The sequence below is a fragment of the Pedobacter sp. GW456-11-11-14-TSB4 genome (assembly GCF_059424425.1).
This window is the reverse complement of record NZ_JBWKZK010000001.1, coordinates 911,832-969,502: the sequence shown is the minus strand read 5'-3', so window position 1 is coordinate 969,502 and position 57,671 is coordinate 911,832. Positions and strand designations below refer to the sequence as shown.

The following is a 57,671-nucleotide window of genomic DNA, read 5'->3' as shown; positions in this document are numbered from 1 at the left end:
GCAGAAACTCTTCCTCTCATTTGATCTGGTGTAAGCAATTGCATAATGGTGGAGCGAATGATTACGCTAACGCTATCAAAAGCACCTTCGCAAAACAAAAAGAATAATGTGAGGTAAAAACTGGTTGATAAACCATAACAGATGATACTTACACCAAAACCTGTAACTGCGATTAACAAGTTGCGCCAAGGCTTGTTCATTGGAGGATATTTAGTCATGACCAACATGGTTAAAACCGAGCCAAGAGAAACTGCTGCACGCATGTAGCCAGCGCCTTCTGAGCCTACATGTAAAACTTCTATCGCAATGATGGGTAATAGCGCAACTGCGCCGCCAAAAAACACCGAAAACAAATCTAGACTGATGGCGCCTAGCATCATTTTACTTTTAAAAACAAATTGAACACCTTCGGTTAGGCTTTTTAAAATGCTGCCTTGCGGTATAAATGTGGGTTGATGTACTTTTAGAAATAGAATGCAGATTAGCGAGATAAAAATAAAACTACTAATGAGAATGTAAGCATTGGTAATACCGAAATGCGCATAAACCAATCCGCCAGTTGCAGGGCCTAAAATAGACGCCAACTGCCAGCCAGAACTACTCCATGTTGCACCATTAGGATAGAGTTTTTTTGGTAAAATTTGGCCCATTAATGAGAATGTTGTTGGACCGAAAAACCCTCTAGCCAGGCCAATACAAAAAATCATGCTGTACAAAATGGGTAAAATTGTATCTTTTTGTAAACCCATTTGTTTGTTGGTAGTAGTTAGCATTACCAAAGAACAGATGAATACAGCGCTAAATATTTTAAGCAATAATCCTCTTTTTTCTGTTTTGTCGGCAACATAACCTCCGTAAAGAGATATTGAAATAGATGGAATGGCCTCGCACAAACCAATGAAAGCCAAAGCAAGTGGATCTCTTGTTAAATCGTAAATGTACAAGCCTAAAACAATGGCTTGCATTTGATAAGCAAAAGTGAAAAAGAAACGCATCCCGATAAAGGAGCGAAATTCTCTAAATCTGAGGGCTGCGAATGGGTCTTTTTTTTCTTCTAAAACGGATTGTTCTTCCAACGGAAATTAATTTCTGCTAAATTAAGGTTTAGGCGGCTAAATATTTAACAGAAAACAAATTGGAAGTGGTTAAAATTTAATTTCACCAAAATTTAACTATCTAAATTAAGGGCTGAGCGGGGTTGTTTATGTAATAATCTAATTTATACTGAAACATTTCGCTCATTCTTGCTGCTCGCCATTTGGCTTCTGATGCTTTTTTGCCTGTGAAATGTTCATCTACGGTTTCATTAAATAAGCCAATCCAAGTGTCAAAATGCTCTTTTGCTATAGGCAATTTTGCGTGTTTTAAAAACGGACTGCCGCTATAAGCTTGCACATCTAACAACAAAGTTTGCCAAAAACCATACATTTTCTCTAAATGAGCTGGCCAGTTTGCTTTGATAACGTCATTAAAAATGGGAGATAATAACTCATTATCTCTAATTTTTCCATAAAAATCATCAACCAATAACTTAACATCATCAATATTTAAAATGTCTGTGTGCTGTAACCCCATTTTTATCTATTTAAGCTTTGACAACTTTGTGTGCAACCATGGTAGAAAGTTGTCAAAGCAATGCGAATATAAGTTGTTCTATTTCGCTCGCTCTGCTTACAATCATAAAATGACCTGATTTTGGTAATTTAATCACATCATTAATATACTTAACTGGGAATATTCGATCATTATTGCCATGAATATGGATCAGATTTTCTGGATAGCTTTTATTCTTCCAATTCATAATCTGATGGATTGCCCAAACTAAAAATTTTGGATTAGTGTCTTTAATAATCTGATGGAGCAGGATAGATTCTTCTTTATTTTGCGTACTAAAATAATAATCGGCAGTTAGTTTATTACTTACTGTTAAAAACCAGAGTGGCGCTATTGTATGAATTTGTAGTTTGCTGGCCAATTTAAGTTGCCAGCTATACTCAGAAGTTAATTTTACGCTGGAGATAATAATTACTTTTTTAACGGCGATTATCTTTGCAATTTCTTGTGCAATTATTCCCCCAAATGAAACTCCAATTAATATAATTTCTTGATGATGATCTATCTGTTCGGTAAGTTTTTTACAATAGGAAGTAAGGCTTTCGTTGCGTTGCGGCTCATTCCATTTGATAAACTGATGTTCAATTTTAGACAAATCTAGAAATTGAAAAACTCTTTCATCGGCACCTAAACCACTAATAAAATAAATCATAGCATAAAGCTATATAAAAAATCCTATAAGGTTTTTAAAACCTTACAGGATTGATTAGACCACCGCCTTATAAAAATCTACATAAGCCTCATACATATTGTCTGCTTGGTTTATTGCTGAAGATGCAGCTACACCAAAAATACCAGTAGCCATTAATGCTGGCACGTCTGCCAAAGTAACTCCACCTATAGCTAAAATAGGTAAATCTAAGTGAGCTGACTTTAGCTTTTCTACAGCATTAGCATATTCGTCAATCTTAACCAAAGGATAATTGTTCGGTTTAGTAGAAGTTGCACTAAATGGTCCAAAACCAGCATAATCTGCACCGTTATTTGCTAATTTTAATAATTGCTCAATCGTATTTGCAGAGCCACCTAAGGTAAATTCTTCTCCAATTTGTTTACGCAGGGCGATGAAATCTGCATCCAGATCTTCGATATGAAAACCTTGTATATCGGCTTTGCCTTTTAAATGGATATGGTTAGTAACGATTAAAGTTGCACCCCAATCATCGCATATTTCTGCAATAAGATTGATATCGGCTAAAAGTTCATCATCAGCTTTGCTTAAACAGCGATATTGAATCCATTTTGCGCCAGCTTCACAAGCAACCTGCACCTGTTCTATGTGAGAGCTTTGCGCAAGATCGTGTGTAATGAAGTGTAATTTTTCGATGTATTTTTTCATAATAGTTTACGTCATTTCGAACGAGCTTTTCGTGAGGAGAAATCAACAATAGTATAACACCAATCATTATCCTGAAAGTATAAGCTAAGATATCTCCTCGCTTCGCTGCGTTCGATATGACGAGAATAAATTAAGGCTTAAAACTTAAGGCTTAAATTTAGCAAAAAGTTACGAGTTGCTTGTGGATAGTAATAATTGCCACGCTCTAACGCACCGCCAAAAAGATAGCTGTAAGAACCACCGTTGTTTTCATACAATTCGTTAAATACATTGTTAACCATAAATGTTAATCCGATATTTTTTACACCAGCAAAAGCCATATTGTAACTCAAACGAATATCATTTACAAAAAAGCTAGCTAAGGTGCGGCTATCGGCTGATGTATTGTCTAAATTCTGTTTGCCAACATATTTACTTACAAAAGCAATTTGTCCGTTTTTAACAACATTATATCCTAACTCACTTGAAGCAATCACTGATGGAGAGAAGGAAATGTTTGTGTTTTGGTAGGTGTTAATTAAAACTGGAGTTGCTGCTGTAGGATCTTCATCATAAATAAATTCTGTAAACTCTTTAATTTTATTGCGGCTCAAAGTTGCTGTTCCAGCCCAATAAAAATCTTTTAAAATTTGCCATCTACCATCAAATTCTAAACCTAAACGATAACTGTCTGATACATTTTGTCTGGTTTGTCCGCCTACTTCATTTAGCTCACCAGTGTTAATTAACTGATTTTTATACAACATTGCATATCCATTAACACCTAGAGAAAGATTACTAAATTGGGTTCTATAACCTGCTTCAAAATTGGTTAAATTTTCATGTTGTGGTCTGCTGTTGATATTTGAATCGGTAAAATCTCTTCTATTTGGTTCTTTGTTACCAATGGCAACAGATGCATAAACATTAGTTCTTGAATTAATATTATAGGTTAATCCAGCTTTTGGATTGAAGAAATTTAAACTAGCATTTTGTTGTGCTGGAGTTCCTGATGGATCTATCCCAAAGTAAGAATAATAAACACTTCTATATTGCAAATCGGCAAAGAAATTAAATTTATCTAATTGGTAATTAGCTCTTCCAAAAATGTTAAAGTCAGTTTTAAAAGCATCATTGTCATTGTATCTGTGTCTAATAGATCCGCTCCCATCATAATTAGCAAACTGTGCCCAAATCACTTCGTCAAAATGTTTTCCGTCGTACTCATTGTAAGCTCCACCCAAAATAAAGTTTAAATTACTTTTTGGCGTATAGTTTAAGGAGTAGGTAACACCATAAAAGTCGTTATCTAACCATAATCTTCTCACTAAATCAGAGTTTGTAATGGTAGCTCCACCAATATTTACAGATGGAATATTATAATCGGCTAGTAACCTATCTTCCTTAAATTCTTCGTAGTAGCCTCTGCCATAAGTATAATGAAGTGCGGCATTTGCTGTTAATTGGCTTCCTATATTTCTGGTATAAAATAGCTGATAATGATCTTGCTGATAGTTATCGGTCTGATTATCATAAGTAAAGTCGTTATGCCTTCTATCTATTTTTAACTGTTCTTCAGAAATACCGTTCCAAGCTTGATAAGTTTTTTCTGTTCCACTAAATACGTTGGCACGAAGAATATCTTTTTCACCATAATAAGCGCCAGAAACAAAAAACGATTTTAAATTAGCCGATGCTCGATCTACGTAACCATCAGATTTTATTCTCGATAAACGACCATCGAAGCTAAATTTGTTATTGATTAATCCTGTACCCACATTTACCGTGTTTTTCCAAGTTTCGAAAGATCCATACGTATTGTTAAGCTCAGCATAGGCCGAATCTCTTCTTGTAGTAGTTTGGATATTTAAACTTGCACCAAATGCGCCAGCGCCATTTGTAGATGTACCCACGCCGCGTTGAATTTGAATGTTATCTACTGATGAAGCTAAATCTGGTAAATTAATAAAAAAACTTCCCTGGCTTTCAGCATCATTCAATGGAATACCATTAACAGTCACATTAATTCTTGTGGCATCACTACCTCTAATTCTAATTCCAGTGTAGCCAATTCCTGTTCCTGCATCAGAACTTACCACAACTGATGGAGTTTGGTTTAGTAAATAAGGTAAATCCTGACCAAGATTATTTTTTTCGATAGCAGCTTTATCTAAATTTTTAAATGTAGTGGCCGAGTTTTTACTCGCTCTTGTGGCGCTTACCACAACTTCATCACCAACAAAGCTCTGCTGTGATAAACTAAAATTTAAAGTAGTGTTTTCACTTAAATTGATCGTTTTTTCTACTGTTCTGTAGCCCAAAAAACTAACTGCAAAAGTATAATTACCAGATGGCAAACTTAATGTGTAATCGCCATTACTGCCGCTATTAATAGCAGTAACTTTGTTTTTTAATTTAATTGTAGCTCCAGATAAAGGCTTTTGATTGTTGTCAGTTACTGTACCGCTAACAGTAATTTGGGCCATGGCCACACAAGGCAATAGCATGGCAAGTAATGCCAGAATTCTTAATTTTTTCAATTTGTAATTTTGTTTTAGTTAAACCTGCCAAGAGTAGGGGTACTCCCGACTTTAGTTAAACTCCATAAACCATCCCTACGCCAGCATTACCTGGATCAGGTGCATTTAAAGTTTAGGGTTTAGTGGTTAGTGTTTAGGGTTTGCTTATCGCTACCTTCATCCTTATAACCTTTTACCTTCAACCTTAAAATGGGTATGTTCTCAGCCTTTATTTGTGTTTTTTACAAAACAAGGCACCCCTTATTGATGCTGCAAATGTAAAACAAAATGATTGAGATTACGAAATTGATTGTAAAAATTGTGAATTGTCCATTTTTTTGGGCGTTTTTACACGCTGTCCGCTATATCCCCGATGAAAAATCGGGGGATGCCGCTTCCATCGTTAACGCTAGCAAATCGTAAAAAAAATTGCTTTACTTTTTGCCTAGCAAGAACTCATCAATCGCTGTAATTGCATTTTGCAGTCTGTTTGCTATGCCACCAACAACTACATAATTAGCATTTAGTGCTTTAAGTTCTTGATGCCAAATTTGCATAAAATACTCTCGCTTGTGCGGAAAATCCCTTAAAGGATCATCCTGCCAAGGCAAATCGATATCTAACAACAGGTAAAAATCATACGGACGATTTTGTAAACCATCTAAAACAACTTGAGGCGTGGCGCCGAAAAATTCATCACTCCAAATTTTAACGGTTACAAAAGTGGTATCGCAAATAATAAAGTCAGTCTCTGCGGTTGCTAAAACAGATTCCTCTAATGCAACTTGGCCATGAAACATATTAATTTCATCTTGCAAAGTGCAATCATCAGTTAAAGCTTCGCAATAATAACGAGCATATTCTGCTACCCAAGGCACATTATAATGCTTAGCTAAAGCAATAGACATGGTAGATTTACCAGTGCTTTCTGGGCCAACAACGGCTATTTTTTTAATTTTTTTGTTCACGGTAAGTTTTTTTCCAATCTATATAGCCCATAGTAGCAATGCCAATGTAAATTAAATACATCAACCCTGTTGCGTATAAATCTTTAGAAAAATATACGCCAACGTAAATTATATCTACAAAAATCCAAATGAGCCAATTTTGCAAGACTTTACGAGCCAAAAATACTTGAGCAATTAAACTGCATGCCGTACAAAAGCTGTCGACAAACGGAAATGAAGCATCAGTTTTTTTAAATAAAGTAAAACCAAGTGCCAATGTAAAAATTATCACACCTAAAATTGAAAGTACAATTTCTTTCTTAGTGATTTGAATAACAGGCCTTTCTTGTGTTGGGTTATTTCTGTTTTTACTCCAAAAATACCAACCATACATATTCATAATTAGGAAATAAACCTGCAAACCGGCATCTGCATAAAGTTTCCCCTCAAAAAAGATGAAAATGTAAATGATTACCGAAATGCATGCAATTGGCCAATTCCAAATATTATTTTTTGCAGCAAGCCAAACGCAGAGTATGCCTGTAAAAACGCCACACCACTCTAGCAAACCTGTGCCAAAAAGAAATTGGTTTATGCTTTCCGTAAATCCGTTCGCTAGTAACAACATTTTTCAAATGTATAAAATACATATCAGTTTTAAATGTGGTTAATTAACATGTTTCAAAAACTAAATTTATCCTAAAACAAAAAATCCGATAGGGAACAACCCCTACCGGAAAATAAACCAAACAAACTATTTATGAAGAATCCTCAAACTTGTTGAGGAAATTTTAGATCGATTTCAAATGGCTTTTCAGCTGCTCAGTTTTTCGTAACTATTTACTAAACGTGAGTTGTTTCATCTTATTACAACATTATTGCCAATATTTCTTATGTCACAACTTCTTGACTTTAACATGACTTCAATGCAGTTTTGATGAAGTATTATTACATTCAAATACATAAACGTTTAGAAATGTAAATTGGTTTTTAATTCTGCAAAATAAAAATGTACCACTTTATATACAGCCATTGTATACTACAAACAATCTGTTCTTTAAGATGTTTTATAAGTAGATAGACCTCATTTATATACTAATTAACTTTATTGTTTTAACTAAATAATTATCATTATGAAAAGAACAGGTTTAAATATATTAGCCGTTTCGGCCTTATCCATAAGTTTGTTTGCTTTCGGATCAATTAAAGAAGGTGGCATACAAGGAAAGGTTACCCCAGTAGAAGGTGCTAAAGAGGTGGTAGCCGTTGCGGGCACAGATACCTTAAGAAGCCAAATTAACAATGGCGCATTTGTATTTAGTAATGTTAAAAAAGGAACATACACGGTATGGATTAAAGCAAATGCACCGTACAAAGACATTTCTGTAGAAAATGTAGCCGTAGCTGATAGTGCAACAACCGATATTGGCGAAATAAAATTGATGCAATAACTGCAGATCTCGAAATAAAATTAAAGAGGGCAATTTGCCCTCTTTTTTATTATAATATTTTTTAAATAAATCAATCAAATCTCTATTCAAAAACCTATCTTTGCATCCCGACAGAGCAGTTGGGATTTTTCATTTCATAGCAAAGGATCTCTTCCAGCTATCAGTCAAAAACATTTTGACTATTCACTTTAGACTTTTTAAAAACCCTCATGCCTAAAGACAAATCCCTACGTTCAATACTTATTATCGGATCAGGACCTATTATTATTGGTCAAGCTTGCGAATTTGATTATTCTGGTTCTCAAGCCGCTCTTTCCTTAAAAGAAGAAGGTATTGCTGTTTCAATTATCAATTCTAACCCAGCAACCATCATGACTGATAAAGTTATCGGTGATCATGTGTATTTGCTGCCATTAACTTTAGAATCAATTGAACACATTTTAATTGAACACACTAACAATCCTAACTTACCAAAAATTGATGCAGTATTGCCAACAATGGGTGGGCAAACAGCATTAAATCTTTGTGTAGATGCAGAAGAGCGTGGATTATGGAAAGCCCATGATGTAAAAATCATCGGTGTAGATGTTGCAGCCATCGAAAAGACAGAAAATAGAGAGGCTTTTCGCCAATTAATGGTTGATATTGGTGTAGGTGTAGCACCATCTAAAATTGCCAACTCATTTTTAGAAGGTAAAGAAGCAGCTCAAGAAATTGGCTATCCTTTGGTTATTCGCCCTTCTTACACGCTTGGTGGTTCTGGTGGTGGTTTTGTGCACAAAAAAGAAGATTTTGATGCTGCCTTAAAACGTGGTTTAGAAGCTTCGCCAACTCACGAAGTGTTAGTAGAAAAAGCAGTTTTAGGTTGGAAAGAATACGAGTTAGAATTGCTAAGAGATAGCAATGATAACGTAATCATTATCTGTTCTATCGAGAACTTCGATCCGATGGGGATACATACCGGAGATTCGATTACTGTAGCTCCAGCAATGACACTATCTGATCGTTGCTACCAAGATATGCGTAACCAGGCCATCAAAATGATGCGTGCCATTGGTAATTTTGCTGGCGGATGTAATGTACAATTCTCAGTAAATCCAGATAACGACGATATCATTGCCATCGAGATCAATCCACGTGTTTCGCGTTCATCCGCCTTAGCGAGTAAAGCAACAGGTTATCCAATTGCAAAAATTGCAGCTAAATTAGCCATCGGATATAATTTAGATGAAATCGAAAATCAAATTACTAAAACCACTTCGGCTTATTTCGAACCTACTTTAGATTACGTAATCGTTAAAATTCCTCGTTGGAATTTCGATAAGTTTAAAGGAGCCAACATGGAGCTAGGCTTGCAAATGAAAGCTGTAGGCGAAGTAATGGCTATTGGCCGTAGTTTTATCGAAGCCTTACAAAAAGCTTGTCAGAGTTTAGAAATTGGCAGAGCAGGCATTGGTTCAGATGGCCGTCAGAAAAAGAATATCGAAGAGATCATGTATGGTTTAGAGCATCCAAGTTGGAACAGATTGTTCTTAATTAAAGATGCCATGAGCATGGGTGTTCCTTTAGAATCTATCCGTAAGGTAACTAAAATAGATAAATGGTTCTTAACCCAAATACAAGAATTAGTCGGTCTTGAGGTAGAATTGAAACGTTACTCATTAAACAATATCCCTAAAGATGTTTTCTTCAACCTTAAGCAAAAAGGTTTTTCAGATATACAAATTGCCTACGTTCTGGGTAATGTTACTGAGGATGAAGTTTACAACAGACGTAAAGAATTAGGCATTAGAAGAGTTTATAAAATGGTTGATACTTGTGCGGCAGAATTTGCAGCGCAAACACCATATTTCTATTCAACTTTCGAAGAAGCGCCAATCCAAATTTCTTTAGTAGGTAAAGAAATATTATCAAATGGCGATGAGTTGGGCACCAATGAATCGATCGTTTCTGACAGAAAGAAAGTAATCGTTTTAGGTTCTGGTCCAAACAGAATTGGGCAAGGTATAGAATTTGATTATTCGTGTGTACACGGTTTATTAGCAGCTAAAGAAAGTGGTTTCGAAGCCATTATGATTAACTGTAACCCAGAAACAGTATCTACAGATTTTAATATGGCCGATAAATTATATTTCGAGCCAGTTTTTTGGGAGCATGTTCGTGAAATTATTGAGTTAGAAAATCCAGTTGGTGTAATTGTACAATTAGGCGGTCAAACGGCATTAAAAATGGCCGAGAAACTGCATGAAAATAACATCAAAATTATTGGTACATCTTACAACGATATGGATATTGCCGAAGATCGTGGCCGTTTCTCAGATTTGTTGAAAGAATTAAATATTCCATATCCAAAATATGGAGTTGCAGAAAATGCCGAAGAAGCAATTGTTGTAGCCAATGAAGTTGGTTATCCTGTGCTTGTACGCCCAAGTTACGTACTAGGCGGACAAGGCATGAGCATTGTAATTAACGATGAAGATTTAGAAAAAGCAGTGGTAAAATTGTTAGGCGATTTGCCTGGTAACCGTGTTTTAATAGATCACTTTTTAGATAGAGCAGAAGAAACCGAATCAGATTCTATTTCTGATGGAACAGACTGCCACATTGTTGGTTTAATGGAGCACATTGAGCCTGCAGGTATTCACTCTGGAGATTCAAGTGCAGTTTTGCCGCCATTTAGCTTATCAGAAAAGGTAATTTCAGATATGGAAACCTATTCTAAAAAAATTGCCAAAGCATTAAATGTAATCGGTTTACTAAACATTCAGTTTGCAGTTAAAGACGATAAAGTTTATGTAATTGAAGCCAATCCGCGTGCCTCAAGAACGGTGCCTTTTATTGCTAAAGCTTACGATGTGCCTTACATTAACATTGCCGCCAGAATTATGCTAGGCGTTAATAAGTTGCGAGATTTTACCATCGTTCGCAAACTGAAAGGTTATGCCATTAAAGAGCCAGTTTTCTCTTTCGATAAATTTCCTGAAGTAACCAAAGAATTAGGTCCAGAAATGAAATCTACAGGTGAGGCCATTCGTTTCATTAAAGATTTAGAGGATCCTTATTTCCGTAAGTTAGTTAAAGATAAATCAATGTATTTATCGAAATAGATTAATAGTTAGAAAGACCGAAAGTCGAAAAAAATAAAGTTGTCTAAAAATCCCTTAGCGAAAGTTAAGGGATTTTTTTATAACGTTTTTGTGATTTAGATGTGTTGCGGAGGAGAAGATTTATGAGTTGAATTAGTTTTGAAGCGCACTAAAACTGCAACTATTAAGGGCAGTCCAACTTTCCGCTATATCTTTTTAGGCCTCTGCTAAAACTTACGAATTCTCTTTCTATAAAACTATCAGACTTCGTAAGTTTACCTATATCATTAAAAAGTATGCTGCTTCAATTTGGGCTATTTAACTTGGGCAAGTGCAAGGAAACCTCAAATAGTTGCATAAAAGATGTTAATTAAACCCGATGGAAGTGAACATGTAGGGGTAACCTTTGCGGTTACCCTGAAATAAAACGGACAGCGGGACTAACTTTGATATGAAATGCTAACTTGGCTTTTCAAATAAATTGGAGAGTCATCACAATGGGATTAGAATAACTATTCCTTCGTCCAAATTCTGGTATTTAAATCTAACTCGCGTATAATGTCATACATAAAGTCTAAAATAGCCATATCATTTTCTAAAAGTTCAGGCCTTAAAAGCGATTTAAAAACAGGTGCTTCAAAATAATTATGGTCTAGCGGAAAGGCAATGTAAGTTCTAGAATCGATAAATGAAAGAGAAATGGTGTAAGCAGAACGACTATTTAAATCGATAATTCTTTCCATTAAAGCTGGAGTTAAAATATATCGGGCTTCAATTTGATCGGAACTATACACTACAAAATTTTTGTTAAAGCCATCATTTTCTAGCTCGACTAAATTTTTGTTGCCAAAAGCATACACGTTTTTGGTAAACCAAGCACCAAGTGATGAGCCAAAATCTTTAGGTCTAATTATAGTAATGCCCTTAAAATGTTTATTAAAATCTGCCGTAAAAACGATACCTTTTAAAATGTCGTGCCAATGAGTTTGCCTACCATTTTTACCATGTGTTTCGGTTTTATATTCGGCATGCACTTCGGCAAAATAAAATGCTGTTTTATCTACTTTTCCGGTAATAAGATCTTCAGTATGGTATCGGTCTGGCTCTCGAGAAAATAGTTGTGAGAAGTTAAACTCACCTTCTCTAACGCCATCATTTGGTGTTATGGTTAAATTTTGATCAATTGAGCTTAATGCCGCCCCAATAATTTCGTGTTTAAAGCGACTTTTGTACAGGCTAGCTTCATCGCTAATTTTATACAATATTATACTACCCGGAATTATAGCGGCTGCGCCAAGTATTACACCAATAATTACAGCACCATAAACTATGGAAATGAGTAATAAAATAATACCAATTACAATGGCTACCCAGCCTTGTGTTTGTTTTGATACTACGCTCTTTCTGAGTGTTTCTAATTCTGCTAAAACAGATTGAATTTGTGGATTACTGATAAAGTTTTGGACCATTAACTATTAAAAAGTTCTTTTGCGCTAATGTTTTTACGTTCTTCGGCTGCGGCTTCTAATACAGGTACTGTTTGGTAGCCTAACATGCTAGCAAACATATTGCTCGGAAACATCATTACAGCATTATTGTAAGTGGTAACTGTAGCATTGTAATTTCTTCTGGCTGCGGCAATTTGCTCTTCACTTTCTGTCCAAGTGGTTTGCAGATTTAAAAAATTGGAGTTCGCTTTTAAATCAGGATAATTTTCTACGCTAACCATTAAACTTTTAACTGCCGTTCCAATTTGTTGGTCTAATGCCAATTTATCTCCTTCGGTTGCATTAGCACTTAACGCTTTGCCACGTAGTTCGGTGATTTTTGTTAGGGTTTCACCTTCGTATTGTGTGTATTGTTTAACAGTTTCTACTAAGTTTGGCAATAGATCGAAACGTTTTTTAAGCATTACATCAATAGCAGAGAAAGCATTAGCTACTTGGTTTTTTTTGCTAATTAGTGAATTGTACATGCCAATACCAATAATTAGCACTAGGGCGGCGATAATTGCGACGATAATCATTTTTGTTTAGTTTATTAGCTATAAATATAAAATTATAGACTTACAAATAAGCAAACTTTACAGAAATTTTGATCAAAATAAAACCCTGCTCCGGAGAGAGCAGGGTTTAACCAATCAATATTAAAAAGGAGAACCTTCTTAATCTTCCAAAATTACAACTCCTTTTGCTTCAAACACAATTTCTTTTTTAGGTTTTGTAATTTTTGCTATTTCTTCAGCCGATTTTTTAGCGTCTTCAGCAAAATGTTTTAAGTCTTCAACAGATGTTTCTTTCCTTTCTGCAAAGCCATCAATTACAACTTTTTTACCAGCTAAATCTTTTGGCATAAAAAAAGCGTAATCTTTAAAGTTTACAAACATAGTTTCGCCATTAGGCATAGCTAAGTTCATAAAACAACCTTTTTTCTGGCAAACTAAAACTACTTCGCCAGTAACTTTCATATCTTTTTTAGTGCTATCGCCTAATTTAGCGTCAACTTCGGCAGTGGTAATGATATTGCCCTGTTTAACACCATCACCAAACGCTTTACCAGCAACGTTGTTTGCATCTTGAGCAAATGTAAATGCAGCAATTAAAGTAAATGCTATACTTAAAATAACTTTTTTCATTTTGTCGATTTTTTTTGTTTGTGCTTATACAAAAGTATTTAAAATCTTGTAACTAAGGGCAATAATCTTGTCAATAAAAAATTGAACAGAAAAAAACCCCACTACTTTGCAGTAGTGAGGTCAATCATCCCTATTGTTTTGTTAACCTCCATTACTAGATGAGAACGATTACTATAAGACAATAAGTTGTCCAATATGGATGATTTATTTAAAGTAATCAGTAATATTTTGGTATTCAGTTGTTTATGTTGTGAGTAAAGTGTAATGCCAAAACTTTAATCAAATGATTTTGTAGAAATAAATCCCGTAATTACTTATTGTGTGGAATTTTTTCTCAAAATTTATCCAAAAAGAAGGCTAAAAACTTCTTCAATTTTGCTAACAGTTACGATTTGAATTTTGAATTTATCTTTGTTTAATCCTTTTAGGTTATAGTTAGAAATAAATATTTTCTCAAAGCCCAGTTTTTCTGCCTCGCTAATTCGTTGTTCTATTCTATTTACGGCTCTAATTTCACCAGATAAGCCAACTTCGGCTGCAAAACAGATTTTAGAGGATATAAATATATCTTCGTGAGAGGAGATAATTGCTGCCATAATTGAAAGATCGATAGCCGGATCTTCAACTTTTATTCCTCCTGCAATATTTAAAAAAACATCTTTGGCACTTAGCCTAAATCCGCATCTTTTTTCTAGAACAGCTAATAGCATGTTCATTCTTTTGGTATCAAAACCAGTTGCAGAGCGTTGTGGCGTTCCGTAAGCGGCTACGCTAACCAAAGCCTGCGTTTCTATTAACATTGGTCTAGCGCCTTCTAAAGTTGCGCCAATGGTGATGCCACTCAACTCTTCATCACGTTGTGATAACAATATTTCTGATGGATTAGAAACTTCTCTTAATCCACTGCTTTGCATGGCATAAATGCCCAATTCTGCAGCAGCACCAAAACGATTTTTAATCGATCTTAATATTCTGTATATGTGATGTCTGTCACCCTCAAATTGTAAAACAGTATCAACCATGTGTTCTAAAATTTTCGGACCAGCGATAGCACCATCTTTGGTAATATGCCCAATTAAAAAAACGGGAGTGTTGGTTTCTTTTGCAAAACGAAGCAATTCTGCAGTACATTCTCTAACTTGAGATACACTACCCGGAGTTGATTCGATATGAGCAGAATGTAAGGTTTGTATTGAATCTACAATTACAATTTCTGGCTCTAATTGCTCAATTTGTTTAAATATATTTTGGGTTGAAGTTTCCGTAAGGATAAAACAATCTGCCTTTGGTTGAGTGGTAATTCTTTCGGCACGCATTTTAATTTGTTGCTCACTTTCTTCGCCAGAAATGTATAACACTTTTTTACCAGATACATTTAATGCCAATTGTAGCATTAAGGTAGATTTACCAATCCCTGGCTCGCCACCTATTAAAATAACCGAACCAGCAATTAAACCCCCGCCTAAAACTCTATCTAATTCTAAATCGCCTGTACTTGTTCTTTCTTCTGTAGCACTTTGTATATCCTCAACTTTGTTTGGTTTACTTAAACGTTGCGTGCCATTACCTGATTTCCATGTGGGCACCTGTGAATTGCCCTTCTCTATTACTTCTTCTACAAAGGTATTCCATTGGTTACATGATGGACATTTGCCCAGCCATTTGGCGGTTTCGAAACCACAACTCTGACAGAAATATGCTGATTTAGTTTTAGCCAATTTGATTTATTATTTAATCCGACAGCTATCGGATGATGAGTTAAGATGTTCTACGAATTTAAAGCTAATCAGGTTAAAAAGTAGATTAAGTTTTAAACAAAAAAAGCTGATTTCACAACAAGCTGTTCAAGATGTTAAGCGAAGCGCATCTTGAACTTTTAAATATCGTGGATTTCAAATCCACTTTATGAATTACTTCGAGATGCCTTTCAGAACATCACGAAGAGCAAGAAATTTAAAGGTAATCGGGTTAAAAAGTAGATTAAGTTTTAAACAAAAAAGCCTGATTTCATTTTTGAAATCAGGCAATCATAATTCTAAAATCGTAAATCGTTATTACAATTTTATTTCTTCATCCTTAGATGAGAGAAAATGGAATTCTGTTAAGTTATAAGATGATATCGATCTAACTTTAATGCGTTGGCCAAATTTAAAGAACCATTTCCATTGTAAAGAAACCAATCCTTTTTTAATAAAAGCAGCAATATAAGGATGTACGCAAAGCGTAATATTTTTCTCATTCTGCTCTTGCAAAATGTAGGTTAAATTACTTTCAATATCATCCATTAAAACAATACTTGCTTTAATTTCTCCAGTACCATCGCAAGTAGGGCATTTCTCTACGGTAACAATATTCATTTCGGGCCTTACACGCTGACGGGTAATTTGTACCAAACCAAATTTACTCGGAGGTAAAATAGTATGTTTAGCACGGTCTAACAACATCAACTCACGCAAGTAATCGAACAGCATTTTACGGTTGGCTGCTTTGTGCATATCAATAAAATCGATAACCACAATACCGCCCATATCTCTCAATCTTAACTGACGAGCTATTTCTTTTGCAGCTTCTTTATTTACTTGAAGCGCATTTTCTTCCTGGTTTTCTTTACTGGCTGTTCTATTACCACTGTTTACATCAATTACATGTAAAGCTTCAGTATGCTCAACCACTAAATAGGCACCACCGGCAAAATTTACAGTTTTGCCAAAGCCGTTTTTAATTTGTTTCTCTACGCCAAAGTGTTCAAATATTGGTTCCTTATGTTTGTAATACTTCACAATCTTTTCCATTTCTGGAGAAATTTCATGAACATAAGATTTAATATCTTCAAACAAGTTTGCATCGTTTACATAAACGTTTGCAAAATCGGCATTTAAAATATCTCGTATTAGGGTAGAAGTACGATCCATCTCTCCCCAAACGCGTTTAGAAGGCTCAGCATCAGGCAACTTTTTTGCAAAGTTTTCCCATTTGGAAACCGAGTCTAATAAATCTTTTTGTAACTCGGCAACACCTTTTCCTTCAGAAACGGTTCTAATGATTACCCCAAAGTTTTTAGGCTTAATACTTTCAATAATCTTTTTTAAACGATTACGTTCGGTATTGCTTTTAATCTTTTTGGATATCGATATTACGTTCGAAAAGGGCACTAAAACGATGTATCTTCCTGCAATAGAAAGATCAGAGCTTAATCGTGGTCCTTTTGTAGAAATAGGTTCTTTAGCAATTTGAACAGGTAATATTAAATTCTTGCTCACAATGTCGGATATTTTACCCGCTTTGTTGATATCGCCTTCTAATTTAAAATTATCTAATAAAGTGCCATTAACTGTACCGTTACGCTTAATTTTTGTAAGCTTTATTAAAGACTGTACCTGCGGACCTAAATCGAAATAATGCAAAAAAGCATCTTTCTCATAACCCACATCAACAAACGCAGCATTTAAGCCGGGCATAATTTTCTTTATGCGGCCCAAATAAATATCGCCAACGGCGTAATTGTTGTTGATGTGTTCTTTATGAAGTTCTACTAGGTATTTATCTTCAATTAAAGCTATGGTTACTCCCGTAGGAGATGAATCGATTATTAATTCCTTTACCAAAAGCTACAGATTTTAAGGCATTAAAGCCTTATTACACATGGACAAAAAAACATAGAATCCAAAAATAAATGCAAAGATTATGAGCATTTATTTTTGGTCAATTAAAATAGGGAAATCCTATTTTTTCTTGTGTCTGTTTTTTCTTAAACGTTTTTTACGTTTGTGCGTAGCCATTTTATGTCTTTTTCTTTTTTTACCGCTTGGCATAATTTTAAGTTTTAAATGTTTTTATTAATCTGTTAATTAACGTTTATTTTTTTAACTCAGCAACCTTACTATCAATAAATTTTGTTAGTGTTGGGTTAGCTGCTAATTTTTTGCTATTTAAATAAGCGTCTATTGCTTCTTGTTTTTTTCCTAAACTTTCATAAGCTGTTGCTAAATAAAAGTAGGCATCTGGTGTAGCTTTAACATTGCTGATGATATCATTAAAACGAATAATCGCTTTATCAAACTGGCCAGATTTAATTGCAAACATGCCTAAATTCATATTTGCTTTTAAGTTTTTAGGATCTTTTTTAACAACATTCATTAACATTGCAATACCTTGCATTGGTGCTCCCATTCCATTAACGATTGAGATACCAAGTCCAGTTTTTGCATCATTACTGGTAGTGTCTATTGTAAGTGCTTTAGTAAAAGCTGCATTTGCTTTTTGCAGCATTATAGGTTGTACTAAACTATCCTGTGTATTGTCAAATGCCTTTAAAAAACGATTTCCCGCATTTAGCCAATTATTATGGCTAGGCTCTCCATTCGCAACAACTTCTAAATACAATGCGCTAGGTACAGATTGTTCAAAGTCTTCCCATTTTTGAGCCAATAACTTTGCTTCAGCAATCTTTTCTTCAGCTTTAGCTGTTTGATATTTGCGCTCTAAAAGTGTAATATCTTTAGCTGTTGCATTGCTCACCAAATTTTTAGCAGTTGCTGATGCTTCTTCTAAACTTAGGCTAGCTGTATTTTGCTGTTGTGCAGCAGGCATTTGAGCAGTTTCTTGTTTAGGTATTACTAAACCTTTAATCTCTCTCGAAAACAAAAATCCAACAAGCAATAATATTGCAGCAATAATGATAACTTGTTTTGTACGGATGTTGTTTTTCATGATTAATTAAGCTTCTGCTTTAACTTTTTTAGATGCATTTTTTACTTTGTCAACAAATACTTTTGCTGGTTTAAAGCTTGGTACAAAATGCTCAGGGATAATAATTGCAGTGTTTTTAGAAATATTTCTAGCAGTTTTTTGTGCTCTTTTTTTAACAACAAAACTACCAAAGCCTCTTACGTAAACATTATCGCCGCCGATCATGCTATTTTTAATCACTTTGAAAAACGCCTCAACTGTCTCTTGTACGTCTACTTTTTCAATTCCTGTCTTTGTTGATATTTCTGAAATAATATCTGCCTTAGTCATATTTTCTATTTATTAAATTATTGTGTGTTAAATATTATAACTGTTTTGGGGTTGCAAAAGTATTGCTTTTTAATGAGATAGGAAAATAAAAGATGATTTATTTGTAATGATAATCATCAGGTTATTGCAAGTTTTATCAAAATGATATAAATTGATTGTATTTTTGGGCAAATGAACTTCCAAAAAGAAATCGTTAAGTGGTACAATACAAATAAGCGGAGCCTACCTTGGCGTAATACTACCGATGCTTATGTGATTTGGTTATCTGAAATTATTTTGCAACAAACACGTGTAGAGCAGGGCTTACCTTATTTCAATAGGTTTTTAGAAAATTATCCAACTGTTGTTGATTTTGCAAATGCTAGTGAAACTGAAATTTTAAAACACTGGCAGGGTTTAGGCTATTACTCTAGAGGTAGAAATATGCTTTTTACTGCTAAACAAGTTGTAGAGCTTCACAAAGGTGTTTTTCCTCTGTTTTATGATGAGTTAATTAAGCTAAAAGGCATTGGTGATTATACCGCTGCTGCAATTTCTTCATTTGCAAATAATGAAGCTAAGGCCGTTTTAGACGGCAATGTTTTTAGGGTTTTAGCAAGATATTTTGGAGTAGAGCAACCAATTAACTCAACTCTTGGTAAGCAAGAGTTTATGGCATTAGCTAATCAATTAATTGAAGGACAAAAACCATCATTATACAACCAGGCTATAATGGAGTTTGGGGCTTTGCAGTGTAAACCAAAATCTCCACTATGTGCTGTTTGTCCTTTGCAAAAGAACTGTTTTGCTTATCTACATAACAAGGTTGATGTTTTGCCAATAAAATTGAAAAAGGTAAAAGTTAGAGAAAGATATTTCAATTATTTTTTAGGATTGGATGATGATCATATCTTAACTAAGCAGCGAGTAGCAGGAGATGTTTGGCAACAAATGTATGATCTTCCTTTAATTGAAAGCGATAAATCTTTAGCAATATCAGATTTATCGTTTATTGAGTTGGTAAAAAATATGTTTGGTAATGATGTAATTATCAAGCCTTTATCAACTAAAAAACATTTGTTAACTCACCAAATTATATATGTTCAATTTTTTGCTTTAGACAATTATATTGTTAACTTTAATCAACATGCAGAAATAAAATCGGTTGCACTTGCAGAGTTTAAAGCTTTACCTCATCCCAAAGTTATAAGCGATTTTATAGATACATATTTATAAAACTAACCAAATCAAACTATGTCTGGTATTAATAAAGTTATTTTAGTTGGGCATTTAGGAAAAGATCCTGAAGTTCGACATTTAGAAGGAGGAGTAACTGTCGCAAGTTTCCCTTTAGCTACATCCGAAACATATAATAAGGATGGAAAAAGAGTAGAACAAACCGAATGGCACAACATTGTGTTGTGGCGAGGTTTGGCAGAGGTAGCTTCCAAATATCTTCAAAAAGGAAAATTAGTTTATATAGAAGGTAAACTTCGCACTCGTTCTTTTGAGGATAAAGAAAAAGTAAAAAAGTATGTTACTGAAGTTGTTGCCGAAAATTTTACCATGTTAGGTAGAAAAAGCGATTTTGAGAACACGCCAAGCAGTAATGGAACGCCTAAAAGTGAAAATGACTATGTTACACCAAGTAGCGATTCGGTTGCCGAAACCGGAGATTTGCCTTTTTAAGTTTTGATGAGATCAATAAAAAATGCCCCCGATGTGTCGGAGGCATTTTTTTATTCTACAGTAACAGACTTTGCTAAATTTCGAGGTTGGTCTACGTTACAACCCCTCATTACCGCAATATGATAAGATAAAAGTTGTAAAGGAATAGTTGCAATAAGTGGTAAAAATGCTTCATCTGCATCAGGTATTTCTATACAATAATCAGCCATTTTCTTTACTTCGGTATCACCTTCGGTTACAATTGCAATTACAACACCTTTTCTAGCTTTAACTTCTTGTATGTTGCTAATTACTTTCTCGTAAGATGAATTTTTAGTAGCAATAACAACTACAGGCATTTCTTCATCAATTAAAGCAATTGGACCATGCTTCATTTCCGCAGCAGGATAACCTTCTGCGTGGATGTAAGAAATTTCTTTTAGTTTTAATGCGCCTTCTAAAGCTACAGGAAAACCACTTCCTCTACCTAAGAATAAACAGTTTCTTGAGTCTTTAAATTTCTCAGCAACCGCCTTAATAATATCGTTAGATTGAAGCGCTAATTGTATTTTATCGGGGATAGAATCAAGCTCTGTTAAAAGCTCTACCAATTTTGAATTGGTAATAGTACCTTTTTGCTGAGCCATATAAAACGCCATCAGTGTCAATACAGTTACTTGTGCAGTAAATGCTTTTGTAGATGCAACACCAATTTCTGGACCTGCATGTGTGTAAACGCCAGCATGCGTTAATCTTGGGATTGAAGAGCCAACCACATTACAAACACCAAAAATGGTTGCACCTCTTTCTTTTGCCATCTCTATTGCAGCCATTGTATCGGCAGTTTCGCCAGATTGCGAAATGGCAATAACTACATCTTTTTCTGTAATAATTGGATTTCTATATCTAAATTCTGATGCGTACTCAACCTCAACAGGTATACGAGCATATTCTTCAATCAAATATTCACCAACCAAACCAGCATGCCAAGATGTTCCGCAAGCAACAATAATAATTCTATCAATGTTTTTAAGTTTATCGGCAAACTCTTTTATGCCGCCCAACTGTACTTTGCCTTCAGATGGATATATCCTACCTCTCATACAGTCTCTAATAGAACGAGGCTGCTCATAGATTTCTTTAAGCATAAAGTGGTCGTAACCACCTTTCTCTAACATTTCTAGTTGTAACTCTAGCTCTTGGATATATGGAGTTTGAACTACGTTATCTAATCTCTTAATCAATAACTCATCTCTTTTTAGAAAAGCAATTTCATTATCGTTTAAGTAAATTACGTTTTTGGTATATTCTATAATTGGAGTAGCATCAGAAGCAATAAAATATTCTCCTTGCCCAACTCCAATAACCATAGGGCTACCTTTTCTGGCTGCAATTAATTGGTTTGGATGATCTTGATCCATAACAACAATTGCGTAAGCACCACTTACCTCTTGAAGTGCCAAACGTACAGCTTCTAAAAGGTCATTATGTTCGTTTTTGTAAATTTCTTCAATTAAGTGAATAAGAACTTCAGTATCAGTATCGCTATTAAAAGTATGACCTCTTCTCTCTAGTTCTTCTTTTAGCGTAGCGTAATTTTCTATAATACCATTGTGAATAATACTTAGTCTACCGTTATTAGACGTATGCGGGTGCGAGTTTCTGTCTGATGGCGCACCATGAGTTGCCCAGCGGGTATGTCCCATTCCAATTGTGCCAGAGATATTTTTGCCAACGGCAAAATTTTCTAGTTCCTGTACTTTGCCTGCCTTTTTATAAATATTTAGATTGCTATCTTCAATTAATGCTATTCCAGCACTATCATATCCACGATATTCTAAGCGCTTTAAGCCTTTAATTACTATCGGCCAAGCTTCACGAAAGCCTATATAGCCTACAATTCCACACATAATGTTTTGTTAAAAATAAATCCCCCGAAAATAGAAAATTCTCGGGGGATTTTATAGTATAAAATAACTTAGTATATGATTAGTTTATTTTGGTATAGTAAATGTTCAATTTCATGGTGTTATCGCCTACAGTTGGGTTCTTTTTGAAGCTTCCGATAACAGATCTTGCGGCAGTAGAAACTGATGGGAAGATACTAAACTCATTTATTGGAGTTGGCGCTAAAAATGTGCCATAATCTTTCGTTTTTCCATCCATTAAATCTTGTACGTAAGCAGTTACCACGAAAATATACTGCCTAGTTATGCTGTTGTAATAACCTCCGAATATTTGAGGCGAGACAGCTCTTGGGTCCCCTGCAACAGTTTGCGAACCTGGATTATTATCAGGTAAATTTTGTCTTCTTTCGGCGATATCATATCTGTACAACGCCAATCTTGGGGCAGCTCCATAAGGTATAACATCAGAACCACTACTTAAATCAATCACTAATTCTGCTTTATTAATTGCAACCTTACCGATCTCACTTGCAAATTTGCCTAAGTATGGGAAAGCTATTTTGTTTTTTAAACCAGCCATTGGTTGAAGAAAGGTTGTAGCGTACTGTATATTAGGGTTTGCCAGTTGTGTAGCTACAGCTGTGTTTGTATAATCATGTTTTATTGTAGCAGCAATTGGATTTAAAGAGTTTTTTATTGGGAAATTTACAACTGGAACGGTATCAATAGCTGTTGTTGTTGTTGCATTTTGCTTTTTATAGTAAAGTGCCAATGAAGAATTATCGCCTGCAAAATCAAAAAACATGATACCACCATTGCCTGTAGAGTTAGTTTTATTAAGCTGAACTTTTAAACCCTTAAATAAGCTAACAAAGGTTTCATTTAGTTTTAAGTTATCGGCGCTTAAGTTTACAATGTTATTCTGTATAAAAGTTCTATCTAACCTAATTCTTAATTGAGGCGTAACTGTTCGTAGTGTATCTGCTTTGCCAGTAACTGGGTCGGTAACTTTGTATCTAGTAGTAGGATAAATTTTGCCTGTTTTATTACCAATTACAGTTGATGAGAAATTATAGTTTTTATTATTCAAAAACGACTCATTCTGAGTAATATCATCATTAAGTTGGTGAACATCAATGCTATAGGTAGCCGTGCTATCGCCATAAAACTCACTACTATAGTTTAAAACCAATATTGCAGAATCTAAAACTGGTGTAGTGCCAAATTCATATGTGCTACTATTAGGGAGGTTTACCACCATTGCTAAACTTGATTCCGTTGTTCCAAAAATAGGATCTTTAATATATCCTAACGGATGTCTAGTTACTGCTCTAGTATTAGACACATCTTCTAACTGTGTTCTTGAACTAATAGTTAATGTGTCAATCAAGTTACCCTGCAATGCAGCAGTTGGATCAACTTCTAAACCTATTGTTGATGTGCTTTCGCATGATGCGAAAAGAAAAAGACTTATCAACAACGTTAATAAGTCTAGTTTTATAAATTTCATATATTAGAAATATTGTTTTTAGCGGTCATATGGAATAGTCCATGTATTTAATTCGTTTACTCGAGTTGGTACATGGCCTATTTCATATTTGTTATTGAAATAAAGCTGCTTTTAAGCTACTGAAACCAATTCTTCATTAGATATTTCTTCGTAAAAAGCAAAGAAATTCTCATAATTTTCGGTTAAATTAAAAGCTAAAGTTGGTTTATTAGAATCTTTAACAAATTTTAACACCTCTTCATCTAACTTTTCGTCAGCTAATATCACTGCATCAGAGTGAGTTATCGCTCCAATATGTAAACTATTATTATCAGCATCAATAAATGGTTTTGTATCTTCTGCTGTCATGTGTTGCATAATCGCTTTTTTGTGCAAGTCTGCATTTAGTTTTTCAGTAAAACAGTTTTCGTAAACAGAATAAACAACTTTCGCATTTTTAAATGTTGGGTCGTTTTTATAAGTAGTTTTAATGTATGCAGGCACTAATGATGTCATCCAGCCGTGGCAGTGAACAATATCCGGAGCCCAACCTAATTTTTTAACAGTTTCTAAAGCACCTTTGCAGAAGAAAATTGTACGCTCGTCGTTATCTGCATAAAACTTATTTTCTTTGTCTCTAAATACGTACTTTCTCTGAAAATAATCTTCATTGTCTAAGAAATAAACCTGCATACGAGCAGCCGGAATAGAAGCAACCTTAATAATAAGTGGGTTGTCGTTATCATCAATAATAATGTTCATTCCAGATAAACGGATTACTTCGTGTAACCTATTTCTTCTTTCGTTAATGTTGCCAAACCTAGGCATCAAGATACGGATCTCAAATCCTTTTTCTTGCATTGCTTGCGGTAACTGACGGGTAATTTCTGAAATTTTTGTGAGTTCGAGGAAAGGCGACATCTCGTGTGTAACAATCAGTAGCTTCGTTTTTGCCATCTCCATATTGTATATTAAATTATGTTAATTTCAAGATTATCAAGGTGCAAAGGTACGTAAAATATTAATATTTATCAATAATTTGTACACTTGGCTTTGTAAATGATAGATTTATTGCCAACTTAGCACCCTTAAAAACCAATTGGTAATTTGGAAATTATACATACTATTGCGGCATTAGAAGCCATACTTAAGCCATTTCAACAGGCAAAATCTAAGGTGGCGCTTGTGCCAACAATGGGTGCATTGCATAATGGGCACTTATCTTTAATTGATATTGCAAAACAACACGCAGAAGTTGTGGTTTGCAGCATTTTCGTTAATCCAACGCAATTTACAGACCCTAAAGATTTAGAGAAATATCCTCGTCCGTTGGCGCACGACATAAAGATGCTTACTGATGCAGGATGCGATTTTGTGTTTATGCCAACTGTTACAGAGATGTACCCTAGTTTCCCTATACCAGAAAATTGGCATATAGATTTGGGTCCGGCAGAGTTTGTTTTAGAAGGTGAATTTAGAAAAGGCCATTATCAAGGGGTAACACAAATTGTAAAAAAACTTTTTGATGCAGTAAACCCTGATATCGCTTTTTTTGGTCAGAAAGATTTTCAGCAGGTGCTGATGATTAAAAACATGGTTAAATATTTTAACCTACCCATTGAAATTGTTTCGTGCCCAATTATTAGAGAAGATGATGGCTTAGCCATGAGCTCTAGAAATATTCACTTATCGCAAACAGATAGAGAAAATGCACTGATATTAAGCAAAGCGCTAAATTTCGTGGCAGATAATTTTAAGAAAATAGAATTAGCAGACTTGCTAGCCAAAGCTAAACAAATGATTATTGGTACAAACGGTGTAGAATTAGATTATTTTACAATTGTACAAAACGACACCTTGTTGCCTATTGAAAATGATGAAACTAAAAATCCCGTGGCTTTGGTAGCCGCTAAGGTTGGCGAAACAAGATTGATAGATAACATGCTTTTGAGCTAATCATGTGATACCATTGTCTGCTAATTGTAGCCTTCAACCTTTTACTTTTTTTCCTTCAACCTTAATTACTAACTTTGCCAAATGATTATCGAGATCCTAAAATCGAAAATACACCGTGTTAAAGTAACACAGGCAGAATTAAACTATGTTGGTAGTATAACTATAGACGAAGATCTATTAGATGCGGCTAACATTATACCTAACGAAAAAGTTCAAATTGTTAATAATAATAATGGCGAGCGTTTCGAAACTTATGCAATTAGAGGCGAACGTGGAACAGGAATGATCTGTTTAAATGGCGCAACAGCAAGAAAAGTTCAGCTTGGTGATATTTTAATCATTATGTCTTATGGATCATTGCCAATAGAAGAAGCCAAAAAATACCAACCAATTCTAGTTTTTCCTGACGATAACAATAAGTTGTTAAAATAATTAACAGTTCGTTTTTTTAGCTACCCAAATAATTAAGTCTTCTAATTTTAGAAAAGCAATTGCTGTGCTTTTCGGTTACTTCAGTCCTGCTTTTCATTTCTGCCGATTCTTTTACTCCCGACTTCTTCGGGGAAAAATCGGCCTCCATTACTATCAGGTTTATTTTAGTTAAGCCTGCTGTGCTATGGGTGGGTTTGCTGTATATAGTTGCAAAAGCGTTTGTAAATAAGCCTGATGGAAACGAACACGATCCCGATTTTTCATCGGGAGAGTAAAGTGAACAGCAGGGCTAGTTTTGATTGTTTTACAAGCCTTGCCTTTCTAAAAAAAACTTTTACTATCTCATTTTTAAGTCTTTAAATAAAATGATGATAAAAAAATTACTATGCAACCATAGCAATTTAACTTAGAAACACTAAATTTGGAAAATCTAACCAAATATAAATTTTAATTATGCTTTTTGAATTAAGTGAAGAACAATTGATGATACAACAGGCGGCCAGAGATTTTGCACAAACAGAATTAAAGCCGGGTGTTATTGAGCGAGATGAGCATCAGAAATTTCCGAGCGAACAAATAAAAAAACTAGGAGAACTTGGTTTTTTAGGTATGATGGTAGATCCAAAATACGACGGTAGCGGCATGGATTCTGTTTCCTATGTTTTGGTGATGGAAGAGCTGTCTAAAATAGACGCATCTGCATCAGTAGTTGTTTCTGTAAACAATTCGCTCGTATGTTATGGTTTAGAGGCCTATGGTACAGAGGCTCAAAAAGAAAAATACTTAAAACCTTTGGCTTCTGGAGAAAAAATTGGTGCTTTTTGCCTTTCAGAACCAGAAGCAGGTTCTGATGCTACTTCGCAGCAAACTACCGCAGAAGACATGGGAGATTACTATTTGCTAAATGGCACAAAAAATTGGATTACCAATGGCAGTACAGCGAGTACTTATTTAGTGATAGCACAGACACACAAAGAATTAAGACATAAAGGTATTAATGCATTTATTGTAGAAGCTGGTACACCTGGTTTTACAATTGGGCCAAAAGAAAATAAATTAGGTATTCGCGGTTCTGATACACACTCCTTAATGTTTAACGATGTTAAAGTGCCAAAAGAAAACAGAATTGGCGATGATGGTTTTGGCTTTTCATTTGCGATGAAAACTTTAGAAGGCGGTAGAATTGGTATTGCTGCACAAGCTTTAGGAATAGCGGCTGGAGCGTATGAATTAGCGTTGGAATATTCAAAACAGCGTAAATCTTTCGGTAAGCCAATTTCAGATCATCAGGCAATTGCCTTTAAGTTAGCCGATATGGCTACACAAATTGAAGCGGCTAGAATGTTAGTGTATAAAGCGGCTTGGTTAAAAGACCAAGGTCAGTCTTATACATTAGCTGGCTCTATGGCTAAACTTTTTGCCAGTAAAGTGGCAATGGATGTAACCGTAGAAGCAGTGCAAATACATGGTGGTTATGGTTTTGTTAAAGAATACCATGTAGAACGTTTAATGCGTGATGCTAAAATTACTCAGATTTATGAAGGTACATCTGAAATACAGAAAATGGTAATTAGTAGAAGTATTTTAAGTAAATAAGCCTCAGAAACATATTTTAACCGCAAAGAAATGATTACGCAAAGCATATTAAATTTAACTTTGTGCATTTGTTTCTTTGCGGTTGTTTTTTAAACTTACTTTTTCTCCACTCCAAAAATAGAATCGAGTATCATTTTAATTAGCGAAACTACAATAGCAAGTATCGCGGCAGCTAAAAAGCCTGAGGTATTAAAGCCTTTCATCCAGCTATCAACCAGTAAAATCATTAAAACTGTAATAATAAAAGAGATTAGCCCAAGAGTTAAAATGTTTAAGGGAAGTGTAAAAATGCGTAATATTAAGCCTATGGTTGCATTAGCTAATGCTATTAAAACGGCCGCAATAAGTGCGCTCATATAACCATCTACACTAACACCTGGAACAAGGTAGGCGCCAACCATCATGGCAAAGCCCATTAATAAAATTTCGAGAATCAGTTTCATAACATTAATTTAGTTGAATGTTTAATAAAGTTAAATTTTTTGTAACAGTAAACCTATTGTGGTTTTTTATTGCATGCAACTATACAAATAGTGAGCCATTATCCATTCAGTTCTCATCAGATAGCTCTAAAATAGTTATTAATAATATAGATGACGCAGGTTTATATCAACTAAAAACCAATCTACTAACAGATTCTGCTTACCAAAATATAGTATCAGTTTTACAAACTCCAGGTGATGATGACTCTACGAGTATGGAAATTGAGTATCCGGGAGATTTAGCAATAGATGGGAAGGACCTAGTTTATACTCCAAAAAAACCATTCGAAAAAGGTAAGTTCTATTTGGTTGAGACCATGATCAATGCCCAGTTTGCTAAGAGCGAAGAAATCATAAAATCTCAAGTTGGAAGACAGCTAAAAGCACAACAACAAATTTTAAAACGCTAGTTATACTCCTCATTTTCAAAAGGGTTTTTTGTTTTGATAAAATAATTCGTACATTTGCACCGTAATAGAGGAAGAAGAGGGGACAGAGTCCCCTCTTTTCTTTTGCAACAAATTAGGATATGCAGGTAGAAAAAAGAGTTAAAGAACTCGTAGAGGAAAAGATTGCAGATAGACCTGAATTGTTTTTAGTGTCTATTAAGATGCTTCCAAACAACAAATTGATCATTCATGTAGATGGTGATGAAGGCATAAGTATTCAGGATTGTGCAGCAATTAGTAGACACGTTGGGTTTCATCTAGAAGAAGAAAACACCATTGATAAGGCTTATAATTTAGAAGTTTCATCTCCTGGTGTTGGCGAACCTTTACAATTAAATCGTCAATATCATAAAAACATTGGTAGAGATTTAAGCGTTAAACTAAACGACGGCACACTAAAAGAAGGTAAATTAATTTCGGTTACCGATGATGCAATTGAAATTGAAGAAAAGATAAAAGAAAAAGGTAAAAAAGTTCAATTGGTAAATGCCCAAATTGAATTTAATAATATAGTAGAAACAAAGGTTTTAATTTCATTTAAATAAACAAATGAGCAATATTAACTTAATCGATTCATTTCAGGAGTTTAAAGACTTTAAGAATATCGACCGCCCTACAGTAATTAGTGTGCTGGAAGAGGTATTTCGCAGTATGTTGCGTAAAAAATATGGAACAGACGAAAACTGTGACGTAATTGTAAATCCAGATAATGGGGATTTGGAGATCTGGAGAACTAGAAAAGTAATGGAAGATGGATTTTCTGAAGATGATGATTTAGAAATTGAGCTTGCCGAAGTAAAACAGCTAGATCCGGATATGGAAGTTGGCGATGATTACATTGAGCAAATCACATTAGAAAGTTTTGGTCGCAGAGCCATATTAGCTGCACGCCAAACTTTAGTTTCTAAAGTGTTGGAGTTAGAAAAAGACGAAATCTTCAAAAAATATAAAGATAGAGTTGGTGAAATTGTAACCGGAGAAGTTTACCAAGTTTGGAAAAAAGAAACTTTGGTTTTAGACGATGAAGGTAACGAATTAATGATGCCTAAAACGGAGCAAATTCCAGCAGATTATTTCAAAAAAGGAGATTCGGTACGTGCTGTAATTTCTAAAGTGGATATGGTTAATGCAACTCCAAAAATTATCATTTCTAGAATTGCACCTGAGTTTTTACAGCGTTTGTTTGAAATTGAAGTTCCAGAGATTTTTGATGGCTTAATTACCATTAAAAAAATCGTTCGTGAACCAGGTGAGAGAGCTAAGGTTGCTGTAGAATCATACGATGATAGAATTGATCCAGTAGGTGCTTGTGTTGGTATGAAAGGTTCTCGTATCCACGGTATCGTAAGAGAATTGAAAAATGAGAATATTGACGTAATTAACTTTACGAATAATGTATCATTATATATTCAGCGTGCTTTAAGCCCAGCAAAAATTACTTCAATTAAATTAAATGATGAAAATAAAACTGCATCTGTTTATTTAAAACCAGATCAGGTTTCATTAGCAATTGGCCGTGGCGGACACAACATTAAATTGGCAGGTAAATTGACAGGTTATGAAATTGATGTTTATCGCGAAGCTGGCGAAGAAGATGAAGATGTGGATATCGAAGAATTCTCGGATGAAATTGATAGCTGGATTATTGATGAGTTAAAATCAATTGGTTGTGATACTGCCAAAAGTGTTTTAGCTTTATCAGTAGATGAATTAGTAAAACGTACCGATTTGGAGGAAGAAACCATTAAAGAAGTTATTGGTATTCTTCAATCGGAATTTGAATAACGTTGTATGCTTGAATAAACAAGAATAAACGTTACTTTTGTATATAATTAGTAAAAATAATAGGATAATAGATGTCAGACGACAAAGCCGTAATTTTATTTAAAGCAGCCAAAGAGCTTAACATAGGAATTGCTACAGCAGTAGATTTTCTTGGTAAGAAGGGCTTTGCTGTGGAAAATAAGCCCACTACCAAACTTTCTAAAGAGATGTATGATACATTAATGAAGGAGTTTCAGGGGGATAAAATCGTAAAAGAGGAAGCCAATCAGATAGTTATAGGAAAAATTCGTCGTGATGAACCCGAAGCAGCTGAGAAAGCTCCTGAGGTGCCTAGTAAAAAACAAGATTTTGAAAATGAAGGCATTTTAATTAAAAACCTTCATTCTTATAGTCCTCCAGCTGAGAAGCCAAAGGAAGAGAAACCTGTTGAAGCTAAACCGGTTGAGCCAGTTAAAACTGTTGAGCCAGCCGCGGCTAAAGAGGAAGAAGGTTCATTGCCTGGTGTTAAAATTGTAGGTAAAATTGATTTAAACAATTTAAATACAAAAACTCGTCCTGATAAGAAGGAGGAGCCAGCACCAGTGGTTGAAACTAAAAAAGAGGTTCCTGCTGTTGTTGCAGAAGCACCAAAAGTGGAAGCCAAAGCAGAGGAACCTAAAGAAGAAAAACCAGCTCCTGTTGAAGAAGTAAAAGCTCCTGTTCAAGAAACTAAGGTTGAAGAAAAACCTAAAGTTGAAGAGTCGAAGCCAGTTACTCCAGCTCCGCCTGTTGCTCAGGTTCCTGCAGAGGATGATGTTATAAAGGCTCGTTCTGTAAAATTATCTGGTCCAAATATTATTGGTAAAATTGTTTTGCCAACTACACCAGATCGTAGAAACCAACCAATAGCTTCTTCTAATGATAGCGAAGCTGCTAAGCGTAAACGCAAACGCAAAAAAACTCCAGGTGGGACAAATGCACCTCAACAAGGTACACAAGGCGCTGGACAAAGTCAGCAAGGTCAACAAGCACCTCGCCCAGCGGGAACAGGTGTTCCGGCTAACCGTCCTGATTTTAGAAATAATACTAACAATACAGCTGGTGGTCGTCCTAACTTTAGAAATGCTCGTCCAGGTGCTCCATCAGGCGGACCAAAAGAGGAACCAACAGAAAAAGAAATACAAGATCAGATTAAAGCAACACTTGCTCGTTTAAGTGGAGCAGGTAAATCTGGTAAATTTGCACAAAGAGCAAAATTACGTCGTCAGAAACGTGATGATGTTGCATTAACTGCAGAAGAAGCAGCAGCTGAAGAACAATTACAATCTAAAGTATTAAAGGTTACAGAGTTTGTTACGGCAAATGAGTTAGCTAATATGATGGATGTGCCGGTAACAAAAATTATTGGGACTTGTATGAGTTTGGGTATGTTTGTTTCTATTAACCAGCGTTTAGATGCAGAAACTTTAACTATTGTTGCTGATGAATTTGGTTACGAAATACAGTTTGTAAAAGCTGATGAAGAAGCAGATAGCGTTATAGAGGAAGAGGATGCAGCAGAAGATTTAGAAACTAGAGTTCCGGTTGTAACCATCATGGGTCACGTAGATCATGGTAAAACATCATTGCTAGATTATATTCGTAAAGCGAACGTGGTTGCTGGCGAGGCTGGTGGTATTACACAGCACATTGGTGCTTATAAAGTAACTACAAACTCTGGTAAACAAGTAACATTCTTAGATACTCCAGGTCACGAAGCGTTTACAGCGATGCGTGCTCGTGGTGCTAAAGTAGCAGATATTGCAATTATTGTTATTGCTGCAGATGATGCGGTGATGCCACAAACTAAAGAAGCAATTAACCATGCTCAAGCAGCAGGTGTGCCTTTGGTATTTGCATTCACCAAAATTGATAAGCCAGGTGCAAATTCAGATAGAGTAAAAGAACAATTATCTGCCATGAATATTTTGGTAGAAGATTGGGGTGGAAAATTCCAATCGCAAGAAATATCAAGCAAAAGCGGCTTAAATGTAGATTTGCTATTAGATAAAGTGTTATTAGAAGCAGAATTGTTAGAATTACAGGCTAATCCTAATAAACGTGCAACAGGTACAGTTATCGAGGCAACATTAGATAAAGGCCGAGGTATTGTAACAACAGTTTTGGTACAAGCAGGTACTTTAAGAGTTGGTGATCCAATTTTAGCAGGTAGTTACAGCGGTAAAGTAAAAGCTTTATTTAACGAACGCGGTGCTAAAGTATCTGAGGCCGGTCCATCTGTACCAGTTCAAGTATTAGGTATGCAAGGTGCGCCAACCGCAGGTGATAAGTTTAATGCAATGGAAAGTGAAGTTGAAGCTAGAGAGATTGCAAATAAACGCTTACAATTAATGCGTGAGCAAGGTTTACGTACGCAGAAACATATTACCTTGGATGAAATTGGTCGTCGTTTGGCAATTGGAAACTTTAAAGAATTAAACTTAATTGTTAAAGGTGATGTGGATGGTTCAATTGAAGCATTAGCAGATTCATTATTGAAGTTATCTACTGAAGAAATTCAGATCAATATTATTGGCAAAGCGGTAGGTCAAATTTCAGAATCTGATGTATTGTTGGCATCTGCTTCAGATGCAATTATTATAGGTTTCCAAGTACGCCCTTCGCCAGGAGCTCGTAAATTAGCAGAAGCAGAGCAAATTGATATTCGTTTATACTCTATTATTTACGATGCGATTAATGAGATTAAAGCGGCGATGGAAGGTATGTTGGCGCCAGAGTTTGAAGAGAAAATTGTTGCTAACGTAGAAATTAGAGAAACCTTTAAAATTACCAAAGTTGGTACAATTGCAGGTTGTATGGTATTAGATGGTAAGATAACTAGAAATAGCAAAATCCGTATTGTACGAGATGGTGTTGTAATTTACACAGGTGAATTGGCTTCATTAAAACGTTTCAAAGATGATGTTAAAGAAGTATCTAAAGGTTACGAGTGTGGTTTAAACATTCAAAACTTTAACAACATTGAAGTGGGCGATATTGTAGAAGCTTACGAACAAGTTGAAGTGAAAAGGAAGTTGTAAATAAGTTAAAAAATATAAAAGTGACCTTTAACAAGAGGTCACTTTTTTTATGCAATTAAAAATTTAGCTGTAATTTATCTTTTAAATTTTATACTGATCCGAATGTTTTATGCTTGATCAGGATAAATAGATTGGATTTAATTGAAAACGGAATTAAATGCAGTCAATTTTGTATCTTTCAATTAAAAGATATTTTAATAGAATTTTTCAATCATTAAAACACCTTCTAAAGGATGAAATTCTTTTTTTTGGTTAAATAGGAATCAAATTGAACACTGAAAATTTTTTAGCCCCAGTTTGTCGGATTTGTAAAGCTGAGTTCGGTAAAACTTACAACTTTAAAGAAAAGATGTTTGGCTTTAGCGATGAATTCGAATACAATGAATGTTCAAATTGTGGTTGTTTACAAATAGCTGAAATTCCAGAAAATATGGATAAATATTATCCATATTATTATTATTCTTTTACTACCAAAACTGCTCCATTGAAACGTAAATCGTTCTTTAAAAGAATTTTTTGGAGTTTTAGGATTAAAAGGGTTCTGAAAAGACAATTACCAGCTCTCAATTACATTAAGCATATAGATGTTGGGTTCAAACATCGTATTCTTGAGATTGGCTGTGGGAGAGGATATCTATTGTGCGATTTGTTTAATCTTGGTTTTCAAAATGTTGAAGGAGTTGACAAGTATTTACCTGAAGAAATTGACCATGGATATGGTGTTAAAATTAGAAAGAAAGAGCTTGAGGAACTAGATCCTAATAAATATAATGTTATAATGATGAACCATGTTTTCGAGCACATGGAACACCAACATCAAGTTTTGAATGATTGTTATCGTTTACTAAAAAAAGATGGATGCTTGGCAATTTGTATTCCAATACTAGGAGATGCTTGGAAGATTTATGAAGAAAATTGGGTGCAGTTAGATGCGCCAAGACATTTTTTCCTTCACACATTAAAAAGTATGGAAATACTCGCTGATCAAACAAACTTTAAAATAAAGAAAATATTGTTCGACTCTTCAGGTTTTCAGTTTTGGGCCAGTGAACTTTATAAAAAAAATATTCCCTTATTTTCTTCAAAAAATGATTATGGTCCTTATCCTTATTATGAGAATTTCTCAAAACAAGAAATGGATAATTTTGAAGCGAAAGCTAAGGAGTTAAATGAGCTTAAACGCGGAGATACTGCTGTTTTTTACCTCTATAAAAAATAATTGTTCGTAGAATAGTACTATGTTTTAAGTTGAATTTTAAAGCATTGGTACACATAAAAATTTTAATTTATCACATATACAAGATGTAAATATTTAAAATTCATTGTTACACTATTTCATATAATAGTTATGATTATGCAATTGGATTTTTCTATCATATATAAGTAAATGATTTCAATAATAATTTGTTCAATCAGTGAAGAGATGTTAGCTAATGTTAGTTTGAACATCGAAAAAACGATAGGTATACCCTACGAAATTATAGCATTTGATAATTCTTTAGGTAAAAAAGGTATTTGCGAAGTATACAATAACGGTGCTAAAAAGGCAAAATTTGAAATTTTATGCTTTATGCATGAAGATATTGCCTATCAAACAAAAGATTGGGGAGTTATTGTTGTTGATATTTTTGATAAAAATAAAAATCTCGGTGCATTAGGTGTTGTTGGGAGTTCTTATAAAGCTTCAATACCATCTGGATGGGGAGCAGAGGGTTTTGAAGGTGAGACTACATTCTCCAATTATATTCAATCATATAAAAGAAAAAAGGCCGAAACAGAATTGATTCATCATAATCCTGGTACAAAAGATTTAGCAAACGTAGCCTGTGTGGATGGAATGTGGATTTGCACAACAAAAAACATTGTAACGCATAAACCATTCGACGAGAAATTACTTAAAGGATTTCACTGTTACGATATTGATTTTTGTTTAAATGTTGGTCAAGATCACGATGTTATGGTTACATTTAATGTGTTAATGCATCATTTTTCTGAAGGAAGTTTTGATAAGCATTGGCTTGGAGACACATTGAAGATTCATGAAAAATGGAGTTCAATTCTTCCTAAGATTACCTCAAATATTTCTAAATACAAGCAACAAATTATAGAGAAAAGGGCTTTTAAAAGCTTAATTAAGCATTTTTATAAGCATAATCTTGATTTGACAACTGTTTTCAAAACACTTTGGTCTTTCAAGAAAAGGAAGAAAATAAGCTTGTTAGTTTACATCAAACTTCATTATTATGCTTTAAAATTTTATTCATCAAAGCGATAAATGATTTAAAATTTATTAGACATATTAAACCATAGTACTTTCGCTTTATTCCCTGTACTTTCTTGCACAATTTTGAAAAATATACTGATTATGTTTTTGTGTAGATAACCAAATAACGTCTTTCTATTTATAAAAAGTAAACGAAATAAAGCAATTGAAAAATATTTTTCATCACGCTTAGTCAATAACTTAATCAACTGTTCATACAATTTGATATCTGATGAAGTATTTTTCTCATAAGAACTTAAGCTTTTAATATAACCTATACGAACCTCGTTTATTTTTGTTCTATTGCCTAGCTTGCGGTTAAATTCTTCACTTTTAGAGCTAAATTTTCGCTTGTCTAAAATGTCTGTTATTGATAAAGCATGCTGACGATATTGAACCAAAACTTCTTGTAAATAACTAACTTTTCCAATAATTAGTGCAACGTAGGTAACCCAATGATCATGTGGGATATTTTTAGGAAACGGAACAATTTCTGAAATTAACACACTTCGAAACATCAAAGCATGTCCAGCAACACAATTATTATAAACTACTTCATGATGATGTCTTGTATTGATGTACCCAGAAGTTTGTGAGAGTTTCTTATTTAAAGTCAAACCGCTTTCATCAATATACTCAGAATCATGATACACCATCACATCATCACCAGAGAAATTAGATAGCAAAGTTTCGATTTTATTTGGCAACCAATAATCATCTTGATCACAAAAGGCTATAAACTCACCTTTGCAGTATTGTAAAATAGTCTCAAAATTTTTTGCATACCCTACATTTAGCTCATTTATTCGATACCTAAAATTTGGATATTGTATTTCAAATTCTTTAAGTATTGAAGGTGTTAAATCAGTAGATTTATCATCATTTACAATAATTTCGATATTTTTATAAGTCTGATTAATTAAGCTTTGTAGCTGCTCTTTTAAATAAGCTGCTCCATTATATGTACAAACCGCTATAGAAATTAATGGAAAGTTACTCATTTTATTAAGCCTTATTTGTGCGACTTTTGATAAGAGCATATTTCAAAAGTTTATTGAATTTACTTAACTTACTTTTCCTAGATAAATGAAGAAGCGTTTCCTCATTTCTTATCAAAAAAAATAATAACTCAAAATTTAGGTATCTAGCTCCTTTTTTAAAAAGAACCAATAGCTTTTTGGCAAAATCATTTTTATTAAAAGCAAATTTTGCAAAACTCTCTACTTTATCGATCTCATGAGTCCGATTACGGATGCTTTTCTTCTTCCTTAATATATCTGTTGAATTATCTCCGTGACGTCTAAACTTCACAAGTTTCTCATCTATAAAGTTTATGCTACCAAAGTTGGTTGCAACATACGCGATCCATTGATCATAAAATATATTAGCTGGAAAATTCACTAGATAATCTTTAAGTGATTTTTTAAAAAGAATTGTATGTCCAGAAACACAGTTTTCAAATAAAAAGTGCCTAGGATCATTTCCATTATATGGTTTGCAGATATCAAAAACAGATTTATTTAAAGTATTGCCGTTCTCGTCTACAAATTCAGAATTATGGTAGTTAAGTAAATTATCTTTTATGCAATCGAGCTGTCTATAAATTTTATTTTCCAACCAAATATCATCTTGATCAGAGAGTGCAATATAATCTCCGTTACATAAAGAAATTGCCTTTTCGAAATTCTTTCCATAACCGAGGTTGGTTTCATTTTGATATACTGTGATTTTGTTAAATTCACTTTCAAAAGATCGTAGAATTTCTAATGTTCCATCCAGTGATCGGTCGTCAACAACAATAATTTCTAAATTTGTATAGGTTTGGTTCAAAATAGAAGTTAACTGATCTCTTATAAACCTTTCACCATTATAGGTACATAATGCTATTGATACCAAAGGCTTATCCACATCCTTAATCATTAAAAGTTTGCATATCAATTAATCTTTTATACAAGCCAGTTTTACTCATCAATTCTTGATGACTACCACTTTCAGCAATCTCACCCTTATCAATTACTACGATTAAATCTGCTTGTTGTATAGTGCTTAAACGGTGAGCAATTACAATAGATGTACGGTTTTGCATTAAATTATTTAAGGCATCTTGCACCAATTTTTCAGATTCTGTATCTAATGCAGAAGTTGCTTCATCTAATAACATAATTGGTGGATTTGCTAAAACAGCTCTCGCAATGCAGATACGTTGTTTTTGTCCTCCAGAAAGCTTATTCCCTCTATCGCCAACAAATGTTTGGTAACTATTTTCGGTATTTAATATAAATTCATGTGCATTGGCAATCTTTGCTGCAGCCATCACTTCATCAATTGTTGCATCAGGTTTGCCAAAGGCGATGTTATTGAAAATGGTATCATTAAATAAAAATGATTCTTGATTAACAATTCCCATTTGCGAACGGATACTTTCTACCGTTAAATCTTTATAATCAAAACCATCTATGGCTATAGTTCCAGATTTTGGATCGTGAAAACGAGGGATTAAATCCATCAATGTGCTTTTGCCACCACCAGATGGACCAACCAAAGCAACTGTTTTACCTTTTTGAATGGTTAATGAAATGTTTTTTAATACCTGTTTGTCTCCATAATTAAAGCAAACATCTTTAATAGTTAAAGCATTATTGAAATGATCTAATTCAACTGCATCAAGCTTATTCGTAAGTTCTGGTTTTGTATCAATTAAATCTAAAACTCTTTCTCCGGCAGAAATACCTGAATGTATGCTGCTAAAAGAATCGGTAATCGCTTTTATTGGTTGCATAACTTGTGAAAATGTTGCTAAGTAAATTACAAATTCACCAGCTTTTAAATCACTGTTACCGCTTAAAATCATTCCGCCACCATACAAAAGAATAAAAACAACCACAAATACACCTAATGTTTGCGATACTGGTGAAGCAAGCTGCTGCCTCCTGGCCATTTTTCTATTCAAATTAGAATAGAATTGGTTTTCTGCTTGAAATTTTTCCTTTATCCTAAAAGTGGCATTAAAAGCTTTTATAATTTTTATTCCGCTTAACGATTCATCTAAAAAGCCTATCATTTTCGCAAAAGATTCATGTGAAAGCGTTGACTGCTGTTTTAATCTTTTAACAATCTTACTAATGATAAAACCAGAAACTGGAATTACCAGCAAAGAAAATAAAGTTAGTTTAAGTGATATAGATACCAATACTGCAACATAAAAGATCAGCTGAACAGGCTCTTTAAATACAACCTGCAAAGTATTGGTAACAGTAAATTGAACAACCTGTACATCAGAAGCAACTTTAGAAATGATATCGCCTTTTCTTTCGTTGTTAAAAAAGCCGACATGTAAGTTCATTACGTTATCAAACACAGCTTTTCTAAGTTTTAACAGTGTATGCACTCTCAAGTCCTCCATATATCTCTGAGAAAAATATCGGAAAAAATTTGCCAGCAATACTGTAACAATAACTACAACACAAATTAATTGTAGTGCATAGGTTTTATCATGAGTTAATATAACTTGATCAATATATTGGCTAAATAAATTCATCGGGTTCCAAGAAGTGTCTTTGGTTACCACAGAAATTTGGTCTTCTCCAGGCTTTAGGAATATGGTATTCATAATTGGCCCTAGAAGCGTGAAAAGGAAAGTATTAAATATAATGGCGAAAAGGGTTGCTATAATATATGGTATCGCAAACTTTTCTATTGGTTTAGCAAAGGATAATAATCTAAAGTAGGTTTTCATTTAAAAAATTAAAGATAGCAAAGTTACGTTTTTTGTTGTTTGTTTATCGATATATCAAATTAGTCAAATATTACAACGCCATTTAAATCAAAATCACATTGTTAGTTAAAGATAAAATTATGTTTATTTGTGGTGATGAATGACTACCAGAAACTTATTAATGGCATAAAAGAAGGTGATTTTCGCATTTTAGCAAGGGTTTTAACTCTTGTAGAAAATGAAATTGAACCTGCTTTAAGTTTGTTACAGGATTTGGAAATCAAAAATATTTCTGTTTTGGGAATAACTGGTCCTCCCGGAGCTGGTAAAAGTACGTTGGTTAATCAAATTACCAATCATTATACCGCAAATAATAAAAAGGTAGCCATTTTGGCAGTTGATCCAACCTCTCCGTTTAACTTTGGTTCTTTATTGGGAGATAGAATTAGGATGTCTCAGCAATTTAATAATCCAAATGTTTATATCAGATCTGTGGCTACCCGTGGGGCGTTAGGAGGTGTTTCAGTAAAAACATTAGAAATGATCGATGTTTTAAAAGCCTCAAATTTCGATTTGATTATTGTAGAAACAGTTGGTGTTGGTCAATCTGAAGTTGAGATAGCGGGTTTGGCAGACAAAACTTTGGTTGTTTTAGTTCCCGAATCGGGTGATGAGATTCAGAATATCAAATCGGGTTTGATGGAAATTGCACAAGCTTTTGTAGTAAATAAAGCAGATAGAGATGGTGCCGATACTTTTGCAAATAATCTAAAAAAAATGGTTCATCAGCAAAGTGAAGTTATACCTGTGTTTAAAACAGTTGCTGAAAAAAATGAGGGAATACCTTTGTTATGCAAATGGATTGCTCAAGCGCCTGATAGTTTAAACCAAAGAAAGAATTTTTTAATGGCGGAGAAAGCTATAAGATTAATACAGTTTCATCAAATGAAAAGTATAGATCAAAAAAAGCTTCGTCAGGCTGTTGACGAAGCTATAAAGAGTTCAAAATTTAATATTTACAAATTTGTAGACAATTGGCTTAAGCATTCATAAGCTCTTCAATTTCATCTGCAATAATTGGAATTTCGGACATTAAATCAATACTTCCATTTTTAGTAATTAAAATATCATTCTCTAATCTAACACCAAAACCTTCTTCTGGAATGTAAATACCTGGCTCACAAGTTAAAATATTCCCTTCTGCAAAAGGTGTATATCTTCCTGCAAAATCATGTACATCTATACCTAAGTGATGAGATGTGCCATGCATAAAATATTTTTTATAAGCAGGGAAGTTGGGATTTTGATTTTTTACATCATTGCTTGTAATTAACTTGAGCTTAATTAATTCTTCAGTCATAATTTCTCCAACTTGTTCATGATACGTATTCCAAATCGCCCCTGCCACCATTAATTTTTTAGCCTCGTTTAGCACATTTAATACAGCATTGTAAACATCTTTTTGTCGATTGCTAAACTTACCATTCGCAGGAATAGTTCTAGTTAAATCTGCATTATAGTTTGCGTACTCTGCTCCAAAGTCCATCAAAATTAGATCACCATCATTGCAAATTTGATTATTATCATTGTAATGCAAAATGTTAGCGTTGTTTCCTGAAGCTATAATTGGGGTGTATCCATGTCCAGTTGCTCTTTGCTTTATAAACTCATGAATAATTTCTGCTTCAATCTCATATTCTGAAATGCCAGGTTTAACGAATTTTAAGACTCTAATAAATGCATCTTTTGTAATATTACAAGCCTTTTGGGTAAGTTCTACCTCAATTTCTGATTTAATCGCCCTCAAATTCCGCAATATTGGAGCAGACCTTTCATACTGATGTAGCGGGTATTTTTCCTGTAATTGATTGACAAATCTTAAATCTCTATAACTAACTGTATGAGCATACCGGTCATTTTCGTTTAAGTTAAGATATATATGATCAGCATAATTGATTATACTATGAAAAATATTGTCAAAATCTTCAAGCCAGTATACAGTTTGTATGCCTGATGTGTGTCTTGCTTGCTCTTTTGTATATTTATGCCCCTCCCAAACTTTAATGAATTCATTTGTCTGTCTTAAAAATAGGACTTCTCTGTATAGTGGATTAGGACACTCTGGATAAAGTAAAAGAACGGATTGTTCTTGATCTATGCCAGATAGATAGAATAAATCTGCATTTTGCTTGAAAAGAAAGTTTTGGTCTCCACTACGAGGGAACTCATCATTAGAATTAAATATAGCTATTGCATTAGTTTTAAGCTCCTTAATAAAATTTAATCGGTTCTGTATAAAAAGTAAATTGTTTATTTGCTTGTATTTCATATTTTTAGCTATCTTTAGTTAAAGTCAATTAATCAAATATAATAATTTGTGCGTTTAAACTAAAGTTTGGAACGGAGTTTGTGTATGTGTTTTGAGATTATAAAAATTTGTTTAATTTTGTCTTACAAAAAATTATACAATTAATATTTGTTTAACCTTAAAAAAGAAAATTATGAATTATTCTACTTTAAAAAAGGGTGTTGTTGCATCTCTTGTAGCAGTAATGGGAGTTACCTCTCTTGCTAGCGCTCAAGATGCTCCTGCAACCACTTCTTCTGCGAAAGTATTCGGCGGAAGAGCTCAGTACAGAACATGGTCATTAGGTGTTAATGGTGGTGTTTTATCTCCAGTTATCGCTATCGGTGGTACTAATGATTTCTCTAACTATGATGTTAATTTAGGTTACGGAATTTCATTACGTAAACAATTAAGCCCTGATTTCGGTTTGGAAGGTAACATTACACGTGGTAAAATTTCTGGAACTAACAAAGATTATCCTGGTGGTGTTGCTAATGGTGTTAGAGAATTTGAAACTGACATTCAATATGCTGCTGATTTAAGAGGTGTTGTTAATGTTGGAACTATCGATTTCTTACGTCGTGAGAACTCTGTTAACTTCTTCGTTAGCGCTGGTTATGGTTTAATGGCCTTTAATCCTAAAGTTGTTACTGCTGCTGGAACTACTATTGATAACAAAGGTAGATTTGGTGACAATGGTGATAATGATTATATCAAACAAGCTTACATCCCTGTAGGTGCTGGTATTAAATTCAAAGTATCTGACCGTGTTGCTTTTAACTTAGCTTATACAATGAACTTTGTTGATGGTGATAACTTAGATGGTGTTTATGCTAACGCAACTACTAAAGATAAATTCTCTTACGGTTCTGCTGGTTTAGAATTCTCTTTAGGTTCGAAAGCTAAACCAAACTTGGATTGGGTTAACCCAGTAGCTATGATGTATGATGAATTAAAAGATCCTACATTACGTCAAGAAGTTGAAGCATTGAAAAACCGTGTATCTAACGTAGAAAAATCTGTTGAAGATTTGAAAAAAGATACTGATGGTGACGGTGTTGCTGATCAATTCGACAAATGTGCTGGTACTCCTGCTGGTACTAAAGTTGATGGTTCTGGTTGTCCACTTCCTGTTCCAGCTCCTGTAACTGCTCCAACTGAAACTGCATCTAATGTAACTGGTTTCGAAACTATCCAATTTGAATTTAACTCTTCAGTTTTAAAAACTGAATCATATCCAACTTTAGATAAATTATCTTCAGTATTGCGTGAAAACGGTGGTAAAGTAACTACAAAAGGTTACGCTTCTAGCGAAGGTACTGCTGCATACAACATGAAGTTATCTAAAGACAGAGCTAATTCTGTTAAAACTTACTTGGTGAACTCTGGCGTTAACGCTAGTCAAGTAACTGCAAGAGGTTATGGTGAAGCAAATCCAATTGCTTCTAACGATACTGAAGAAGGTCGTATCCAAAATCGTCGTGTTGAAACTTCAAGAAACTAATCTTTCTTAGTTCGATAAAAAAAGTCCTAACCATTTGGTTAGGACTTTTTTTTTATACCTACATTTGCATATGTACTTTTTTAGAAAGAAAGATCCTAATCGACCATCTAATTTTAATCTTAAAGCCATGCATTTCATTAATGCGTTAGCTATTTTATTATTTATTGGTGGTGTTGTGTACAAATTAATTCACTGGTTTATATTAAAAAGATAATGAAAACAATCATCAACACATCAAATGCTCCGGCTCCAATTGGGCCATATAGTCAAGCTGTGTCAGCTGGCGGATTTTTATTCGCTTCTGGTCAAATAGCAATCAATCCAGAAAACGGAGAGTTAAATATAGGCTCAATTGCTGAAGAAACTCATCAGGTAATGCGAAATATAAAAGCAGTTCTAATAGAGGCTGACTATGAATTTGCTCATATTGTTAAAACCACTATTTTTTTATCTGACATGAATTTATTTGCTGAAGTAAATGAAATTTATGGCTCATACTTCGAAACAGAATTTCCTGCTCGTGAAACAGTTGCGGTTAAAGGTTTACCTAAAGGTGTTAATGTAGAGATTTCTATTACAGCATTTAAAGCTTAAATTCTTTTGAGATCCAAATCGAAGTATTTATTAGCCGCATTTTTGTCGGTTGCCATTTGGGGATTTTTTTCAATTCCCCTTAGAAATTTAAAAGCATTCCCTTCAGAAGAAATTTTATACTATCGCATTTTTACTTCATTACTTGTAATATGGATAGCTATATTATTATTTAGACGCAAATATTTAAGACAGGATTTGCAATACTTCAAATCCGTTAATTTAAAACAAAGGAGAATTATTGTTTGGCAGATTGTTGGAGCATCTGTATTACTTACATTAAACTGGTATACTTTTATTTATGCAGTAAACAATGTGAGCTTAAAATCTGCTGCATTTGCTTACATGGTATGCCCTTTAATAACAGCCTTTGGCGGCTTCCTAATTCTTAAGGAAGATTTGTCTAGAATTAAGTTAATTGCTTTAAGTATTGCCTTACTTAGCATTGTTTTACTAGCTACTGGATCTTTTATAGAAGTTATATGGTCTGTTGGCATTGCAGCACTTTATGCATTTTACTTAATTATACAACGTAAAATGCAATATTTAGATAAGTTGAATGTTTTAGCTGTACAAATAGCTTTGGCCGTAGTTTTAATGATGCCTTTTTATTTATATCATCATGAGGCATTTCCAGAAGGGATATGGTTTTGGAGCCACATTATAATTATAGCTATTGCATTTACACTAATACCACTGTTTTTAAGCTTGTATTCGTTAATTGGCATTCCTTCATCAACCTTAGGAATTATCATTTACCTGAACCCAATTATAGCTTTTGCAATTGCTGTACTTTACTTTAACGAACAAATAAGCTTTAATCAATTATTAGCATACTTATTACTCTTATTTGCTGTTTTCTTATTTAATTGGTACTTGATAAAAGATATCTTTAATTTTAAAAGAAAATAATTTCGCTTTGTTTGCCACTAATTTAGAAACACCACTTGTTTACCTAAAGGGCGTTGGCCCTAAACGAGCCGAGCTCTTGCAAAAAGAGTTGGGTATTTCTACCTATGAGCAACTTTTAAATCATTATCCTTTTAGATATATTGATAGAACTCGTTTCTATAAAATAAATGAGCTCAACCCGGAGATGCCATTGGTACAGGTGGTAGGAAAAATTTTAAGTAAAGAAGTAGTTGGCGAAAAGCAAAAGAAACGAATTGTTGCGAAATTTGCTGACGAAACAGGAACCATGGACCTAGTTTGGTTTCAAAGTTTAAAGTGGGTTGAAGAAAATGTGATGAGAGGAAGTACTTACATCGCCTTTGGCAAACCAGCCTTATTTGGCAGTAGTTTTAGTATCTCACATCCTGATTTAGAAAATTATCCCAGACAAACTGGCATAACAGGTAACTTAACCCTGCAGCCTATTTACCACACTAGCGAGAAGATGAAGAAAGGATTTTTGGATAGTAAAGGTATCCAAAAGTTAATTCATCATATTATTGAGTTACATATTAACGAAGTTAGAGAAACTTTAACAAGTTACATTCTAGAAAAGTATAAACTCGTTAGCAGAAAAGACGCTTTAATTCACGTTCACTTTCCGGCAAACACTACCATGTTGCAGCATGCAGAACGGAGACTAAAATTCGAAGAGTTGTTTTTTATCCAACTTCAGCTACTGCATAATAAACAAATAAGAAGTTTAAAATTTAAGGGCGCAGTTTTTAATACTGTAGGTGAGAGAATTAATACCTTTTACAATACAATGCTGCCTTTTGCCCTAACAAATGCGCAAAAGCGGGTAATTAAAGAGATTAGATTAGACACCCAAAGGGGAAGCCAAATGAATCGCTTAATACAAGGCGATGTAGGGAGTGGTAAAACTGTAGTGGCATTAATGAGCATGCTGTTAGCTAATGACAACGGTTATCAAGCTTGTATGATGGCTCCTACCGAAATTCTTGCTCGTCAGCACTACCAATCGCTAGTAGATTTGCTTAAAGGAGAATTGGTTAATGTTGGGATCCTGACGGGAAATACAACAAAAAAACAAAGAACAATTCTGCATCAACAGTTAGAGAGCGGAGAGATTGATATTTTAGTTGGTACACATGCTTTGATAGAGGACAAAGTGAAGTTTAAAAATTTAGGCTTAGTTGTAATTGATGAGCAGCATCGTTTTGGAGTAGAGCAAAGAGCTAAACTTTGGCGTAAAAATGTAATTCCACCGCATATATTGGTGATGACGGCTACACCAATTCCACGAACGTTAGCTATGACGTTATATGGTGATTTAGATGTATCTGTTATAGATGAATTGCCTGTGGGCAGAAAACCGATTGAAACTTTGCACTTGTACGAGAGCCAGCGTTTACGAATGTTTGGTTTTATGAAACAAGAGATTGCTAAAGGTAGACAAGTTTATATTGTTTATCCCTTGATACGTGAAAGTGAAAAGTTAGATCTTTTGCACCTCGAAGCTGGGGTAGAGCAAATGCGATTAGAGTTTCCTTTCCCGAAATTTCAAATAAGCATTGTTCATGGTCAGATGCCAAACGCTGATAAACAATTTGAAATGCAGCAATTTATTGACGGCAAAAGCCAAATTATGGTGGCTACAACGGTAATTGAAGTAGGCGTAAACGTTCCAAATGCTTCTGTAATGATTATTGAAAACGCAGAGCGATTTGGACTTTCACAATTGCATCAATTACGCGGCAGAGTTGGTAGAGGTGCAGAACAATCCTATTGTATTTTAATGTCTGGTAACAAACTCGGACAAAATTCAAAGCTCCGTTTGGAAACGATGGTTAAAACAAATAACGGTTTCGAAATTTCTGAAATTGACTTACAATTGCGTGGTCCTGGTGATATTACCGGTACACAACAAAGTGGTGTTTTAGAATTGAAAATGGCTAATTTGGCTAAAGATCAGATTATTCTGCAAGAAGCAAGAAATACGGTTATAGAAATTTTTGAAAAAGACCCGATGTTAGAATTGCCAGAAAATATTCTACTTAAAAATTACTTGAATAAAAAAGCAAGAGCAATCGCTTTTGATAAGATTTCTTAAACCCCAAACCCTAAAATGGCTTTTGTCTGAAGAAATAATTATCGTTTCTTTTTTAAAGAATAGGATGATAACTTAGAGCCCCTTTATGGGTTTGGGGTTAATCCTCATCACTTCCTGGCAAACTGCCTGCGCCACTATAAGCACCTTTACGGATGATTGGCATCTTCAGATATTTATACAACTCATCTAATTGCATTAAACTTCCGTTGGTTTTGTTGCCCAAGAAAATTACTACAATATCTTTATCTAAATCGCGGATGTAAATATGGCGGAAACCATGCCACCAACCTGTATGGTACACTACTTTATCCATGCCTTTTCCATCAAACATTCTCCAGCCGTAGCCATAGTTAAAGTGACCATTAACAGGTTTATTTCTGCCAACGTAGGCAGAATCTAAACTTTTATTGGTAAGCAATCTTTCACTTTTAAGATATTTGTCAAACAACACCAAATCGTGTATAGTGCTGTAAATTCCTTTATCGCCAACAGGGCCATCTAAAAAGTTTTGTGCTACAGAGTATTTAAAATTGTTACGGTCATGACCAACCACATCAACAGGAATTTTTTCGTATTCGGCTTTAGAATAAACATGTGTGTTTTTCATCCCTGCTGGTTTGAAAACATTTTCCATCATGTACTGCGAGTAACGTTTGCCAGAAACTTTTTCAATAATGCCGCCTAAAACCATGTAGTTAGAGTTGTTGTAATGAAATCTGTTATCTGGTTTGGCATAAGGATTAGGTTTTTTATCTGCAATAACTTGCATAACTTCCTGATTTGAAATCCCCTTTTTCATATCCTTCTTTTCCTTGCGCCAAATTTCATCTATAAAGTAAACATAATTCATCATTCCACTTCTGTGGGATAAAAGGAGTTTTACCGTAATGCCATCGTATGGAAAGTTTGGAAAGAACTTTTTAACATTATCGTTTAAACTTAATTTGCCAGCTTCTACCAATTGCATAATGGCAACACCAGTAAATGTTTTAGTGATGGAGGCCAACTCAAATTCAGAATTAATTTTTAAGCTATCGCGATGTAAATAGTCAGCCCAACCTTTGGCACCCTGATATAGAATTTTACCTTTTTTAGCTACTAAAATGTTGCCATTAAAACCATATTTCCGGTGCAAATTTTCTGCAAAGTCGGCAATCCATTTATCTTCTTTTTTGGGATTGTAAACCAAGAGCAAACTATCTGATTTATCATCTTCTTTTACTCTGACTTTTTTATCGGCAGCAGCCTGTTTAACTTTTTCTTCTTTTGATGTACAAGATGAGAGTGATATAATGGTTAAAGCAAATGCAGTAAATAGTAGACGAAACTTCATGTAGATAGATATACAGGTTTAAAAAGTTGGCAAATTAAGGATTATTGCTTTTTTAAACGCAAAAGAGTTTTAAACATTGTTGATTTAGTTATCAATTCTATTACATTTCTAAACTAAATTCCTTGTAGCGCCTGTTTAACTGTTTCTTTATTAGGTTTTGAAATGGGTATTTTTTCTCCTGAAGTTAATAGCAAAATACCACCATCTTCCTTTAGCCAACTTTTAACAAATAATGGATTTACCAGATGGCTTTGATGTGTTCTTAAAAACCCATTAGGTTTTAATAAATCAGCGTATTCTTTTAATGATTTAGAGATTAACACCTTTTCATCATTTACTAAAAAGAAAAAAGTGTAAGTATTATCAGCTTCGCAGCGTACAATTTCATTTAAAGCAATATACCTTATTTCATTTTGCATGGGTAACGCAATTTTAACATTGGCGGGATCTGGTTTTTTAATTTGTTGCAATAAAAAATCGAGTCGAGATGATTGATTTTGAGTAAGCATTTTCTGTTCGGCCTTAGCTACCGCATATTTTAACTCTTCAATGTCTATTGGTTTAAGTAAATAATCTAATGCTGCAAATTTTACTGCCTGTATGCCATAATGATCATAAGCGGTTACAAAAATTACCTCGAAGTTTTGTTTAGAAAGTCTTTTTAACACATCAAAACCAGTTTGTTTACCGATCTGAATATCTAGGAAAACCAAATCTGGCAAATGTTTTTCAATGGTTTCAACCCCATCATTTACATTTTGCGCTGTACTAATGATAGCAACTTGCGGACAATGCTTTGTAAGCAATGTCTGCAAGTTTTCTAGGTTAGAAATTTCGTCGTCTATTAAAATTACCCTCATTTATATTACAGCCAATCGGTTAATATTAAACATATTGTAGTACCGTTTGAGTTTGATTGTATAGCTAAATTAAAGTGATTTTCTTTATAAACACTATTTAACAAATTAATTCGGTTTTGGCTTAAAGCTAATCCAAGTCCGTTATGCTTTATTGTTGTGTCAAAACCATTACCATTATCGCTAACAGTTATAACCAGATCATTTTCTTTTTTGTTAAATATGATGATGATTTTACCATTGTCGGGTTTTTGAGCGATACCGTGTTTTACCGCATTTTCTGCAAAAGGCTGCAACAGCATACTTGGGACCTCTATATTGTTTAAATCTAAGTTTTCTGAGTGGTTGATTTCATATTTAAATCCAAAACGCAATTGTTCCATTTGTAAATAGTCGTCCAACAAAGTTTTTTCTTGCGATAAACTAATCAGTTCCTTATCATCGAGCACATTACGTGTTAATCGAGCAAATTTGGAAAGATATTTATTGGCATTTTCTGTTTCGTTTTTGTTCATTAAATTTTGGATGCCGGACAAGGCGTTAAATAGGAAATGTGGGTTTAGTTGCGATCTAATAGAGCTGAGTTGGAGCTTTGCAATTTCCTTCTCTTTAAATTGTTGAGCAAGTTTTTTAGCTTCCTTCTTTTTGATATAGGTTATACATGCACCAGCGATAGCTCCAAAAACTGCAGATGCGATTAACACAATAAGGATTAAATCTTTTTTGCTGTAGTCTTCTTCATCTAATGTGATAGATAGCGTGTGTTTGGTAGTATATTTTTCTATTTCTTTTGGCGAAAAATCGCATTCAATGCATTTATTCCAGTCAATTGATGGCTGAATAATAATTTCGTACTCACCAGACTTTTTGAAAATATTTCTATCGACTTTTATATAAGGCAGAGCCTTATGATCTTCACTTATGACGTTACCATATTCCCATGTAGTTGATTTGAAGATTATTTTATTCGTTTTTTTATCTTTTATAGAAATATTGTAGAGATAATCAATATCAGATAGGTTTTTTACAAAAGTTAATTCATTGTCTTTTTCAGTGAGGATAAGGTTAATTTTTTCTTTTGGATCCTTAATCCAGCTGTAATCCACACCTATATCAGTTTTGAAACGCTTTGCAAAACCCTGGATTTTAGCTTTTGGAATAGGTTTCCCGTAAAAAATAGTTTTGTAAACATCCTGAGGCTTTTTGATGTCATATGATATTATGGTAATAATCTTATCTTTTATTGGAAATACACCAAATGTTGTAGAACTGAATAGTTCTTCATCGCCCCCAGCATGAGTATCTTTAAGTGTTGTTAAGTCGATTGACTTGTTTAGCGCAGTTGGTTCGTCATCAACCAAAATAGTGAACCTATAGTTTTCAATATTTATGTTTTTTCTAAAATTAATTCTAATACTCACATTGCTTACTTCGGGTAAGAAATTGAAGGTTGTATTAGGTAAATTCGGAAATACCGTGCTGCGTACGTTTTTGGCTAAACTGTCAACACAGATTTGCATTTGTGCGCCCGCACCATATATTCGATTATAATTAATTCCTTTTTGAGCTTTTGCTAAAGAAATTGATAGGATTAAGCTGAGAATGATAAAGGTTATCTTTTTCATATTGTTAAGTTTAATTTTCACCAAACTTGAGGCAATAATAGCGAAACTAAAACCATAAAACAGCATAGCGTTTGTTTGGATTAGTAGTTACCTAGTTTTGTGCAGTATTTGGAATTGCCAAGAGCTACTGGCTTTGTAAAATAAACCCAATTGTAGCGAACACGTAGGGCTAAACCTTTGGTTGCCCGAAGTAAAGCGGAAAGTGGGGCTAAAGCTTGCCAAGAACTACTTCCAATGTTTTTCTAATGTTTATGTAACGTTTCTAAATAAATTTCCTTTAAGGGGCAAAAAGGTTAAATTTGGGGAAAAAATAATAACAACATGAGTTTTAGAATAGAACACGATACCATGGGCGAGGTTCAGGTGCCCGCAGATAAATATTGGGGTGCACAAACCGAACGTTCGCGTAACAATTTTAAAATTGGTCCTGAGGCAAGTATGCCGAAAGAAATTATACATGCTTTTGGTTATTTGAAAAAAGCAGCAGCTTTGGCTAATGCCGAATTAGGTGTTTTAACATCTGATAAAGCACAATTAATTGCCAATGCTTGCGATGAAGTTATTGCTGGTAAATTAGATGGCGAGTTTCCGTTGGTAATTTGGCAAACAGGTTCGGGTACGCAAAGTAACATGAATGCGAATGAGGTTATTGCCAATAGAGCACATGTGCTAAACGGTGGTAGTTTAGCTGATGACAAAAAAGTTTTGCACCCGAATGATGATGTAAACAAATCTCAATCGAGTAATGATACCTACCCAACTGCGATGCATATTGCAGCATATAAACAAGCGGTAGAAATTACCATACCAGGATTAGAAAAATTAAGAAATACTTTGGCTAAAAAAGCTGCAGGTTGGAATGATATTGTAAAAACTGGTCGTACGCATTTTATGGATGCAACGCCATTAACCTTAGGGCAAGAGTTTTCTGGTTATGTACAGCAAATAGATAATGGTATTAGAGCAATTAAAAATGCTTTGGTAATGATTAGCGAATTGGCTTTGGGTGGTACTGCAGTTGGTACGGGTTTAAATACTCCTGCCGGATATGATGTTTTGGTGGCCAAAAAAATAGCAGAACTAACAGGTTTAGGTTTTGTAACTGCGCCGAATAAATTTGAAGCTTTAGCAGCGCATGATGCAATGGTTGAATTGTCTGGCGCTTACAAACGCGTAGCTGTTTCGTTAATGAAGGTGGCTAACGATATCAGGATGTTAAGTTCTGGGCCACGTTCTGGAATTGGAGAAATCATTATTCCAGATAATGAGCCAGGTTCATCTATTATGCCAGGAAAGGTTAACCCTACACAGCCAGAAGCGATGACGATGGTTTGTGCACAAGTAATGGGTAATGATGTAACTGTAGGTATTGGTGGCAGCAATGGCCATTTTGAACTTAATGTTTTTAAACCTGTTATTGCAGCTAATGTTTTACAAAGTGGACGTTTAATTGGTGATGCTTGTGTTTCATTTAATGACAAGTGTGCTGAAGGTATTGAACCAAATAAACCGATGATTAAACAACACATGGAAAACTCTTTGATGTTGGTTACGGCGCTTAATCCGCATGTTGGTTATGAAAATGCTGCAAAAATTGCTAAAAAAGCACACAAAGAAAATAAAACTTTACGTGAGGCTGCTGTAGAATTGGGTTTATTAACCGACGAGCAATTTACTGCTTGGGTTAAACCAGAAGATATGGTGGGAAGCCTGAAATAAGGCTAGAGACTAAAGCAGAAAGGCAAAAGCAGAAAGATGATTTGCAAACACAAAATTGTAGCTAATTAATGATGAATTTTTTTTTTAATAGGAGTATTCTCTTTGCTTTAGTCTTTAGTCTTTCCGCTTTAGTCTTTTCATGCACCCGCTTACCAAATATACAAGGTAAGGGCGAGGCTTTGTTGCAAGGTGTTTGGAGGCAAGATAGTGTTGCAAATGCAGATCAATTGTTAAATTACACCAAACACCAATTTAAAATAACTTGCGATTCGTTTTACGTGGATTTAACAACTTATTCTAAAGTAAATTATTACGAAGATAGCTGCTTTAATAACGGCATTTGGAAAGAATACGCCAAGGGAACCTATGTGGTTAGAGGCGACACTTTACTGCTGAACGGAACTTTTACCAAAGCTAACTATAAACAAAAAGTTTCTGGCTGTTACCGAAACGGAAGATATTTAACAAGTTTTATGATCAAATCTTCTGGAGCTAATCAATTGGTTTTAGAAAGTTTAAACGATCAAAGAGAGTGTATATTGGCACTAAAAGAAAAAATTACTTGTGTGCCTAAAGAATTATAAAATGAAGAGATTTTCGAGTTTGAAAAAGGCAATTGCCTTTGTAGCTATTGCCGTTTTGCCTTTTACAGCATCGGCATGGGGTGTAATTGGTCATCGTGTAGTTGGCGACGTTGCCGATAAATACATTTCTGCTAAAACAAGATTAGCAATAAAGCAAATTTTGGGTAATGAAAGCTTGGCGATGGCTGCTAATTGGGCAGATTTTATAAAATCGGACACCAGCTACAATTATTTAGGCAATTGGCATTATGTAAACTTGCCGGCTAATTTATCACAAAGTGATGTTTTTACATTTTTAGATAAACAACCTGAGCCTAATATTTATAATAAAACCAATGAAATGATTGCTGTGCTTAAGAATAGCAAAAGTACAATGGAGCAGAAAAAGTTGGCTTTAAGATTGATTATTCATTTGGTTGGCGATATGCATCAGCCAATGCACACCGCCAGAAAAGAAGATTTGGGAGGAAATAGAATTCAGTTATTATGGTTCGGAGAAAAATCTAACTTACATAGAGTATGGGATGAAGGTTTAATTGATTTTCAGCAATTGAGTTTTACAGAATTTACAAAAGCCATTAATTTTACAACAGCACAGCAATTAGCAACCTTGCAAAAAGCTAGCTTAAAAGATTGCGTTTATGAATCTTATACTATTTGTAATAAAATTTATGCAACTGGTATTAAAAATGATGATAAACTAAGTTACCGATACAATTTCGATTGGATTGGAACAGTTAACGAGCAGTTGTTAAAAGGTGGTGTTCGTTTGGCAGGAATTTTAAATAAAATTTACAAATAGGTTTTAAGTTTAATGATTTTGAATTTGTTGTAGCGTTTCTATTGCGAACATCGTATTAGCCATATAAATTAAAAAAACCATGACAAATTTTTTATTTGCACTATTAGTTTTATTGAGCTTTTCTTGTAAAAAAGACGACGCAGCAGAAAATATTACAGCATACCATTGGGTATTAAAAGCGCAAGTGGCTAGTCCCGCTGTAACAATAAATGGTAAAACATCAGCAGATTATTTGAGCTTACAAAACCCTGAGGGATGTTCGAAGAACTTCGCATTTACATTTTATGAAAATGGTATTTTTGCAGTAAGCTCAAACGGTGCGCTTTGTGATATGGTTGCAAACTCCGATCAACAAAAATGGAGTAAAGCGGGTGATCAAATTACATTGGATTATGGATACGGCCCATCTTCTGCTACGCTTACAATTAGTGGGAACGCTTTGATTCAAACATCAAATATTATTATGAATGGTTCAACGCACACAATAGTTTCTACATATAGGGCAGAAAAAAAATAGGATGAAGATTTTAATGGTTTGCTTGGGTAATATTTGTCGCTCGCCTTTGGCAGAAGGAGTAATGCGACATTTAATTGATGAGCAAAATTTAGGATGGCAGGTTGCTTCAGCAGGTACTGGTGATTGGCATATCGGTTGTGCACCCGACAAAAGAAGTATTGCTGTAGCTAAAAGTTATGGATACGACATCTCTAACCAACGAGCGAGGTTATTTACTGCAAAAGCCTTTGATGAGTTTGATCATATATTAGTGATGGATAAAAATAACTATAGAGATGTATTAAGTTTAGCCAAAAACGATGAGCAACGAAACAAAGTGCAGTTCTTTTTGCCAAATGAAGCTAATGTCACTGATCCATATCACGATCATCAATTGTTTGAACCCGTTTTTAAACAGGTGGAAGCTAGATGTAAAGCGTTAATAGAAGAGTTTAGAAGTTAGTTTTTTTAGCTCCTGATAAATAAATGAATTGGAACATACAAAAGGAAGCTAATGCGCCAAATGTATGCCATAAGAAGTGAGTTCCGAAACTTACAATTTCCCATTTATCCGCAATGCGAAAGGTTAATGCTACAATAAATGATAGCAAGGCTATACCAACCCATTTCCCATTTTTCCATTTTGTTTTAATAAGGAAGCCCAATACCGGTAATAAAACCAGTGCAGCCATCATTGCATAGTTAATGTTTACAAACAGATTCATATTTGTAGCCATATAGTTTCTAAACAAAAATTGAAACCCAATATATACAGCTACCAATAACAATGCATAATACCATTTTATCAGCTTTGCTAAGAAATAAACACCGGCAGATATACATAAAATCATAATTGGCATCCAATCCATCATTATAAAAATTGGCCATTGTCTTAAAGCGTGATATGTTGTGCCGCCAATTCCGCCTATGTAAAGTAAAATCAAACAATAGGTTAAGAAGGGATGAGATTGATTGTCATTGAACAATTTGATAGTCCAATAAATTGCAATAGCTAAAAAAAAGCAGGAAGTTATTGCGTTTAAAGGTTCTGGAAAAAGATGTTGTAAATTGGTTTCAGTGTAAATTGTGCCACCATCTGGCGGATTTTGAGCACTCAACATAAATATAAAATTTCTTTTAAAACGTAAAGGCTATTTTAAATGTTTTAAATTAAATTTATCAATCACAACAAAAATTATTTAATGCAACTACCACAATTATACATGATTTTATTGGGTGCTACACCTAAAGGAAGAAACATAGAACAACACGATATTTTTTTCGGAATAGGAAATTCAGTTAAGGATTTATTACCAGAAATGATTGCTTTTTGGCCTGAAGCCAAAGGTAAAATACATGTAGATGCCTACAGAATTGTTAAAAAAGTTGGTAATTATAAAGTAGAGGTTATTGCTAAAGCAGAGGAGAACAAAAGTGAAATTAGGAGTTTGTTTTTTATGAATTTGGGCGGTTACAAACGTGATGAATTTGAAGAACTGCATTACAAAATGTTAGCAGTTTCTGATCAAAAAGCATTAGCAATAAAAGAAGCTAAGGAAAGCGCTTTTTACAAACACGTTGGTTTCAAAGGAGCCACATCGCATATCGATGATAAATTTGGGGTTGATGTAGATGATATATTTGAGATAAAAGATATCTTATCGAAAGAAACAAAAAGTAAATACGCTTTAAAATTCACACCTGCAGAGGAAATGGCTGAAGATGAAATATTTTTAGGGTACTTGCCTTTGTCTAAGATTTAAAGTTGATAACATTCTATATTCCTAAATGTGCTAAATTCATATAAACATTTGCCAATGTTCTATGTTCTTTAAGCACATCAAAACTATAAAAAACATGGAAACTAGAACTGTAAATGCAGAAATTTTAAACGACCTAATTCAAATTAATAATGATAGGGTTGCAGGATATGAAAAAGCAATCGAGGAATTAAAATCTGAAGATGCTGATTTAAAAACTTTATTCGTAAAAATGATCGGCGAAAGTCACAAACATAAAATGGCTTTAGCTACAGAAGTACAAGCTTTAGGCGAAGAGGCAGAAAGCGGAACTACAAACTCTGGTAAAATTTACAGAGCCTGGATGGATGTAAAAGCTATTTTTTCTGGACACGATCGTAAAACCGTTTTAAATAACTGTGAGTTTGGAGAAGATGCAGCTCAGAAAGCATATAAAATGGCATTAGAAGAAGAAGGTTTGTCAGCAGATTTAAGAAGTTTAATTACCGAACAAAAAGCTGATTTAAGAGTTTCTCACGATGAGATTAAAGCATTGAGAGACGCTCAATAAATAAAACTCCCAAAAAGCAAAAAAGCCATCCGAATTATCGAGATGGCTTTCTTGCTTATAAAGCATTAGCTATTTACTTTCTAATTCTTTATCTAGATAGTAGGTTGCCTTTTGTATGGCATTATCTATCGTATCACTTAAAATGGTAATAAATGAACCTGATTTGGCATGTGTAACTAAATTTCTCATGCAATCTTCACCATTGTTATTTATTTCAATGTTAATATCAGGCTTCACCTCAGTCAATCCTTTAATTAAGAGATCAATTAATTCTTGTTGAGTTCTACCTCTAAGATATTTCTCTTGGCAAATCACTACTTTATCAAACATCTGCGCTGCAATACGAGCTGTTTCAATAATATCTTCATTTCTTCTGTCACCAGTTCCAGAAATTACGCCAACATGTTCGGTTGCATCTACTGTTGCTAAATAATCTTTTATTCCATTAAATCCATCTGGGTTGTGCGCAAAATCTACCAGAATTTTAAAATCTTTAAATTTAAATACATTCATCCTACCGGGAGTATGCGCTGCAGATGGAATGAATGTTTCTAACGAAAGTTTAATATCCTCAGTTTTACATCCGTATAAAAATGTAGTTAAGGTAGCAGCCAAAACATTTTGGATCATAAATGAAACAGAACCGTTAAAGGTCAGCGGAATGTGTGTTGCTTTTTCAACCCTTATTTTCCAATCTCCTTTTTTAATCGTGATGTAACCGTTTTCGTAGATCGCAGAAATTCCACCTTTTTTGCTGTGCTCTTTAATAGTCGGATTTTTTTCATCCATACTAAAATAAGCTATATTACAATCGGCGCTTTGTGCAATTTTTAAACAATAAGGATTATCTGCATTCAATACAGCCCAACCACTTCTTTTTACTGCCCCTATAATTACAGATTTTACGCGGGTTAAATCATCTAAATTATTAATATCTGAAATGCCTAAGTGATCTTCTTGAATATTCGTCACTACACCGATATCGCATTTATTAAAACCTAATCCTGCACGTAAAATCCCTCCCCTTGCGGTTTCTAAAACAGCAACCTCAACAGTTGGGTCTTTTAAAATAAATTCTGCACTAAATGGGCCAGTTGTATCGCCTTTCA

Annotated in this window: 53 protein-coding genes (2 of these 53 cut by a window edge); 26 read left to right on the top strand and 27 right to left on the bottom strand. The window is 34.3% G+C overall.

From position 1 onward, the window contains the following. The 7 genes from AC07XU_RS04350 to pnuC form a co-directional block, all read right to left on the bottom strand. Positions 1 to 1,076, bottom strand: the 5' portion of a protein-coding gene (locus AC07XU_RS04350) for an MFS transporter (protein ID WP_494942397.1). 211 nt of this gene lie to the left of the window's left edge; only the first 1,076 of its 1,287 coding nucleotides appear in the window; it begins with the start codon at positions 1,074 to 1,076; the stop codon falls past the left edge of the window. A 100-nt stretch (positions 1,077 to 1,176) separates the two neighbouring features. Beyond that, a complete protein-coding gene (locus AC07XU_RS04345) occupies positions 1,177 to 1,575 on the bottom strand; it encodes a group III truncated hemoglobin (RefSeq protein WP_494942396.1) in 399 nt (132 codons plus the stop codon). Positions 1,576 to 1,627: 52 nt separating this feature from the next. Next, positions 1,628 to 2,266: an alpha/beta fold hydrolase gene (locus tag AC07XU_RS04340; RefSeq protein WP_494942395.1), complete on the bottom strand. Its 639-nt coding sequence runs from the start codon at positions 2,264 to 2,266 to the stop codon at positions 1,628 to 1,630. 54 nt (positions 2,267 to 2,320) lie between these two features. After that, positions 2,321 to 2,953: a thiamine phosphate synthase gene (locus AC07XU_RS04335; protein ID WP_494942394.1), complete on the bottom strand. Its 633-nt coding sequence runs from the start codon at positions 2,951 to 2,953 to the stop codon at positions 2,321 to 2,323. Positions 2,954 to 3,090: 137 nt separating this feature from the next. Further along, positions 3,091 to 5,472: a TonB-dependent receptor gene (locus AC07XU_RS04330; RefSeq protein ID WP_494942393.1), complete on the bottom strand. Its 2,382-nt coding sequence runs from the start codon at positions 5,470 to 5,472 to the stop codon at positions 3,091 to 3,093. A 413-nt stretch (positions 5,473 to 5,885) separates the two neighbouring features. Then, the gene (locus AC07XU_RS04325) at positions 5,886 to 6,419 is read right to left on the bottom strand and encodes an AAA family ATPase (RefSeq protein WP_494942392.1); all 534 of its coding nucleotides are present in this window, start codon (positions 6,417 to 6,419) and stop codon (positions 5,886 to 5,888) included. Further along, positions 6,403 to 7,026: a nicotinamide riboside transporter PnuC gene (gene pnuC / locus AC07XU_RS04320; RefSeq protein WP_494942391.1), complete on the bottom strand. Its 624-nt coding sequence runs from the start codon at positions 7,024 to 7,026 to the stop codon at positions 6,403 to 6,405. Before pnuC ends, AC07XU_RS04325 begins: the two co-directional genes overlap by 17 nt. 505 nt (positions 7,027 to 7,531) lie before the next feature. Between pnuC and AC07XU_RS04315 the strand changes: the two genes are divergently transcribed. Next, positions 7,532 to 7,849 carry a carboxypeptidase-like regulatory domain-containing protein gene (locus AC07XU_RS04315; RefSeq protein WP_494942390.1) on the top strand — a complete coding sequence of 106 codons (318 nt, stop codon included), beginning with the start codon at positions 7,532 to 7,534 and terminating at the stop codon, positions 7,847 to 7,849. A gap of 209 nt (positions 7,850 to 8,058) precedes the next feature. Further along, entirely contained in the window at positions 8,059 to 10,956 is a 2,898-nt protein-coding gene (gene carB / locus AC07XU_RS04310) for a carbamoyl-phosphate synthase large subunit (RefSeq protein ID WP_494942389.1), read from the top strand. 491 nt (positions 10,957 to 11,447) lie between these two features. Here the strand turns inward: carB and AC07XU_RS04305 are convergent, their stop codons facing one another. From AC07XU_RS04305 to AC07XU_RS04275, 7 genes are all read right to left on the bottom strand, one after another. After that, positions 11,448 to 12,404, bottom strand: coding sequence for a DUF3137 domain-containing protein (locus AC07XU_RS04305; RefSeq protein ID WP_494942388.1), 957 nt, complete (start codon positions 12,402 to 12,404; stop codon positions 11,448 to 11,450). Then, positions 12,404 to 12,961 carry a LemA family protein gene (locus AC07XU_RS04300; protein ID WP_494942387.1) on the bottom strand — a complete coding sequence of 186 codons (558 nt, stop codon included), beginning with the start codon at positions 12,959 to 12,961 and terminating at the stop codon, positions 12,404 to 12,406. Before AC07XU_RS04300 ends, AC07XU_RS04305 begins: the two co-directional genes overlap by 1 nt. 138 nt (positions 12,962 to 13,099) lie before the next feature. Continuing rightward, on the bottom strand, positions 13,100 to 13,570 hold the full coding sequence (locus tag AC07XU_RS04295) for a DUF4920 domain-containing protein (RefSeq protein WP_494942386.1): 471 nt from the start codon (positions 13,568 to 13,570) through the stop codon (positions 13,100 to 13,102). Positions 13,571 to 13,911: 341 nt separating this feature from the next. Beyond that, on the bottom strand, positions 13,912 to 15,288 hold the full coding sequence (gene radA / locus AC07XU_RS04290) for a DNA repair protein RadA (protein ID WP_494942385.1): 1,377 nt from the start codon (positions 15,286 to 15,288) through the stop codon (positions 13,912 to 13,914). Positions 15,289 to 15,624: 336 nt separating this feature from the next. After that, positions 15,625 to 17,175 (bottom strand): Rne/Rng family ribonuclease, encoded by a 1,551-nt coding sequence (locus AC07XU_RS04285; RefSeq protein WP_494942384.1) that lies wholly within the window; start codon positions 17,173 to 17,175, stop codon positions 15,625 to 15,627. A gap of 250 nt (positions 17,176 to 17,425) precedes the next feature. Continuing rightward, positions 17,426 to 18,280 carry a tetratricopeptide repeat protein gene (locus AC07XU_RS04280; protein ID WP_494942383.1) on the bottom strand — a complete coding sequence of 285 codons (855 nt, stop codon included), beginning with the start codon at positions 18,278 to 18,280 and terminating at the stop codon, positions 17,426 to 17,428. A gap of 6 nt (positions 18,281 to 18,286) precedes the next feature. Then, positions 18,287 to 18,589: an HU family DNA-binding protein gene (locus tag AC07XU_RS04275; protein WP_136873669.1), complete on the bottom strand. Its 303-nt coding sequence runs from the start codon at positions 18,587 to 18,589 to the stop codon at positions 18,287 to 18,289. Between the two features lie 171 nt (positions 18,590 to 18,760). On the opposite strand from AC07XU_RS04275, the gene mutY reads away from it, so the two are divergent. Then, on the top strand, positions 18,761 to 19,804 hold the full coding sequence (mutY, locus tag AC07XU_RS04270; protein ID WP_494942382.1) for an A/G-specific adenine glycosylase: 1,044 nt from the start codon (positions 18,761 to 18,763) through the stop codon (positions 19,802 to 19,804). An 18-nt stretch (positions 19,805 to 19,822) separates the two neighbouring features. Next, the gene (locus tag AC07XU_RS04265) at positions 19,823 to 20,257 is read left to right on the top strand and encodes a single-stranded DNA-binding protein (RefSeq protein ID WP_494942381.1); all 435 of its coding nucleotides are present in this window, start codon (positions 19,823 to 19,825) and stop codon (positions 20,255 to 20,257) included. 50 nt (positions 20,258 to 20,307) lie between these two features. Here AC07XU_RS04265 and glmS read toward each other — a convergent pair whose 3' ends face one another. The 3 genes from glmS to AC07XU_RS04250 all read right to left on the bottom strand — a co-directional run bounded on the left by glmS (position 20,308) and on the right by AC07XU_RS04250 (position 24,589). Continuing rightward, a complete protein-coding gene (glmS, locus tag AC07XU_RS04260; RefSeq protein ID WP_494942380.1) occupies positions 20,308 to 22,146 on the bottom strand; it encodes a glutamine--fructose-6-phosphate transaminase (isomerizing) in 1,839 nt (612 codons plus the stop codon). A gap of 79 nt (positions 22,147 to 22,225) precedes the next feature. Continuing rightward, a complete protein-coding gene (locus tag AC07XU_RS04255; RefSeq protein WP_494942379.1) occupies positions 22,226 to 23,653 on the bottom strand; it encodes a DUF4270 domain-containing protein in 1,428 nt (475 codons plus the stop codon). Positions 23,654 to 23,764: 111 nt separating this feature from the next. After that, positions 23,765 to 24,589: a glycogen/starch synthase gene (locus AC07XU_RS04250; protein ID WP_494942378.1), complete on the bottom strand. Its 825-nt coding sequence runs from the start codon at positions 24,587 to 24,589 to the stop codon at positions 23,765 to 23,767. A gap of 150 nt (positions 24,590 to 24,739) precedes the next feature. Between AC07XU_RS04250 and panC the strand changes: the two genes are divergently transcribed. The 3 genes from panC (at position 24,740) to AC07XU_RS04235 (ending at position 27,616) form a co-directional block, all read left to right on the top strand. Then, the gene (panC, locus tag AC07XU_RS04245; RefSeq protein WP_494942377.1) at positions 24,740 to 25,588 is read left to right on the top strand and encodes a pantoate--beta-alanine ligase; all 849 of its coding nucleotides are present in this window, start codon (positions 24,740 to 24,742) and stop codon (positions 25,586 to 25,588) included. 81 nt (positions 25,589 to 25,669) lie between these two features. After that, positions 25,670 to 26,020: an aspartate 1-decarboxylase gene (gene panD / locus AC07XU_RS04240; protein WP_494942376.1), complete on the top strand. Its 351-nt coding sequence runs from the start codon at positions 25,670 to 25,672 to the stop codon at positions 26,018 to 26,020. A 453-nt stretch (positions 26,021 to 26,473) separates the two neighbouring features. Further along, a complete protein-coding gene (locus AC07XU_RS04235; protein WP_494942375.1) occupies positions 26,474 to 27,616 on the top strand; it encodes an acyl-CoA dehydrogenase in 1,143 nt (380 codons plus the stop codon). Positions 27,617 to 27,711: 95 nt separating this feature from the next. Here the strand turns inward: AC07XU_RS04235 and AC07XU_RS04230 are convergent, their stop codons facing one another. Beyond that, positions 27,712 to 28,059: a phage holin family protein gene (locus AC07XU_RS04230; RefSeq protein ID WP_494942374.1), complete on the bottom strand. Its 348-nt coding sequence runs from the start codon at positions 28,057 to 28,059 to the stop codon at positions 27,712 to 27,714. Positions 28,060 to 28,076: 17 nt separating this feature from the next. On the opposite strand from AC07XU_RS04230, the gene AC07XU_RS04225 reads away from it, so the two are divergent. From AC07XU_RS04225 to AC07XU_RS04200, 6 genes are all read left to right on the top strand, one after another. Then, positions 28,077 to 28,508 (top strand): hypothetical protein, encoded by a 432-nt coding sequence (locus AC07XU_RS04225; RefSeq protein WP_494942373.1) that lies wholly within the window; start codon positions 28,077 to 28,079, stop codon positions 28,506 to 28,508. A gap of 119 nt (positions 28,509 to 28,627) precedes the next feature. Then, positions 28,628 to 29,092, top strand: a complete 465-nt coding sequence (gene rimP, locus AC07XU_RS04220; protein ID WP_494942372.1) for a ribosome assembly cofactor RimP — start codon at positions 28,628 to 28,630, stop codon at positions 29,090 to 29,092. Positions 29,093 to 29,096: 4 nt separating this feature from the next. Next, positions 29,097 to 30,332 (top strand): transcription termination factor NusA, encoded by a 1,236-nt coding sequence (gene nusA / locus AC07XU_RS04215; RefSeq protein ID WP_494942371.1) that lies wholly within the window; start codon positions 29,097 to 29,099, stop codon positions 30,330 to 30,332. Positions 30,333 to 30,403: 71 nt separating this feature from the next. Continuing rightward, positions 30,404 to 33,391: a translation initiation factor IF-2 gene (infB, locus tag AC07XU_RS04210; protein ID WP_494942370.1), complete on the top strand. Its 2,988-nt coding sequence runs from the start codon at positions 30,404 to 30,406 to the stop codon at positions 33,389 to 33,391. A gap of 268 nt (positions 33,392 to 33,659) precedes the next feature. After that, positions 33,660 to 34,610: a class I SAM-dependent methyltransferase gene (locus tag AC07XU_RS04205; protein ID WP_494942369.1), complete on the top strand. Its 951-nt coding sequence runs from the start codon at positions 33,660 to 33,662 to the stop codon at positions 34,608 to 34,610. A gap of 168 nt (positions 34,611 to 34,778) precedes the next feature. After that, positions 34,779 to 35,666, top strand: a complete 888-nt coding sequence (locus AC07XU_RS04200) for a glycosyltransferase (protein ID WP_494942368.1) — start codon at positions 34,779 to 34,781, stop codon at positions 35,664 to 35,666. Positions 35,667 to 35,671: 5 nt separating this feature from the next. Here the strand turns inward: AC07XU_RS04200 and AC07XU_RS04195 are convergent, their stop codons facing one another. From AC07XU_RS04195 to AC07XU_RS04185, 3 genes are read right to left on the bottom strand one after another with little or no spacing between them, the layout of a single operon-like run. Beyond that, positions 35,672 to 36,655, bottom strand: a complete 984-nt coding sequence (locus AC07XU_RS04195) for a glycosyltransferase family 2 protein (RefSeq protein ID WP_494942367.1) — start codon at positions 36,653 to 36,655, stop codon at positions 35,672 to 35,674. Positions 36,656 to 36,659: 4 nt separating this feature from the next. Further along, positions 36,660 to 37,574, bottom strand: a complete 915-nt coding sequence (locus AC07XU_RS04190; RefSeq protein ID WP_494942366.1) for a glycosyltransferase family 2 protein — start codon at positions 37,572 to 37,574, stop codon at positions 36,660 to 36,662. Then, complete coding sequence (locus AC07XU_RS04185; RefSeq protein ID WP_494942365.1) at positions 37,567 to 39,390, bottom strand: ABC transporter ATP-binding protein; 1,824 nt, start codon at positions 39,388 to 39,390, stop codon at positions 37,567 to 37,569. The genes AC07XU_RS04190 and AC07XU_RS04185 overlap by 8 nt, the downstream gene beginning before the upstream one ends. A 135-nt stretch (positions 39,391 to 39,525) precedes the next feature. On the opposite strand from AC07XU_RS04185, the gene meaB reads away from it, so the two are divergent. Further along, on the top strand, positions 39,526 to 40,422 hold the full coding sequence (gene meaB, locus AC07XU_RS04180) for a methylmalonyl Co-A mutase-associated GTPase MeaB (RefSeq protein WP_494942364.1): 897 nt from the start codon (positions 39,526 to 39,528) through the stop codon (positions 40,420 to 40,422). Here the strand turns inward: meaB and AC07XU_RS04175 are convergent. Then, positions 40,409 to 41,698: an aminopeptidase P family protein gene (locus AC07XU_RS04175; protein WP_494942363.1), complete on the bottom strand. Its 1,290-nt coding sequence runs from the start codon at positions 41,696 to 41,698 to the stop codon at positions 40,409 to 40,411. The genes meaB and AC07XU_RS04175 overlap by 14 nt on opposite strands. 172 nt (positions 41,699 to 41,870) lie before the next feature. Here AC07XU_RS04175 and AC07XU_RS04170 point away from each other — a divergent pair, with 172 nt between their 5' ends. From AC07XU_RS04170 to recG, 5 genes are all read left to right on the top strand, one after another. Then, complete coding sequence (locus tag AC07XU_RS04170) at positions 41,871 to 43,220, top strand: OmpA family protein (protein ID WP_494942362.1); 1,350 nt, start codon at positions 41,871 to 41,873, stop codon at positions 43,218 to 43,220. 70 nt (positions 43,221 to 43,290) lie between these two features. After that, a complete protein-coding gene (locus AC07XU_RS04165) occupies positions 43,291 to 43,434 on the top strand; it encodes a DUF6728 family protein (protein ID WP_494942361.1) in 144 nt (47 codons plus the stop codon). Further along, positions 43,434 to 43,814 (top strand): RidA family protein, encoded by a 381-nt coding sequence (locus AC07XU_RS04160; RefSeq protein ID WP_494942360.1) that lies wholly within the window; start codon positions 43,434 to 43,436, stop codon positions 43,812 to 43,814. Before AC07XU_RS04165 ends, AC07XU_RS04160 begins: the two co-directional genes overlap by 1 nt. Positions 43,815 to 43,820: 6 nt before the next feature. Beyond that, entirely contained in the window at positions 43,821 to 44,723 is a 903-nt protein-coding gene (locus AC07XU_RS04155) for an EamA family transporter (protein ID WP_494942359.1), read from the top strand. Positions 44,724 to 44,730: 7 nt separating this feature from the next. Beyond that, the gene (gene recG, locus AC07XU_RS04150; RefSeq protein ID WP_494942358.1) at positions 44,731 to 46,836 is read left to right on the top strand and encodes an ATP-dependent DNA helicase RecG; all 2,106 of its coding nucleotides are present in this window, start codon (positions 44,731 to 44,733) and stop codon (positions 46,834 to 46,836) included. Between the two features lie 97 nt (positions 46,837 to 46,933). Here recG and AC07XU_RS04145 read toward each other — a convergent pair whose 3' ends face one another. From AC07XU_RS04145 to AC07XU_RS04135, 3 genes are all read right to left on the bottom strand, one after another. After that, a complete protein-coding gene (locus AC07XU_RS04145; RefSeq protein WP_494942357.1) occupies positions 46,934 to 48,169 on the bottom strand; it encodes a serine hydrolase domain-containing protein in 1,236 nt (411 codons plus the stop codon). 113 nt (positions 48,170 to 48,282) lie between these two features. Further along, complete coding sequence (locus AC07XU_RS04140; RefSeq protein ID WP_494942356.1) at positions 48,283 to 49,029, bottom strand: LytR/AlgR family response regulator transcription factor; 747 nt, start codon at positions 49,027 to 49,029, stop codon at positions 48,283 to 48,285. Between the two features lie 5 nt (positions 49,030 to 49,034). Beyond that, entirely contained in the window at positions 49,035 to 50,651 is a 1,617-nt protein-coding gene (locus AC07XU_RS04135; protein ID WP_494942355.1) for a sensor histidine kinase, read from the bottom strand. 321 nt (positions 50,652 to 50,972) lie between these two features. Here AC07XU_RS04135 and fumC point away from each other — a divergent pair, with 321 nt between their 5' ends. The 5 genes from fumC (at position 50,973) to AC07XU_RS04110 (ending at position 54,715) form a co-directional block, all read left to right on the top strand. Further along, complete coding sequence (gene fumC, locus AC07XU_RS04130; protein WP_494942354.1) at positions 50,973 to 52,370, top strand: class II fumarate hydratase; 1,398 nt, start codon at positions 50,973 to 50,975, stop codon at positions 52,368 to 52,370. Positions 52,371 to 52,438: 68 nt separating this feature from the next. Continuing rightward, on the top strand, positions 52,439 to 52,954 hold the full coding sequence (locus AC07XU_RS04125) for a fumarate hydratase (protein WP_494942353.1): 516 nt from the start codon (positions 52,439 to 52,441) through the stop codon (positions 52,952 to 52,954). Position 52,955: 1 nt separating this feature from the next. Beyond that, positions 52,956 to 53,756: a S1/P1 nuclease gene (locus AC07XU_RS04120; RefSeq protein WP_494942352.1), complete on the top strand. Its 801-nt coding sequence runs from the start codon at positions 52,956 to 52,958 to the stop codon at positions 53,754 to 53,756. Positions 53,757 to 53,835: 79 nt separating this feature from the next. Further along, positions 53,836 to 54,273, top strand: coding sequence for a hypothetical protein (locus tag AC07XU_RS04115; protein ID WP_494942351.1), 438 nt, complete (start codon positions 53,836 to 53,838; stop codon positions 54,271 to 54,273). Between the two features lies 1 nt (position 54,274). After that, entirely contained in the window at positions 54,275 to 54,715 is a 441-nt protein-coding gene (locus AC07XU_RS04110; protein ID WP_494942350.1) for a low molecular weight protein-tyrosine-phosphatase, read from the top strand. Here the strand turns inward: AC07XU_RS04110 and AC07XU_RS04105 are convergent. Next, entirely contained in the window at positions 54,705 to 55,373 is a 669-nt protein-coding gene (locus AC07XU_RS04105; protein ID WP_494942349.1) for a hypothetical protein, read from the bottom strand. The two genes, AC07XU_RS04110 and AC07XU_RS04105, sit on opposite strands and share 11 nt — an antisense overlap. A gap of 81 nt (positions 55,374 to 55,454) precedes the next feature. Between AC07XU_RS04105 and AC07XU_RS04100 the strand changes: the two genes are divergently transcribed. Beyond that, complete coding sequence (locus AC07XU_RS04100; RefSeq protein ID WP_494942348.1) at positions 55,455 to 56,015, top strand: DUF1543 domain-containing protein; 561 nt, start codon at positions 55,455 to 55,457, stop codon at positions 56,013 to 56,015. 94 nt (positions 56,016 to 56,109) lie between these two features. Beyond that, positions 56,110 to 56,562, top strand: a complete 453-nt coding sequence (locus AC07XU_RS04095) for a PA2169 family four-helix-bundle protein (protein ID WP_494942347.1) — start codon at positions 56,110 to 56,112, stop codon at positions 56,560 to 56,562. A 69-nt stretch (positions 56,563 to 56,631) separates the two neighbouring features. Here the strand turns inward: AC07XU_RS04095 and cphA are convergent, their stop codons facing one another. Continuing rightward, on the bottom strand, positions 56,632 to 57,671 hold the 3' end of the coding sequence (gene cphA, locus AC07XU_RS04090) for a cyanophycin synthetase (protein WP_494942346.1). It continues 1,579 nt past the right edge of the window; only the last 1,040 of its 2,619 coding nucleotides appear in the window; the start codon falls outside the window, past its right edge; it ends in the stop codon at positions 56,632 to 56,634.

Excerpts from the sequence above, each read along its gene's own strand:
- carB (WP_494942389.1), top strand. The coding sequence starts at position 8,059 with ATGCCTAAAGACAAATCCCTACGTTCAATACTTATTATCGGATCAGGA.
- AC07XU_RS04295 (WP_494942386.1), bottom strand. The coding sequence starts at position 13,570 with ATGAAAAAAGTTATTTTAAGTATAGCATTTACTTTAATTGCTGCATTT.
- AC07XU_RS04170 (WP_494942362.1), top strand. The coding sequence starts at position 41,871 with ATGAATTATTCTACTTTAAAAAAGGGTGTTGTTGCATCTCTTGTAGCA.
- nusA (WP_494942371.1), top strand. The coding sequence starts at position 29,097 with ATGAGCAATATTAACTTAATCGATTCATTTCAGGAGTTTAAAGACTTT.
- AC07XU_RS04135 (WP_494942355.1), bottom strand. The coding sequence starts at position 50,651 with ATGAAAAAGATAACCTTTATCATTCTCAGCTTAATCCTATCAATTTCT.
- AC07XU_RS04145 (WP_494942357.1), bottom strand. The coding sequence starts at position 48,169 with ATGAAGTTTCGTCTACTATTTACTGCATTTGCTTTAACCATTATATCA.
- AC07XU_RS04305 (WP_494942388.1), bottom strand. The coding sequence starts at position 12,404 with ATGGTCCAAAACTTTATCAGTAATCCACAAATTCAATCTGTTTTAGCA.
- AC07XU_RS04115 (WP_494942351.1), top strand. The coding sequence starts at position 53,836 with ATGACAAATTTTTTATTTGCACTATTAGTTTTATTGAGCTTTTCTTGT.
- AC07XU_RS04175 (WP_494942363.1), bottom strand. The coding sequence starts at position 41,698 with ATGAAATACAAGCAAATAAACAATTTACTTTTTATACAGAACCGATTA.
- AC07XU_RS04300 (WP_494942387.1), bottom strand. The coding sequence starts at position 12,961 with ATGATTATCGTCGCAATTATCGCCGCCCTAGTGCTAATTATTGGTATT.
- AC07XU_RS04125 (WP_494942353.1), top strand. The coding sequence starts at position 52,439 with ATGATGAATTTTTTTTTTAATAGGAGTATTCTCTTTGCTTTAGTCTTT.
- AC07XU_RS04335 (WP_494942394.1), bottom strand. The coding sequence starts at position 2,953 with ATGAAAAAATACATCGAAAAATTACACTTCATTACACACGATCTTGCG.
- mutY (WP_494942382.1), top strand. The coding sequence starts at position 18,761 with ATGAACTTCCAAAAAGAAATCGTTAAGTGGTACAATACAAATAAGCGG.
- glmS (WP_494942380.1), bottom strand. The coding sequence starts at position 22,146 with ATGTGTGGAATTGTAGGCTATATAGGCTTTCGTGAAGCTTGGCCGATA.
- AC07XU_RS04095 (WP_494942347.1), top strand. The coding sequence starts at position 56,110 with ATGGAAACTAGAACTGTAAATGCAGAAATTTTAAACGACCTAATTCAA.
- pnuC (WP_494942391.1), bottom strand. The coding sequence starts at position 7,026 with ATGTTGTTACTAGCGAACGGATTTACGGAAAGCATAAACCAATTTCTT.
- AC07XU_RS04120 (WP_494942352.1), top strand. The coding sequence starts at position 52,956 with ATGAAGAGATTTTCGAGTTTGAAAAAGGCAATTGCCTTTGTAGCTATT.
- AC07XU_RS04100 (WP_494942348.1), top strand. The coding sequence starts at position 55,455 with ATGCAACTACCACAATTATACATGATTTTATTGGGTGCTACACCTAAA.
- AC07XU_RS04230 (WP_494942374.1), bottom strand. The coding sequence starts at position 28,059 with ATGAAACTGATTCTCGAAATTTTATTAATGGGCTTTGCCATGATGGTT.
- AC07XU_RS04195 (WP_494942367.1), bottom strand. The coding sequence starts at position 36,655 with ATGAGTAACTTTCCATTAATTTCTATAGCGGTTTGTACATATAATGGA.
- AC07XU_RS04185 (WP_494942365.1), bottom strand. The coding sequence starts at position 39,390 with ATGAAAACCTACTTTAGATTATTATCCTTTGCTAAACCAATAGAAAAG.
- AC07XU_RS04140 (WP_494942356.1), bottom strand. The coding sequence starts at position 49,029 with ATGAGGGTAATTTTAATAGACGACGAAATTTCTAACCTAGAAAACTTG.
- AC07XU_RS04160 (WP_494942360.1), top strand. The coding sequence starts at position 43,434 with ATGAAAACAATCATCAACACATCAAATGCTCCGGCTCCAATTGGGCCA.
- AC07XU_RS04280 (WP_494942383.1), bottom strand. The coding sequence starts at position 18,280 with ATGAAAAACAACATCCGTACAAAACAAGTTATCATTATTGCTGCAATA.
- AC07XU_RS04235 (WP_494942375.1), top strand. The coding sequence starts at position 26,474 with ATGCTTTTTGAATTAAGTGAAGAACAATTGATGATACAACAGGCGGCC.
- rimP (WP_494942372.1), top strand. The coding sequence starts at position 28,628 with ATGCAGGTAGAAAAAAGAGTTAAAGAACTCGTAGAGGAAAAGATTGCA.
- AC07XU_RS04250 (WP_494942378.1), bottom strand. The coding sequence starts at position 24,589 with ATGGCAAAAACGAAGCTACTGATTGTTACACACGAGATGTCGCCTTTC.
- fumC (WP_494942354.1), top strand. The coding sequence starts at position 50,973 with ATGAGTTTTAGAATAGAACACGATACCATGGGCGAGGTTCAGGTGCCC.
- AC07XU_RS04200 (WP_494942368.1), top strand. The coding sequence starts at position 34,779 with ATGATTTCAATAATAATTTGTTCAATCAGTGAAGAGATGTTAGCTAAT.
- AC07XU_RS04255 (WP_494942379.1), bottom strand. The coding sequence starts at position 23,653 with ATGAAATTTATAAAACTAGACTTATTAACGTTGTTGATAAGTCTTTTT.
- AC07XU_RS04165 (WP_494942361.1), top strand. The coding sequence starts at position 43,291 with ATGTACTTTTTTAGAAAGAAAGATCCTAATCGACCATCTAATTTTAAT.
- infB (WP_494942370.1), top strand. The coding sequence starts at position 30,404 with ATGTCAGACGACAAAGCCGTAATTTTATTTAAAGCAGCCAAAGAGCTT.
- AC07XU_RS04340 (WP_494942395.1), bottom strand. The coding sequence starts at position 2,266 with ATGATTTATTTTATTAGTGGTTTAGGTGCCGATGAAAGAGTTTTTCAA.
- panD (WP_494942376.1), top strand. The coding sequence starts at position 25,670 with ATGATTATCGAGATCCTAAAATCGAAAATACACCGTGTTAAAGTAACA.
- AC07XU_RS04105 (WP_494942349.1), bottom strand. The coding sequence starts at position 55,373 with ATGTTGAGTGCTCAAAATCCGCCAGATGGTGGCACAATTTACACTGAA.
- AC07XU_RS04225 (WP_494942373.1), top strand. The coding sequence starts at position 28,077 with ATGTTTAATAAAGTTAAATTTTTTGTAACAGTAAACCTATTGTGGTTT.
- AC07XU_RS04110 (WP_494942350.1), top strand. The coding sequence starts at position 54,275 with ATGAAGATTTTAATGGTTTGCTTGGGTAATATTTGTCGCTCGCCTTTG.
- AC07XU_RS04345 (WP_494942396.1), bottom strand. The coding sequence starts at position 1,575 with ATGGGGTTACAGCACACAGACATTTTAAATATTGATGATGTTAAGTTA.
- meaB (WP_494942364.1), top strand. The coding sequence starts at position 39,526 with ATGAATGACTACCAGAAACTTATTAATGGCATAAAAGAAGGTGATTTT.
- AC07XU_RS04190 (WP_494942366.1), bottom strand. The coding sequence starts at position 37,574 with ATGATTAAGGATGTGGATAAGCCTTTGGTATCAATAGCATTATGTACC.
- AC07XU_RS04275 (WP_136873669.1), bottom strand. The coding sequence starts at position 18,589 with ATGACTAAGGCAGATATTATTTCAGAAATATCAACAAAGACAGGAATT.
- AC07XU_RS04265 (WP_494942381.1), top strand. The coding sequence starts at position 19,823 with ATGTCTGGTATTAATAAAGTTATTTTAGTTGGGCATTTAGGAAAAGAT.
- AC07XU_RS04315 (WP_494942390.1), top strand. The coding sequence starts at position 7,532 with ATGAAAAGAACAGGTTTAAATATATTAGCCGTTTCGGCCTTATCCATA.